Origin of the sequence: Vibrio penaeicida (assembly GCF_002933855.1) — a bacterium.
In the GTDB taxonomy this organism is placed as follows: domain Bacteria; phylum Pseudomonadota; class Gammaproteobacteria; order Enterobacterales; family Vibrionaceae; genus Vibrio; species Vibrio penaeicida_A.
Map to the genome: position 1 here is coordinate 1 of NZ_BFAQ01000006.1, position 57671 is coordinate 57671.

At 44.4% G+C, this 57671-nt stretch carries 52 protein-coding genes and 1 pseudogene; 32 read left to right on the top strand and 21 right to left on the bottom strand.

Translation table 11 applies throughout. The features are described 5' to 3' along the window. The first annotated feature begins 234 nt into the window (after positions 1–234). Positions 235–1971: a glycosyl hydrolase family 18 protein gene (locus tag VPNCDNU1_RS01065; RefSeq protein ID WP_104398633.1), complete on the top strand. Its 1737-nt coding sequence runs from the start codon at positions 235–237 to the stop codon at positions 1969–1971. Between the two features lie 143 nt (positions 1972–2114). Here VPNCDNU1_RS01065 and VPNCDNU1_RS01070 read toward each other — a convergent pair whose 3' ends face one another. The 10 genes from VPNCDNU1_RS01070 to VPNCDNU1_RS01110 all read right to left on the bottom strand — a co-directional run bounded on the left by VPNCDNU1_RS01070 (position 2115) and on the right by VPNCDNU1_RS01110 (position 12136). Continuing rightward, positions 2115–3116, bottom strand: coding sequence for a metal-dependent hydrolase (locus tag VPNCDNU1_RS01070; protein WP_104398634.1), 1002 nt, complete (start codon positions 3114–3116; stop codon positions 2115–2117). Positions 3117–3307: 191 nt separating this feature from the next. Beyond that, positions 3308–4180 (bottom strand): RNA polymerase sigma factor SigJ, encoded by an 873-nt coding sequence (gene sigJ / locus VPNCDNU1_RS01075; RefSeq protein WP_167404691.1) that lies wholly within the window; start codon positions 4178–4180, stop codon positions 3308–3310. Between the two features lie 37 nt (positions 4181–4217). Next, a complete protein-coding gene (locus VPNCDNU1_RS01080) occupies positions 4218–4766 on the bottom strand; it encodes an FMN-dependent NADH-azoreductase (RefSeq protein WP_104398636.1) in 549 nt (182 codons plus the stop codon). 157 nt (positions 4767–4923) lie between these two features. After that, entirely contained in the window at positions 4924–5055 is a 132-nt protein-coding gene (locus VPNCDNU1_RS29235; RefSeq protein WP_263422461.1) for a hypothetical protein, read from the bottom strand. A gap of 420 nt (positions 5056–5475) precedes the next feature. Further along, positions 5476–6078 carry a LysE family translocator gene (locus VPNCDNU1_RS01085; RefSeq protein WP_104398637.1) on the bottom strand — a complete coding sequence of 201 codons (603 nt, stop codon included), beginning with the start codon at positions 6076–6078 and terminating at the stop codon, positions 5476–5478. Between the two features lie 48 nt (positions 6079–6126). Then, a complete protein-coding gene (locus VPNCDNU1_RS01090; RefSeq protein ID WP_104398638.1) occupies positions 6127–6957 on the bottom strand; it encodes an AraC family transcriptional regulator in 831 nt (276 codons plus the stop codon). Positions 6958–7128: 171 nt separating this feature from the next. Continuing rightward, positions 7129–8577, bottom strand: a complete 1449-nt coding sequence (gene gnd, locus VPNCDNU1_RS01095) for a decarboxylating NADP(+)-dependent phosphogluconate dehydrogenase (protein ID WP_104398639.1) — start codon at positions 8575–8577, stop codon at positions 7129–7131. Positions 8578–8597: 20 nt separating this feature from the next. After that, positions 8598–9314, bottom strand: a complete 717-nt coding sequence (pgl, locus tag VPNCDNU1_RS01100; protein WP_104398640.1) for a 6-phosphogluconolactonase — start codon at positions 9312–9314, stop codon at positions 8598–8600. Further along, positions 9311–10813, bottom strand: a complete 1503-nt coding sequence (zwf, locus tag VPNCDNU1_RS01105) for a glucose-6-phosphate dehydrogenase (protein WP_167404694.1) — start codon at positions 10811–10813, stop codon at positions 9311–9313. The genes pgl and zwf overlap by 4 nt, the downstream gene beginning before the upstream one ends. Before the next feature lie 321 nt (positions 10814–11134). Continuing rightward, a complete protein-coding gene (locus tag VPNCDNU1_RS01110) occupies positions 11135–12136 on the bottom strand; it encodes a phosphotransferase (protein WP_104398642.1) in 1002 nt (333 codons plus the stop codon). Between the two features lie 366 nt (positions 12137–12502). Between VPNCDNU1_RS01110 and VPNCDNU1_RS01115 the strand changes: the two genes are divergently transcribed. Continuing rightward, the gene (locus VPNCDNU1_RS01115; protein WP_104398643.1) at positions 12503–13246 is read left to right on the top strand and encodes a flagellar brake protein; all 744 of its coding nucleotides are present in this window, start codon (positions 12503–12505) and stop codon (positions 13244–13246) included. A 308-nt stretch (positions 13247–13554) separates the two neighbouring features. Here VPNCDNU1_RS01115 and cspE read toward each other — a convergent pair whose 3' ends face one another. Further along, positions 13555–13764, bottom strand: a complete 210-nt coding sequence (gene cspE / locus VPNCDNU1_RS01120) for a transcription antiterminator/RNA stability regulator CspE (RefSeq protein WP_004402847.1) — start codon at positions 13762–13764, stop codon at positions 13555–13557. A 739-nt stretch (positions 13765–14503) separates the two neighbouring features. Between cspE and VPNCDNU1_RS01125 the strand changes: the two genes are divergently transcribed. From VPNCDNU1_RS01125 to VPNCDNU1_RS01140, 4 genes are all read left to right on the top strand, one after another. Continuing rightward, entirely contained in the window at positions 14504–16576 is a 2073-nt protein-coding gene (locus VPNCDNU1_RS01125) for a protein-disulfide reductase DsbD family protein (protein WP_145959426.1), read from the top strand. Positions 16577–16580: 4 nt separating this feature from the next. Further along, positions 16581–17066, top strand: a complete 486-nt coding sequence (locus VPNCDNU1_RS01130; protein ID WP_104398645.1) for a protein disulfide oxidoreductase — start codon at positions 16581–16583, stop codon at positions 17064–17066. Between the two features lie 11 nt (positions 17067–17077). Continuing rightward, entirely contained in the window at positions 17078–17827 is a 750-nt protein-coding gene (locus tag VPNCDNU1_RS01135; RefSeq protein WP_104398646.1) for a DsbA family protein, read from the top strand. A 202-nt stretch (positions 17828–18029) separates the two neighbouring features. After that, positions 18030–18965, top strand: a complete 936-nt coding sequence (locus VPNCDNU1_RS01140; protein ID WP_104398647.1) for a DMT family transporter — start codon at positions 18030–18032, stop codon at positions 18963–18965. Here the strand turns inward: VPNCDNU1_RS01140 and VPNCDNU1_RS01145 are convergent. Next, the gene (locus tag VPNCDNU1_RS01145; RefSeq protein WP_104398648.1) at positions 18922–19710 is read right to left on the bottom strand and encodes an EAL domain-containing protein; all 789 of its coding nucleotides are present in this window, start codon (positions 19708–19710) and stop codon (positions 18922–18924) included. The two genes, VPNCDNU1_RS01140 and VPNCDNU1_RS01145, sit on opposite strands and share 44 nt — an antisense overlap. 522 nt (positions 19711–20232) lie before the next feature. On the opposite strand from VPNCDNU1_RS01145, the gene VPNCDNU1_RS01150 reads away from it, so the two are divergent. The 8 genes and pseudogenes from VPNCDNU1_RS01150 to VPNCDNU1_RS01180 all read left to right on the top strand — a co-directional run bounded on the left by VPNCDNU1_RS01150 (position 20233) and on the right by VPNCDNU1_RS01180 (position 28217). Further along, positions 20233–21174, top strand: a complete 942-nt coding sequence (locus tag VPNCDNU1_RS01150; RefSeq protein WP_104398649.1) for a porin — start codon at positions 20233–20235, stop codon at positions 21172–21174. 415 nt (positions 21175–21589) lie between these two features. Further along, complete coding sequence (locus tag VPNCDNU1_RS01155; RefSeq protein ID WP_104398650.1) at positions 21590–21823, top strand: microviridin/marinostatin family tricyclic proteinase inhibitor; 234 nt, start codon at positions 21590–21592, stop codon at positions 21821–21823. A gap of 48 nt (positions 21824–21871) precedes the next feature. Next, positions 21872–22006 (top strand): annotated as a pseudogene (locus tag VPNCDNU1_RS29285) (hypothetical protein); the annotation flags it as partial. A 388-nt stretch (positions 22007–22394) separates the two neighbouring features. Further along, complete coding sequence (locus VPNCDNU1_RS01160; RefSeq protein ID WP_104398651.1) at positions 22395–22652, top strand: microviridin/marinostatin family tricyclic proteinase inhibitor; 258 nt, start codon at positions 22395–22397, stop codon at positions 22650–22652. Between the two features lie 109 nt (positions 22653–22761). Next, the gene (locus tag VPNCDNU1_RS01165; protein WP_104398652.1) at positions 22762–23796 is read left to right on the top strand and encodes an MvdC/MvdD family ATP grasp protein; all 1035 of its coding nucleotides are present in this window, start codon (positions 22762–22764) and stop codon (positions 23794–23796) included. Between the two features lie 21 nt (positions 23797–23817). Beyond that, the gene (locus tag VPNCDNU1_RS01170) at positions 23818–24804 is read left to right on the top strand and encodes an MvdC/MvdD family ATP grasp protein (RefSeq protein WP_104398653.1); all 987 of its coding nucleotides are present in this window, start codon (positions 23818–23820) and stop codon (positions 24802–24804) included. A gap of 67 nt (positions 24805–24871) precedes the next feature. Further along, complete coding sequence (locus VPNCDNU1_RS01175) at positions 24872–26110, top strand: HlyD family secretion protein (RefSeq protein ID WP_104398654.1); 1239 nt, start codon at positions 24872–24874, stop codon at positions 26108–26110. A 1-nt stretch (position 26111) separates the two neighbouring features. Further along, positions 26112–28217 carry a peptidase domain-containing ABC transporter gene (locus VPNCDNU1_RS01180; RefSeq protein ID WP_104398655.1) on the top strand — a complete coding sequence of 702 codons (2106 nt, stop codon included), beginning with the start codon at positions 26112–26114 and terminating at the stop codon, positions 28215–28217. Between the two features lie 25 nt (positions 28218–28242). Here VPNCDNU1_RS01180 and VPNCDNU1_RS01185 read toward each other — a convergent pair whose 3' ends face one another. After that, positions 28243–29127: a DMT family transporter gene (locus VPNCDNU1_RS01185; RefSeq protein ID WP_104398656.1), complete on the bottom strand. Its 885-nt coding sequence runs from the start codon at positions 29125–29127 to the stop codon at positions 28243–28245. 241 nt (positions 29128–29368) lie between these two features. Between VPNCDNU1_RS01185 and VPNCDNU1_RS01190 the strand changes: the two genes are divergently transcribed. The 4 genes from VPNCDNU1_RS01190 (at position 29369) to secF (ending at position 33504) form a co-directional block, all read left to right on the top strand. After that, complete coding sequence (locus VPNCDNU1_RS01190; protein WP_237324048.1) at positions 29369–30019, top strand: LysE family translocator; 651 nt, start codon at positions 29369–29371, stop codon at positions 30017–30019. A 141-nt stretch (positions 30020–30160) separates the two neighbouring features. Beyond that, complete coding sequence (locus VPNCDNU1_RS01195; protein ID WP_104398657.1) at positions 30161–30622, top strand: hypothetical protein; 462 nt, start codon at positions 30161–30163, stop codon at positions 30620–30622. Between the two features lie 155 nt (positions 30623–30777). Further along, positions 30778–32601 carry a protein translocase subunit SecD gene (gene secD, locus VPNCDNU1_RS01200; RefSeq protein WP_104398658.1) on the top strand — a complete coding sequence of 608 codons (1824 nt, stop codon included), beginning with the start codon at positions 30778–30780 and terminating at the stop codon, positions 32599–32601. Between the two features lie 9 nt (positions 32602–32610). Then, positions 32611–33504 carry a protein translocase subunit SecF gene (secF, locus tag VPNCDNU1_RS01205; protein ID WP_104398659.1) on the top strand — a complete coding sequence of 298 codons (894 nt, stop codon included), beginning with the start codon at positions 32611–32613 and terminating at the stop codon, positions 33502–33504. A 151-nt stretch (positions 33505–33655) separates the two neighbouring features. Here secF and VPNCDNU1_RS01210 read toward each other — a convergent pair whose 3' ends face one another. Continuing rightward, entirely contained in the window at positions 33656–35167 is a 1512-nt protein-coding gene (locus VPNCDNU1_RS01210) for a PTS transporter subunit EIIC (RefSeq protein WP_167404695.1), read from the bottom strand. 274 nt (positions 35168–35441) lie between these two features. On the opposite strand from VPNCDNU1_RS01210, the gene VPNCDNU1_RS01215 reads away from it, so the two are divergent. From VPNCDNU1_RS01215 to VPNCDNU1_RS01250, 8 genes are all read left to right on the top strand, one after another. Continuing rightward, on the top strand, positions 35442–36338 hold the full coding sequence (locus VPNCDNU1_RS01215; protein WP_104398660.1) for a LysR family transcriptional regulator: 897 nt from the start codon (positions 35442–35444) through the stop codon (positions 36336–36338). Positions 36339–36434: 96 nt separating this feature from the next. Continuing rightward, complete coding sequence (locus tag VPNCDNU1_RS01220) at positions 36435–37256, top strand: putative hydro-lyase (protein ID WP_104398661.1); 822 nt, start codon at positions 36435–36437, stop codon at positions 37254–37256. 55 nt (positions 37257–37311) lie between these two features. Further along, entirely contained in the window at positions 37312–38283 is a 972-nt protein-coding gene (locus VPNCDNU1_RS01225; RefSeq protein ID WP_104398662.1) for a TRAP transporter substrate-binding protein, read from the top strand. A 117-nt stretch (positions 38284–38400) separates the two neighbouring features. Beyond that, entirely contained in the window at positions 38401–38880 is a 480-nt protein-coding gene (locus tag VPNCDNU1_RS01230) for a TRAP transporter small permease (RefSeq protein WP_104398663.1), read from the top strand. A gap of 12 nt (positions 38881–38892) precedes the next feature. Further along, the gene (locus VPNCDNU1_RS01235; protein ID WP_101111727.1) at positions 38893–40200 is read left to right on the top strand and encodes a TRAP transporter large permease; all 1308 of its coding nucleotides are present in this window, start codon (positions 38893–38895) and stop codon (positions 40198–40200) included. A 42-nt stretch (positions 40201–40242) separates the two neighbouring features. Then, positions 40243–40977, top strand: coding sequence for a 5-oxoprolinase subunit PxpA (locus VPNCDNU1_RS01240; RefSeq protein ID WP_104398664.1), 735 nt, complete (start codon positions 40243–40245; stop codon positions 40975–40977). Then, positions 40977–41669, top strand: coding sequence for a 5-oxoprolinase subunit PxpB (gene pxpB / locus VPNCDNU1_RS01245; protein WP_104398665.1), 693 nt, complete (start codon positions 40977–40979; stop codon positions 41667–41669). Before VPNCDNU1_RS01240 ends, pxpB begins: the two co-directional genes overlap by 1 nt. After that, positions 41659–42579, top strand: a complete 921-nt coding sequence (locus tag VPNCDNU1_RS01250) for a biotin-dependent carboxyltransferase family protein (protein WP_104398666.1) — start codon at positions 41659–41661, stop codon at positions 42577–42579. The genes pxpB and VPNCDNU1_RS01250 overlap by 11 nt, the downstream gene beginning before the upstream one ends. A 27-nt stretch (positions 42580–42606) precedes the next feature. Here VPNCDNU1_RS01250 and VPNCDNU1_RS01255 read toward each other — a convergent pair whose 3' ends face one another. Next, positions 42607–43377, bottom strand: a complete 771-nt coding sequence (locus tag VPNCDNU1_RS01255) for a carbon-nitrogen hydrolase family protein (protein WP_104398667.1) — start codon at positions 43375–43377, stop codon at positions 42607–42609. 220 nt (positions 43378–43597) lie between these two features. Between VPNCDNU1_RS01255 and VPNCDNU1_RS01260 the strand changes: the two genes are divergently transcribed. The 5 genes from VPNCDNU1_RS01260 to VPNCDNU1_RS01280 all read left to right on the top strand — a co-directional run bounded on the left by VPNCDNU1_RS01260 (position 43598) and on the right by VPNCDNU1_RS01280 (position 50131). After that, positions 43598–44065 carry a hypothetical protein gene (locus tag VPNCDNU1_RS01260; protein WP_104398668.1) on the top strand — a complete coding sequence of 156 codons (468 nt, stop codon included), beginning with the start codon at positions 43598–43600 and terminating at the stop codon, positions 44063–44065. Positions 44066–44071: 6 nt separating this feature from the next. Next, positions 44072–44242, top strand: coding sequence for a hypothetical protein (locus tag VPNCDNU1_RS29030; protein WP_237324050.1), 171 nt, complete (start codon positions 44072–44074; stop codon positions 44240–44242). A 210-nt stretch (positions 44243–44452) separates the two neighbouring features. Continuing rightward, on the top strand, positions 44453–47788 hold the full coding sequence (locus VPNCDNU1_RS01270; protein ID WP_104398669.1) for a hypothetical protein: 3336 nt from the start codon (positions 44453–44455) through the stop codon (positions 47786–47788). 3 nt (positions 47789–47791) lie between these two features. Further along, the gene (locus tag VPNCDNU1_RS01275) at positions 47792–49198 is read left to right on the top strand and encodes a hypothetical protein (protein WP_104398670.1); all 1407 of its coding nucleotides are present in this window, start codon (positions 47792–47794) and stop codon (positions 49196–49198) included. Next, on the top strand, positions 49199–50131 hold the full coding sequence (locus tag VPNCDNU1_RS01280) for a polymorphic toxin type 4 domain-containing protein (RefSeq protein ID WP_104398671.1): 933 nt from the start codon (positions 49199–49201) through the stop codon (positions 50129–50131). 55 nt (positions 50132–50186) lie between these two features. On the opposite strand, the gene VPNCDNU1_RS01285 is transcribed toward VPNCDNU1_RS01280, so the two are convergent. The 4 genes from VPNCDNU1_RS01285 to VPNCDNU1_RS01300 form a co-directional block, all read right to left on the bottom strand. Continuing rightward, positions 50187–52094 carry a methyl-accepting chemotaxis protein gene (locus VPNCDNU1_RS01285; protein WP_104398672.1) on the bottom strand — a complete coding sequence of 636 codons (1908 nt, stop codon included), beginning with the start codon at positions 52092–52094 and terminating at the stop codon, positions 50187–50189. A gap of 277 nt (positions 52095–52371) precedes the next feature. Further along, positions 52372–53598: a sodium/glutamate symporter gene (gltS, locus tag VPNCDNU1_RS01290; RefSeq protein WP_104398673.1), complete on the bottom strand. Its 1227-nt coding sequence runs from the start codon at positions 53596–53598 to the stop codon at positions 52372–52374. Positions 53599–53885: 287 nt separating this feature from the next. Then, positions 53886–54452, bottom strand: a complete 567-nt coding sequence (locus VPNCDNU1_RS01295) for a chloramphenicol phosphotransferase CPT family protein (protein ID WP_104398674.1) — start codon at positions 54450–54452, stop codon at positions 53886–53888. A gap of 18 nt (positions 54453–54470) precedes the next feature. Beyond that, positions 54471–55238 (bottom strand): alpha/beta fold hydrolase, encoded by a 768-nt coding sequence (locus tag VPNCDNU1_RS01300; protein WP_104398675.1) that lies wholly within the window; start codon positions 55236–55238, stop codon positions 54471–54473. 175 nt (positions 55239–55413) lie between these two features. Between VPNCDNU1_RS01300 and VPNCDNU1_RS01305 the strand changes: the two genes are divergently transcribed. Beyond that, complete coding sequence (locus VPNCDNU1_RS01305; protein ID WP_104398676.1) at positions 55414–56076, top strand: CatA-like O-acetyltransferase; 663 nt, start codon at positions 55414–55416, stop codon at positions 56074–56076. Between the two features lie 70 nt (positions 56077–56146). Here VPNCDNU1_RS01305 and VPNCDNU1_RS01310 read toward each other — a convergent pair whose 3' ends face one another. Then, positions 56147–56467 carry a haloacid dehalogenase-like hydrolase gene (locus VPNCDNU1_RS01310; RefSeq protein ID WP_104398677.1) on the bottom strand — a complete coding sequence of 107 codons (321 nt, stop codon included), beginning with the start codon at positions 56465–56467 and terminating at the stop codon, positions 56147–56149. A 365-nt stretch (positions 56468–56832) separates the two neighbouring features. Next, positions 56833–57516, bottom strand: a complete 684-nt coding sequence (locus VPNCDNU1_RS01315) for a hypothetical protein (RefSeq protein ID WP_104398678.1) — start codon at positions 57514–57516, stop codon at positions 56833–56835. Positions 57517–57671 lie beyond the last annotated feature (155 nt).

Below are 57671 nucleotides of genomic sequence, written 5' to 3' on the forward strand. Positions count from 1 at the left end.
CATTAATAACGGAACATTATAATAACAATAAATTGACATTAAAAAATAAACCATTGATTTTAAATAATTTAATTTCTCACGCATTACAAATAATATTCTTCAAAAAATAATTATGCGCACATTTGCATATAGACCATATTTTGTAAAAGACATACCGTAATTATCAGCAACAACAAACATAATGTTGGTAAAACAAAAACATTAATAACTTGAATATTATTGAAGGTAGATTAAATGAAACCATCTATGAAAATAGTTAGTTTAGCTATATTAGCGGCGTGCAGTGCCACGGCACACAGTGCTCCAAAATGGACTCAAGCTGAACAAGTATTTAATACTTACGAAGACAACGCATCACTACTACCAGTAGCGGGATATGTTTCTAACTGGGGAGGGTATGAGCGTAGTTTTAATATCAATGACATTGAAGGAAAATACGACAAGTTAGTTTATTCTTTCATGGCGCTTTGTGGGACAGAAATAGGGGACCCAACGATTACTTCTGCGGTTAAATCCGCGAAGAAAATCTGTGCCGATGGTGGATACCCAGACTTCACAATTGTCTTTACCGACCTATACGCAGATCTTCAGAAAGATCTTGGTGCTGGTAGCGGTAATTGGCACAACGACCTCAACGGTCCTGCTACCTTTGAGTCCGGTCAGAAATACGCGGGCGGTCTAGTTGCAGTTTTACGTGAAATGAAGAAGCGCGATCCGGGCTTAGAGCTCGCATTTAGTGTAGGTGGCTGGTCGCTATCTGAACCTTTCTCTCGTATGGCAAGTACATTTGAATCTCGTAAAGTGTTTGTCGACAGTGCTGTGAAGTGGTTCACCTTATACCCTATGTTTGATCAGCTCGACATTGACTGGGAATACCCAGGTGGTGCGGGTGCGAGCGAAAACTCATGGTCACCAGACGATGGTAAGAACTACGCACTTCTTATCAAAGAGCTTCGTACTGCTCTAGATGCTGCTGGCATGCAAAACAAGAAAATTGCTATCGCTGCGGGCGCTCCTGCGACAAAACTGGACGCTTCAAACATCAAAGCTTTGATAGACAATGGTCTGGATTACGTCCACTTAATGACATACGACTTCATGGGTGAATGGCAAGATAAGCTTGCACATCACACAAACTTGTCGGGCGAGTTGTTAAAAACTGACGAAACTTTCCACTCCGCTGAAAAATCAATCGACTACATGATTGACGTGCTTGGCATTCCATCAACAGCGATTCAGATTGGTTACGCAAACTACAGCCGTAACGCAGGCCAAGTGAACCTTCAAAGCGTTTCTCCTCTGGTTGGCTCGTTTACACCGGGTAATTCAACAAACAAATCTTATGATACTGGCTCTTCAGAGCTTTTTGATTACGCGAATAAACTTGTGAGCTTTAAGAGCACGGGTGCCGCTGGCATGCAAGGCTATGAGATTTATACCGACATAGACGCAAATGCAGACTTCCTATTCAACAAGAGCACAAAACAGTACGTCAGTATCGATACACCTCGAACTGTTTACGCAAAAGCCGCGTACGCGAAAAAACGTAATCTGGGTGGTATCTTTAACTGGATGGTCGATCATGATCCTGGTTACCACATCAATGCGGCACGTGAAGGCTTAGGCTACAAAGTTACTCAGACGAAATTGGACATGACTAACGTAGTGAATACATGTGGGCTTATTGATGTAAACGGAAACAAACTGTCTGATGAAGACTGTAAAATATTAACTGGTGTTAAAGATGGTTCTATAGGTCCAATTGAACCGCCAACAAAGCCAACTGATCCACCGACAAAACCAACAGAGCCGCCTGCTGACCTATGGGATGCGACAAAAATTTACCAAACTGGCGATATAGTAACGTTCGAAAATGAAAAATGGAGAGCGCGATACTGGACTCAAGGCGGTGAAAACCCGAAAGCGTCATATCAAAAAGATAAGTGGGGTAACTGGGAACCAGTGAAATAATACCTCTACTTTTCAGTACTCTCTCATTCGACCCCTGCTCTGGCTAGCCCAGAACAGGGGTTTCCTTCTCACAGCTCTAGCCGTTGAGTGAATAAATACCGACTCAACCTAGTTGAATCTAGTGATGCTTTCTAAAGACCCAATCAATAATCAAAAAGCATTTTAAAAAACACGTCTCTTGAAGCTGGTGAGTTATCTCGGTGTGTGGCGTACTCTACGTGAGCCTCCACGGGCGCGGTGGGTGATAGTTTGATGCTCCAAAGAGCGTTAAGTTGGTTTGGTACCACGGAATACCGCACATCAATAATGCGCAGCTTGTCTATAGGGTCTTGAGCAATATACCCATTAGAAAACCAGTGAAAACGTTCGATGTCTTTGGCTTGCTGCGAATTGGGGTCGAGCCATGGAAAATCTCGGCTTATATTTAACTTTTTAGTGGATTCGCCGGGATAGGTTTTCACTGATGTACCTACTCTTATAGCATCCACGTAGAAATGGTCCTCGGTCTCATAGACCACTTTCCAAAGTAAAAGATTCGCGAAGCTCGGTTTGGCTTCCAGCTTAATCGGCGTGTGTTGTCTCTCTTTCGCCAATTGCCACCCTGCTTCTTCAGCTCTGTCTCTTTGAACCATTCCTAATGTGAGATAGATAAGCGCCCAAAGAAACGCGATACGAGCGAACAAAGGGGTCCGCTTCAGCGCGGCAAATACAAGTAACACCAATATTGGAAGAGTAAATGCAGGGTCGATTATGGATACCGTATTCCACGCAAAACGTGCATTGCTAAGCGGCCAAAACAGTTGTGTTCCATAACTGGTGCACGCATCCAGCAGCGCATGAGTGCCATAACCTAATGCGCAAAAAAGCCAACTTTGTTTAAATGAAAGCTCGCGCCTTTTTGCGATGAGCGGATGTAAAACCAAGGCACAGATTAAGCTTCCAATTGGGATAAACAGGAGAGAATGAGTAAACTGACGATGGAATTCCAAATACAACAGTGGGTCTGTTGATGAACGGATGAGCACATCCAAATCGGGAGCCATTCCTGCAAGCAACCCTAAAACCCCAGCGACAACCACATTTTGTTTTTTGCTCACCGACTGAGGCAAGGAAGCGCCTAGTAAGCCCTGTGTTAATGGATCCATATATGACTCTCGAATTGGATAGTTCTAAAACTTATAGCTCTGAAAATAATGATTCTGAGATTGAATGATGAAAGCTGGAGACTCATGGTGCACTGAACTAACAAAAAGAACGTTCATTTTAGTGTAAAAGGGAATAAATCAGTTAGCTAGTCAGGGAATAAATAGATGTGGGGTAAGGTAGTTTCTGGTATTTAGCATGCTCCAAGTTTCGTTGGGTTTCGCTGAGCATATATATTCGCGATTTTCTCATCAATAACTTGAAAGCACAGAATGGTTGCGACTTTGTCATCTTCGATAATTTTCAAACCGGTTTCTCCATTAACATGGCACTGTTCAATATGCCATAAGTTAGCGCTCTTCCCGATTATCACCTCAAGCTTGGCAAAAAAGTGACCGATGGATGAATCCCCTATCATTGTGCGATAGATTGCTTTTACGTGGCCTCCTGAGTCTGTATACATTCGTGCTTCTTCATTGAGCAACGAAATCAAGCCAGACAAATCCTGTTGTTCAATTGCTTGGTGGAACTGTTCAACAAGCTGATTGTGAATACTCTGGTCGATAGAATAAGGTGTTTGATCTTGATGCAATTTAACTCTAGCTCTAGTGGCGATTTTTCTAGTGTTATCGATACTTTTTCCTATCACATTTGCCACAAAATCAAATTTTTGCTCAAAGACATCGTGAAGAATAAAAGTAGCACGCTCTACTGGATTGAGTTTTTCCAACGCAAACATAAGTGCGATTGAAATACTGTCATTTTGTTCGTGGTTTTCGTCAGGTCCACGATAGCTATCAACCGCCATCGGTTCGGGTATCCAGGCTCCTACATATTCTACTTTAGCGTGATGAGAAGATTTGAGCTTGTTTAACGATAAACGACTCGTAACTTTCATTAACCAAGCCTGTGGATTCTCGATAACCGTTATATCCGTTGCTGTCCATTTGAGATACGTATCTTGAACAATGTCACTAGCATCCGCTGCAGACCCTAAAATCCGGTAAGACAGACCCAACAACTTGGGTCTAAGAAGTTCGAAGATCTCTATATGATTGTTTTTCAAACTCAATCCCTCTACATAGAAGAGTTCTGCAACGCCACTAGCCCCTAATAAGCTTCGGAGTTTCAGTTACTGTTTTGGTGTAAGCGATGCGAACAACATCAAAAATACCTATCGATCCAAATACAGCCTTAAGATATTCCGTGGAGTAATCAATTTTATACCCATCTTCGGGCTCGCATGAGCCTCTAGAAATACATAAAGTCAGCTTTTTCCCCTGTAGCCTTCCGACCATTGCACCATCAGCCCAATCAAATGTGGCCCCCGAGCGTACGATATGATCAATATAAGCCTTTAAAGTCGACGGAATACACATATTGTACAATGGCGCTCCGATTACAATTTCAGTTGCCAATAATAATTCTTGAATTAGTTGGTCTGAACGCGAGTTTGTTTCTCCAAGTTGAGTATAAAAGCGTTCATATTCAGGCTGGGTCAAATGCGGAATCGGATTCGTCGCCAAGCAGCGGTAAATCACTTTACCCTCTGGATTTCGGGTCAACCACTTATCTTGGTAATCTTGAGTAAGCTCACGTGAGTAAGAGCCATCCAATCTTAGGCTAGTATCAATTCGTAGTAGGGTTGTCATAATGTCTCCTCTTTGCGTTTATAACTAGACAATGCAAAGAGCCCAAAAGTGACAAACCAGATAAAATAAACAAAAAGCCCCGAAGACCTATTCGATCTTCGAGGCTTTTCAAATAAATGTGTCGCAATGGAATGGCGAATGTCTTAACCGCGTTGGGTTAGATCGCTTCTTCTTGAGCTTGCTTCACTAATGCCTGACGTTGAGCTTCTTTTTCGCATGACGCGTTATTATTGTTTTTGCTTTCATTTTCCAATTCACTTGGAACGAATACATAGTACTTATTGAACATCTTGAACCTCAAACTGCATGAATCATTACGCTCGATATCATTCACCTTACGTAATCAAGCCGCAGATATTAATGACTTCATGCTCAATATTCAATCAGATTTATGTAATATTTTGTCAGAAATCGCGTTCGAGAAGAGCTTCAGGAAGTAGATCCCAAAATGGGGGATATACCCAAGTGACCTCAAGGTACAGGATTCAGAGCCTCATATTCTGTTTCAATTCAAGGACAAGAACGCAGCGGAATGACGAGTCCTTTCCAAGTTCTTAGACGATGAAGTGGGGCAGAATATGGGCTCCCAAGGGCGAGTTTAACTGACTTTCATACTGCGTTATCGATTCTTGATTTAGAACCACTAGATCTACCAATCGATGCCTTTCCTGAAAGCCAGTTAACTCTCGCTGAACCTAGCATCTTGAGGTTACTTGGGTATATAGATAGTTTCAAACCCTAAACTGAATGCCACCGCAGCAAGTAACCATGCCAAGATTCGGTTGAAAACTGAAAACACGTTAGGGTTTTTGAGCTTGTGACCTAAAACTTCTCCGAGTATGGAGTAAGATGTTGGGGCTCCGAATGCCAAAACGGCAAGAATACCCGACCAAAGCACCGCATCCATGCCTACAATACCGTTCGCCGGAAATTGCACCGCCGCAACAGGTAAAACCACAGCTGGTGCCTTAGGGTTGAGCAGTTGAATGAATAACCCATCTTTAAAGCTCAGTATCTTCTCGGATTTATCGCCGACACTGAGTGAGCTCACGTCGCTGATATATAACTTCCATGCGATATACAAAATGTAGCTGCATCCTATCAAAGCAACATAGGGTAGCCATTGAGTAGAAATTAACGCTTTTCCAGCCCAACTGATTGATACAAATAAGATAAACATAGCCATACCGACTCCGGCAAAAAAACCAAGGTATCGTTTTGTATTGCTTTGCAGACCACCGTTTAAGCCCAGTAAGTTCACAGGTCCAGGCGTGTACATAACCCCTATGGCGTAGGCGAAGATTTCTAGCATCGATTTATACTCTTGAGTGCTTGTATTGATTAAAGCGAATGTATTTAATTAGGAGAGGCGCTGCTTTTGGTATTGTGCAGGGGTCATCCCATAGACTCGTTTAAACCTACGATTAAAATGACTGCTGTCGGAAAACCCAGCAATGTGGGCTATATCGGTCGCGGTTTGCCCTGATTCCAGCGATTTTCGAGCGAGATTCACGCGGCAACTTAAAACATATTGATGTGGTGTGATCCCGTATTGCGCTTTGAATGCTCGTATCAAATGATATTTAGACATACTGGCAGCAACGCTGATGTCATCAACAGAAATGTCTAACGCAGCATGTTCATGTATGAAGTCTTTTGCGCGCTTTACGAGCGACTCTTTTCGGTTGCCATCACTAGTCAGTATTGGAGAATTGCCACTCAAGCGAGCAATGGAATGTGCCATTTCCAATAGACCGGCATCATATTCGACTTTGGATACGGATTCTGAATGAATCCATTGTGACATTGTGATCACTTGCTGGCGAAATACACCGTCGTCCATGAGCGTTTTTTCGACTCTTACATTTGAAGGTTGACTCACCCCTACTGTTTGGAAATAGGGTTCCAATTGGCTCGGGTGAACATACAACATGATGTATTCGAGATCGTCCGAGCCGCCAGATCGCCCATCGTGTACGTCTTCTGGGTTGAATACAATCACTCCACCCGCAGGGCTTTGGTGGAATTGAGTTCGGCAAAAAAAGTCTTGTCGCCCTTTTAAGGTCACACCAAACGAGTATTCTTCGTGAGCATGTTTGTCGTAGGTAAAATCACTCATGTTTGCTGTGAGTAACAATAACCCCTCAATGCTCTGATTCCCTTGGTAATGGAATTGATTTTTGTCTTGCATGGTCAATTTCCGATTCGTCCTGAATGAGTTAAGAATAGGGCATCAAAGAGCACTGAGATTGAACAAAATTGCTCGTTTGCGTATTAGATAGTAACGATACTGTACTCCAATTTCTCTGGGTAACAAAAAAGGGTGCCAATTGGCACCCTTTGAATTTGGATTACGAGGTAATTACACGTCGTAAGTTGTAGAAGCAGTGTCGCCGCCTGTACCTGTCCAGTTCGTGTGGAAGAATTCACCACGCTCACGGTCGATACGCTCGTAAGTGTGAGCACCAAAGTAGTCACGCTGAGCTTGAAGCAGGTTAGCTGGTAGACGTGCAGTTGTGTAACCGTCTAGGAAAGATAGCGCAGAAATCGTACATGGCATTGGGATACCAGACTCTAGAGATTTCGCTGCTACTTTACGCCATGCTGCTAGGCTGTTTTGTAGGATGTTTTTGAAGTACTCGTCAGAACCTAGGAACGCGATGTCTGGGTTTGCTTCGTACGCATCACGGATGTTACCTAGAAATGCGCTGCGGATGATACAACCACCACGCCACATTAGTGCTACGTTACCGTAGTTTAGATCCCAACCGTTTTCGTTCGACGCTTCACGCATAAGCATGAAACCTTGAGCGTAAGAGATGATCTTTGAAGCCAGTAGAGCTTGACGAAGTGCGTCAACCCACTCTTTCTTGTCGCCTTCAACTGGAGCGATAGTCTTACCGAACAGTTTTTCAGCTTCAACACGTTGGTCTTTCAGTGCAGACAGGCAACGAGAGAATACAGACTCAGAGATAAGCGTTAGAGGAATACCTAAGTCTAGTGCGTTGATACCCGTCCACTTACCAGTACCTTTCTGACCGGCTGTGTCTAGGATCTTCTCAACAAGAGCTTCACCGTCTTCATCTTTGTAGCCAAGGATGTCAGCTGTGATTTCAACTAGGTAGCTGTCTAGCTCAGTCTTGTTCCAATCAGCAAATACAGCTTGCATTTCGTCAGCTGAAAGACCAAGACCGTCTTTCATGAACTGGTATGCTTCAGTGATAAGCTGCATGTCACCGTATTCGATACCGTTGTGTACCATCTTAACGAAGTGACCCGCACCATCGTTACCAACCCAGTCACAGCAAGGCTCACCAGCGTCAGTTTTTGCAGAGATACCTTGGAAGATTGGCTTAACCGCTTCCCAAGCTTCAGGCGCGCCGCCTGGCATGATTGAAGGACCAAAGCGAGCACCTTCTTCACCACCAGATACACCAGTACCGATGAAGTGGATACCTTTCTCGCGACAATGCGCTACACGACGGTTTGTATCTGGGTAGTTAGTATTACCACCATCGATGATGATGTCGCCTTCGTCTAGAAGTGGGATTAGGTTTTCGATGAACGTGTCTACAACGTCACCAGCACGAACCATAAGCATCACTTTACGCGGCGCTTCTAGCTTCTCTACTAGCTCTTCTAGAGAGTATGCACCAACAATGTTTGTGCCTTTCGCCGGGCCTTCTAGGAACTCGTCTACCTTCGCAGCAGTACGGTTGTGAGCAACCACTTTAAAACCGTGGTCGTTCATGTTTAGGATAAGGTTCTGGCCCATTACTGCTAGGCCAATAACACCGATATCACCTTTCATTATTCATCTCCATTAATCGATCAGGCAATTTTACTTGCTGCGTCTGAATCTAAGTACCACTCCGTTTCGCCCGCTTTGGACTGGATTTTCGCTGCCGGATAAGGCAGTGCATCCGCCGGAGTAGTGTGAATTTCGTGTACAATCTCGATCTTGCCAGCACCTAATACTAGGTAGCTAATGCGTTTTGCCGCTTCCAGCACTTTGGCTGTTTTCGACACGCGAATTTGACCAGACTCTGGATGAGAAGCCAAAACAGATAGATTCTCATCGTTGTAATTTGTTTGTTCTGGGAACAACGAAGCCGTATGACCATCAGCGCCCACACCAAGCAGGATCCAATCAAAAACTGGCGTGCCGTTTTCAGTTGGGATCACTTCTGCCATTTCATTGGCAAAGCGCTCAGCTTCTGCTTTTGGTTCGTTTTCACCGCGGATACGGTGGATGTTTTCTGCTGGAATTTCGATTTGGCTAAACAATAGTGTGTTCGCTTCACCGTAATTGCTTTCCGCATCTTCAGGGGCAACACAACGCTCATCGCCCCACCAGAAATGCAGGTTTTGCCATTGAATAGCCGTTGCGTAAACCTCTGTCGCCAAAAGCTTGAACAACATTTTTGGGGTGCTACCACCAGACAAAGAAATGTGAACAGGCTTGCCTTGCTCGCTGAATGTTTTCAGGTCGTTCGCGAGGCTTTCTACTACCTGATCCGCAGTTTGAAAGATCTTATGATTGATCATAGTTCGCAGTAATCCGTGTCAGTAAGGTTCTTACAAGGGAAACGCCATGCACGTCCGTCACGCTGAAGTAGCTTATCAGACTCAATAGGTCCCCATGTTCCACAGGCGTAACCAAACAGTGATTGAGGATCTTGCTTGAAGTCCAGAATCGGCTGTACATACTTCCAACACGCTTCTACTGCATCACTACGAGCAAATAGCGTTGCATCGCCATTTAGCGAGTCCAGAAGTAAACGTTCATAAGCTGTCAGCATCTGAGTTTCTTCAAGAGAGGCGTAGTGGAAGTTCATTTTCACTTCTTTCGCATGGAAGCCAGCGCCCGGCTCTTTCAGGCCGAAGCTCATTTGAATACCTTCGTCAGGCTGAATACGAATGATCAGCTTGTTTTCTGGGGCATCCAAACCAAACACTGGATGTGGTGTGCGTTTGAAGTGAATGACCACTTCGGTTACACGTGTTGGTAGGCGCTTACCTGTACGAACGTAAAACGGCACACCATTCCAACGCCAGTTGTTGATGTACGCTTTCAATCCTACGTAAGTTTCAGTACGCGAATCTTCTGCAACACCTGTCTCGTCTCGATACCCTGGAAGGAATTCACCACGCACATCAGAACCTGTGTACTGACCCAATACTAGATTGTTGCGAAGATCATTTTCTTCTAACGGCTTCAAGCACTGAAGAACTTTCACTACTTCATCGCGCATTGAGTCTGCATTGATTTGAGCAGGGGGCTCCATACCTACCATTGCCAATACTTGTAGCAAGTGGTTTTGGAACATATCGCGCACAGCACCCGATCCATCGTAGTAGCCGCCACGTTCTTCCACACCCAAAAACTCAGCGCCGGTGATTTCCACGTAATCAATAAAGTTACGGTTCCACAACGGCTCAAACATGGCGTTAGAAAAGCGGAATACTAACAAGTTTTGTACCGTTTCCTTACCTAAGTAGTGGTCGATACGGTAAATCTGATGTTCCTGAAAATGCTCATGGATTTCTTTATCTAGCTTCTGCGCAGATTCCAAATCATAACCAAACGGCTTTTCGATAATCAGACGCTTCCAACCTTCGCTTTCATCGTTCAAGCCATGCGCTGCGAGGCTGGCTGGAATCACGCTGTAAAGGCTTGGTGGTGTAGCTAAATAGAAGAGTGTATTGCTTTGTTCAAACTGATAGCTTTCAGAGAGTTCATCTAAGCGAGTAACCAGTTTGGCGTAATCGGCGGTGTCGGAAGTGTTTATCGCTTGGTAATGTAGGTAGTTAATAAACGCATCTAACGTTTCAGGTTCCGTTTTTTCCATTTCCTGAAGAGAGCGTTTCAACTTGTCGCGATAAGATTCATCACTGTATTCAGTGCGGCTGACGCCTAAAATCGCAAAGGATTCTGGAAGCTGTTTGCTTGCGTACAAATGGTATAACGCAGGGATCAGCTTGCGGTAAGTCAAATCGCCAGAGGCACCGAAGATAACGATGCAGCTGTTTTCAGGTATTACCATCATCTTTCCTTAAAGAGGGGTTTTCATAGAGACAACTAGAGTTAACAGACCCTATCAATGTCTCACGTAAATTAACAATAGGTGTTAACTATCAGTCCGAGAGGTAAGAGCTATGGGCTACTTAGTGTTCAACTGAGCTAAAACAGCGTGCTACTTTACATCAGCTAACTACGATGCGCATCCCAAAAACTTACCTATTTCAAATTTGTTGAGAAAAACTACAAAATTTCTGTAACGTTTACAACATCTCAAACAATAATAATTATCATTAACAACAAAAACAGAGGGATCGATTGGAAATAAGGTATTCCTTAATATTCGTTACTTCACAATGTATTCGAGCCCTTTTGTAGCACATGAAAGTGAATATTCATTGATCTTCCAGTGTTCTGGGCTCCAACCATAGAGAAACCTTAGAAAATCCGCCCAAGCCACATAATAAAAGGGTTCCCAGCTCTGAATAACCAATCTTGCATTTTGTTCTGGATGATAGAACGTCATGGCATCTTCAAATTGGGAAAAGTAGTAATCTAACAACAGCTTTTCAACATTTTTGGCTTCTTCAATGGGCACACAACTGCTAATGAAAAGCATGACATCTTTCATTGCGCACCCTTCCCCTACATATTGGAAATCCACTGCACCAACTGAATCCATTTTGGGTGAAAAACAGAAGTTTGCCAGCTTAGCATCGCCATGAACAAGCGTAGGAAATGGCGCTGACTTCAAGACCGAATCGATGAGTTTTGCGTGTTTCTTAAACTGGTTTGCCGCCATGGTTTGAAGTTCATCAGGGCGGGTATCCAAATGCCAGTAGGTTCCTTGCGCCCATAAGACTTCGTCTTGACCGGAATTGAGGTGACTCACGCCCAAATACTTAGCATGAAAATTCGCTAACCATTTGAGGCAAAGCTTCCAGTGTCTAACATCCGACTGTTTAACAACCTCAGTTAGGCCATAATCGTGCAAGTCGGACATCACAATCACGTATTGCGAAGGAGTAGGATTGACTTCCAACCCGATTGGCATAAGGGATCTCGGATCTTTTTGAGTGGAGAAATTCAAATACCAATTGGCTTCTACAATATAAGATTTGAGTTTTCTATCGGTGGATCGTTCGGTATTCCAGCCTTTTGGATGTGCGAGCGTTTCGGGTAACTCTATCCATTTAGCAATAACGCTTTTAGCATTTTCACTCTGTCCAACATCATCAGTGTTGCCAATTGAGCTCAAAAACCAGCGTTCGAGTCGTCCAAAATCACCCCAAAGTTTCTGAATGAGCTGTTTTTTAGAGGGCTCTTGTGCCAAATATCCTTTACTCATTTTCTTGTTCCCAACATTAAGTCCGCTCAATGCATGTCATGTTCTTAGTATTGTCTCCTAAATACGCTTAATTCGCCAATTGAGAAAGTCGTTACTAAACTAGAATCATATCCTATATTTTGTTTAATATAATTTATTGAGCCATACATCAATCTATGGTCCAATCACGCGAATATTTATTCGCACAGCTCACATTCGCAAACGTCGATTATAATCGATTTATAAAAGTTAATTTATAATGTCAAAGCGATAATCACGACTTTTAATGCATCAAAGCACATAAAAACTAAATAACAGTCGTGCGTATATATATCATCGTCTTACAATGACTTAGTGCGAGGCGAATAAAGGTCAAAAAGGACTACCATGGCGGACAATTCGGCGGCAGCAAACCTACAAGTTAATACCAATACGGATAACTTTAAAGGTGCTGAAACAACGCTTAAAAGCTCAGATGCTTTAGCAATGATTGAACACAGCAGTGATGTAACCATCAACATCTCTACTCCCGTAGGTATTAACTATAAAGGTATTACACCTTTCATAGGAACCATCGGAACAGATTACATACTGTTGGGTGCACCAGATATCTCAGACGAAGATTACGAATACTTTTTTCAGGAAGGTTTTTGGGTTAATGTTCGCGCTATTTCACCGCGTGGTGAAGGTGCCCTTATATATTTTCGTTGCCAAATCATGCATATCGTTAACGAACCCGTTCGCATGATCATGTTGTCCATCCCAGCAAATATGAAAGTGCTGCAGCTTCGCAAAGAACCCAGATACGACGTATCACTCGCCGCTGTAGTTTTTTATAACGGCCAGCGCTTGGAGTGTGAAGTAAGAGACATCTCTAAAGGGGGGTGCCGTATCATAACAAGCCCTTTGATACGCACATTCCAAATAGAAGAGCCCGTGCAAATCAGCATAGTGGAGCGAACGCGTGGGAAAGTAGACCTTCCTCAGCTTACCGGCAAGATTTGTAATATGCAGAAGTCCCATCATTACGCACGTTACGGGATGATGTTTGATGATAAAGGTAAGAAGAGTGTGCAGCTTTTACTAAGCCATTTGAAGTTTGATGGCTCAAAACTCGCTCTTAAAGCGTAGTGTTTTTTAGAATACGACGCATACGAGCGCTATGACAAAAGCAGTTGCAGGTTGGTTTCTTGATTCTCGGTTTTTAGCGTTCAATTCCTAGCTATCGGTTTCCAGTACTCAGATTCTGGAACCCAAGTTACTGACTAATATTCAACCAGTCACTTCCGATTTACAAAAACAGAAAAAGCTTAGGTTCTAGCTAGACCCTAAGCCTGTATTACGAACAATTCTACGAATTATTACTAGCGATAAAACGAATTCGCCCCGCTACCTCGGGTGAGAGAGCGGGGCGATGCATTCTATCAATCTAAACTCAATTAGATTTTTTCAACGTTTGCAGCTTGAGGACCTTTTTGGCCTTGCTCAACTTCAAACGATACTTTTTGGCCTTCAGCAAGTGTTTTGAATCCGTCACCAGTGATAGCACGGAAGTGAACAAATACGTCTGCACCACCGTCTTCTTGAGTAATAAAGCCAAAACCTTTTTCTTCGTTAAACCACTTAACTGTGCCAGTTGTCTTAGACATGGGTATTTCCTAAATTGTATCTTTGTATCTCACAGCGCGACCTTCGCGCCATAATTGTTAGTCAGCCAGATTAGAGTTACTTATAAGAGGTCTAAACATCTAAAAGAAAACACTTCAAGAACAGACTGTCAGACAGTAGGTTTAAGAAGACTTCTTGAGTCAGAAACAGCAAATAAATAGGTCTGCATACAGGCCAACTACCAAGTTACGCGAGTTTTTTGCTGGTGTATACGATTTTCTGCCGATAGCAGGAAAAAATCGCTTTGATTGTGATATCTGTAGGCAAAAATGACAACATTCACACATGATTCATGAAAACCTTGTTGCAGGATCTCATTTCTCATTCTACCGAACTGACTGTTTACTCAAATTTTTTTCTTATTTTTGGGAATATTTTTGGCAACAAACAGGTCTTATATCTAAACACCCTACTTAGCTTGTCGTCTTTTGTTGCTACAAAAAGCCGTCAATAGAATAGCTGCTGTAGGTTTCGAATCGACATTAAAGGTATCTCACTTAGTTTTTATTGAACCCAAGCTTATTCCATTCAGTTTTTCTGGAAGTTGAAGGAAGAAACTCATTTTAAGCCCGACCAAATCTCATAAAGGTTAGACGAGTTGGGTAAACTGGTGAAATCTGTTTATATTTTATTTACCCAAATGGTCCCAAGGTACTTGGTTCAGCGAGAGGTCAATTGGGTATAGAATCTACATTACTACGAGCCCAAAATAGGCATGCTTTGAAAATACTACCTATATTCCGATACGTTTTTGCTTTGGCTATTTGTATTGTGTCGATCTCTTCTCATGGCACAGCGTATACGACATCTTGGCTTCAAAGTGATAGGCACCCCCCTGTATCGGTAAAATTATCATTAACTGGCACGCAAGACGTTAAAACAAAGACAGTTCATGCATTGTTGGAAGTGAGGTTAGATGGCGGTTGGAAAACCTACTGGCGCACTCCTGGCGAAGGTGGTGTTTCTCCCTCACTCGATTACTCGACCGCTTCCAATATCGAAGACATCCAATGGCATTGGCCAATCCCAGATTACTACCAGCAGTTCGGTTTAACCGTTCTGGGCTATCAAAACTACGTGGCATTTCCTTTAGATATCGTTTTGAGTAACCCAAAAACAGCCACAGATATTAACGCTACGCTTACTTTACCCAGTTGCACCGACATTTGCGTTCTTACCGACTACCCTATCCAGTTGTCTTTTGATCCTAAGTCACTACAGCCAAACGGTGACACCATGATGCTTCACAATCGGGCCATGTCTTTAATTCCGTTAAGTTACGGCAGTGCGATGGTGTCACGCGTCATTTGGGATGAAGGTAATCAGCTACTCAAAGTCACTTTGGAAAACAAGAATGGATGGAATAATCCAAGTCTATTTATAGAAACATTGGAATCAGGAGATAACCATTTTCAAGCACCCACAATTTCAATCCGAGACCACCAGTTAACCGCCATTTCCCCTGTCTCGAACACGCTTGGGAAACCTGATTTAAACAATAAAGACCTGCGCATTACAGTAAGGGACGACTTACTCCTGCAAGAATTCATTGCGCCATATTCAATAGGAAAAGTTGAGTCCGAAAATCGAAATACAGCGCTAATGTTATGGTTCGCTTTCCTAGGGGGACTGATTTTAAATGTTATGCCGTGCGTACTCCCCGTCCTTGGAATCAAGGTCAATAGTGTGTTGCTTTCTGGCGACAAGCCTGCGTTGCACAGAGCACAATTTCTCGCCTCTGCTGCTGGCATCATTTCTTCATTTTGGGTTCTTGCCATTGCCCTTATAGCTCTTAAATGGACAGGTAATACCATTGGCTGGGGAATCCAATTCCAGCAGCCTTGGTTTTTGGTCTTTCTAGCGGTTGTCACCTTAGGCTTTAGCTTAAATTTATTCGGCGTTTTTGAGTTCAAACTCCCTAACTCTTGGTCAAATACTTTGGCTAGCGACAGGGGGAAAGGGCTGTCGAAGCCATTTTTCCAAGGTGCCTTTGCAACATTGCTTGCCACACCTTGCAGCGCTCCGTTTTTAGGTACCGCAGTCGCTTTCGCGTTAGGAAGCCATATTTTTGACATTCTGCTCATATTTACATTTTTGGGTATCGGCTTAGCCTTTCCTTGGTTTATGTTCGCTTTATTCCCAAAAACCATTGGGTTACTACCAAAACCTGGCGCTTGGATGAGTAGAGTTAGAGTCGTTTTTGCTTTAATGATGTCGTTAACATCCTTTTGGCTGATTTCGCTGCTTTCTACGCACCTAGGTCAATTTGCAACCATAATGGTCAGTGTCATTACATTTGTGTTTTTGCTGGCTGTATTGGTTTCAAAATATGGCACCAGAAGAGTCACGATTTATGGTAGCTCGGTATTACTGGTTGCTGGATTAGGCATGGCGATAGCTGGGTCACTTTCATCACATTGGGCAACACCGATTGTCGATGATTTGCAATGGCGAAAATTGGATACACAAGCCATCGCGCAACATGTAGCGGATGGCAAGCTAGTATTTGTAGATGTCACTGCTGATTGGTGTATTACCTGCAAAGCAAACAAGATTGGCACTATATTGCAATCCCCAGCGTATGATCTGATGCAAGCGTCTGACGTCATTTTAATGCGAGGAGATTGGACAACACCAAGTAATGCTATTACTGAATTTTTGATGAGTCACGGTAGATATGGTGTGCCACTTAATGTGGTATACGGTCCCAACGCACCTCTGGGGAATGCCCTTCCAGTGCTGCTCACTCAAGATTCCATTTCACAATCTCTCGATCTGGCAAGAGGAAAATAAACTGATGTTCAAAATAGTAAGAAACCTCACGGGCTACCTCTTGCTTATTATTCTAATTACTGGGCTACTCGATTGGTGGCGAACCAAGCATGTAGATTTTCACGATATGCCGATTACTCAAGGAAAGGCAATTGATGGTTCTTTCGTTAATGTTACTGAGTTAAGCCGCGATAAGCCTGTCTTGGTTTATTTCTGGGCGACCTGGTGTGGCGTATGCAGCCTAACAACACCGAGCATTGATGTTTTGTCCAATCACTACGAAGTGGTTTCGATCGCTTTGGCATCTGGAGAAGATGATCGCTTGCTCGAATACATGAAGAATAACGACTACAGCTTCACAGTAATTAATGATTTGGAGGGCAGTATTAATCAGTACTGGCGAGCCCAAGTCACTCCTACAATCGCCATCGTCAAAGATGGTGAAATTCAGTCTATGACCACAGGGTTTTCTACTCCTTGGGGGTTATGGCTACGTTTACTGCTGGCATAAGGATCCAGAAAATGACATACGTTACAAAATGGCTTGGTGGATTAGGGCTAGCGTTTGGCTTGGTGATGCCAAGCTATGCAGAAGAAGGCAAAGCGGCGGTTTCATTAACTCCAGAGCAAACAACTCAATTGGCGCAAATCAACGCCATATTGAAAGGGCACCCTCAAATCATTGGTGACTTAAGCAAAAGCTTAGACGCCTATGTCACTCAGTTAAAGCAAGTCGAAGTCGCACTAAAAGAGCAAAGAAGTTGGTTGACTCAAGCACCGGAACACAGCAAATCTGGCGCAGAAAACCCAGCTCTGACCATCATTAACTTTACCGACTATAACCGCCCATATTGTAAGCGCTTGGAAATTGGCTTGGCGAAGTTGCTCACGGAGATGGACAACGTAAAAGTTGTTAATATCTATGTGCCGCTACAACAACAGATTGCCAGTGGCACCAACACAAACTCTGCGTTTTATGCGTTAAAGGTTTGGGAGAAAGAACCTGAGAAGTTTGCAGAAGTTCATCGGCTATTGGTCGCGCATCCAACACGACACGATGCCGAATCTCTCAACCGTATTGCTAAAGAAACGAACACTGAAAAGTACCTAGAAACAGGTGAGCGAGAACAATCCATCGTATCTCGAAATATGCAAGCATTTGGTCAACTGGGTTTACGCGGAACCCCTGCACTGATCATTAACGATGAAATTATCCCAGGCTTCCTACCTTACGGTGAACTTAAAAAAGCCGTCCAAAAAGAATTGAACTAGGACTGAGAAGCCAAAATTCACTTCTTTTGCGGTTGTTTCTACATAACCTCAGCTTTGTGTAAATTCAGCTTTGTATAGATAGAGTGGGTAGCCTTGATTGGTAACCCACTCCTTTGAATTTGTATCTTCACATAAAGATACTTTACACTGAACTACAATTAGAGTACATTACCCACATTATCTTCACATAGACATAGTTAACATGAACATATTTCTTGCTATGATCCCTGCTTTTTTTTGGGGTACTACATACGCCGTAACACAGTTTACTCTGTCTGAATGGCCACCATTATTGCTGGGCTTTATTCGTGCTTTCCCTGCTGGTCTCCTTTTATTCGCACTTCGCCCCATCATGCCCAAAAGAAATCAGTGGCAGCCTTTAGTCATTCTTTCCTTAGTGAATATCAGCGCATTTTTCGCCATGATTTTCCTTATGGCTGCCACGTTACCAGCGGCGATATCTGGCGTAGGAATGGTCTCTGTTCCGATTTTCGCTATGATTTTTCAATGGTTGTGGTTTAAGAATAAACCTTCAGGCATTCAAATCGTTTCTGGGTTTGCTTTGGTGGGTTTCGCTTGGTTTCTTTTCGATCCAAGCCAAATTGAACTCGGTACAACCGGTTTAATTGCTATGTTTTGCGCGATTTGGTGCATTATTATTGGCAGTACACTTACTCAACAACTATCGAAAGATATGCACTGGTGGGGGGTTTTAAGTTGGCAGCTTATTATAGGTGGCGCGGCACTCGGCGTTGTAGCAAGTGCTCAGTGGTTGTTCGAACCTTCTGCTTTTCAAGCAGTAGCTAATCAAGACATCAGCGCAACCAATTGGTTTGGAATTGCTTGGATAATTATTCTGAATACGGCTGTTGCTTACGGAATGTATGTTTGGTTAATCCGAAAAATGACCATAGTCGAGTTCACATTCAGCGGTATCGCCAACCCTATTGCCGGGATTACTGGTGGTGTTTTATTGATGAATGAAACCTACAGCAATACGCAAATAGGTTTAATGCTAGGGATGATACTGGCTTCGCTTCTTCCGAATTTCCTGAATTTATGGCGAACAAAGAGACGCGTAAATAAGCTGGAAGCTAGAAAAGAGAATACTCAGGATAGTGTGCCTGTATCGGATTGAATAGGTAGCCTTGATAACCCCAAAAAGAAAAAGGTAGAAGATGATTGAGGGAGCTCTGATCTTCTACTCTTTCCACAATCCATTTCGCATCACTAGACGATTTTTGTTGAAGAATGATGTCTAGTTTTTCACAAGAATGACTCATACCCGATTTGAGATCAAAAAATGGATTGTCGACTTTTACGTAATCGTATAAACCGGCACTCAATTCTTCGTCTCTAAAATCTTCTCCAACTTGATAGTCATCTAAGGCGAGTTTCACCCCGACTTCTTTCAACTTGGTTACACCCTTGAGATAGTCTTTTCCTTCTATCGAATATTGGCGCTCGGTTGTTTCAACAACCAACGATTTTCCATAGCACTTTAGATGGGAGTGAACCGCAATTAGAAGGTTAATGGTTTTTCTATTACTTAAGGCGTGTCTTTCCACATTCAAGAACAAACACTCGAATGGAAAAGAGGCAGGGTTAACCGAAATCAGGAAATGAAGCTGTTGTTCAAGAATATCTTTAGCAAGACGTTTGCCTAACTCACCTTTCATGAATGTGGTGTGGATTGCGGCATCTTCCTGAGAAAGAAGCAATTCACTGGCCAGTAACTTCTTGCTTTCACTAACAATGATTTCGTTCTTAAATTGAAAACGAGGTGTGTCTGGTTCAACAAACTCTTGCGGTAACGGGGTCGCAGAACTTTTTCCGTTCTGGAAACGCATTTCAATAGCAGATTGTTTTACATCTATGCCCATTTAGCGACTACCCTATAGCTTGGACTACCACATCTTTAAAGAGCTACTGCTCTGATGAGTTCACTCTCGAACTCTTGCTTATTAACATAAGCAGTGTGGAGTCACGAATCAAACCGTTTTGACTCAAATCCAGTTTATATGCGGCCTAACAAACGTAATTCGCACTTTTGAGACGATAATAATTGTAAAAACATATATTTCCAACACCAACTCTGACGTTAACTTCACATTTCAATCTAATTCATATGGTATTTGGATGTGCTTTTACCATGTACATTAGCGTTTTCTGTTTTTCATCTTCAAAAATCACACTATCTAAGATCTCATTGCACTTTCATTCTTTAATCACGCAATCGATATGAAGAGACCCTTCAAAATATTCCAGATGCACCCTAGCAAACTGAAGCGCAGTGCGAATCTCGTGCGGACGGTGGCAACTTATAGGAAACTTCCTTTGACTGTTCACAAAGGAAAGTGAGCTTACCCATTACCTCTTATTAAAGAGATTAGAAGGACCAGGACATGAACAAAGCTATTCTAGCAACAGCAATTCTTTCGGCTATGAGTCTATCTACTGCTTCCGCAGTAACGATTTATGAAAAAGATGGGACATTATTAGATCTAGGTGGACGCGCTGAAGGACGTTTCAATGTTTCAGACGCAAATAAAACTGGCGATAAAGGCACGTTTAAAGACATTAGCCGAGCTCGGGTATCGCTATCCGGTGAATCTGCTGTTACCGACCAATTTTCAGGGTTTGGAAAATACGAAGCCGAACTCTCTGGAGAAGAAGACTTAACGAATCGCTACTACTTTGCTGGTGTGAAAGGCGATTTTGGTTCTGTGTCTTACGGAAAACAAGATTCCTCTCAAGTCATGCTAAGCAACTTCACCGATACCTTAGCCACATTTGGTGCAAAAGCAGCCGACATTGTGGATGGCAATAAAGACAAACGAGAAAATGCGCTGGTCTACAAAACTAAGTTCGATCAACTCACTGTATCTGGGGACTACATATTCGCAGATAAAGACAATACTGACAGCACGAGTAGTTACGGTATCTCTGGGATCTACAGTTTAGAACGCTTTCGAATCGGTGCCGGTTACGTGAATCAACAGCAAGGTGATGAAACCGAAAATCAATTCAACTTTGTTGGTGAGGTGCAGTTCGACAATCTTAGTTTTGCGGGTTTATACACCATGGGTAAAAGTGTTGTTGGTAGCCAACTTAATGACTTTGCTGGTTATGAACTGATGGCAAAGTACGAACTCGAAAAAGTGACCTTTGTAGGCGCGTACAATGCCAAGAAAAATGACACCTCGAAAACCGACACTGTAGATGAATTTGCTCTGGAAGCGGTTTATACCTTTAACAAACACTTAAGAACGTATGCAGGTTACCGTATCAACCAGATTAAGGATGCCGATAACGAGTATCAAATGGGTTTACGTTACGATTTCTAAAGAATATAAAGTCAGCCACTCATGGCTGACTCTATACCCAAGTGACACCGCACTTAACTGCTACCTTAACGGATAAAAAACTGGTTGCATATTTTAAATTCACACAATTATACGCCCCATTTTTCACGTGAATTTTTATGCACTCTATGCATTTTATTATTTATTTTCTTAAGAACGGTCAATTCTCCCTCACTCTAGGTTCATTAACCGAACCGACGGTCTTAAATTTTGAACCCAATAGTATTATTTGGTTTATCAGTGTCGTTCGTGAAATGACTCGAATTCTCACTGATATCTCCAATCAACCTTTGTTAAATGTTTGTTTTAGAAAACTCACCTTGATACTTATATCAACGATTATCTCATTGATAATTAAAAAATTAAATTGTAAACAAACTTTAACAAGGAATGAAAAGTGAATAAGAACACACCTTTTTTCAGCAACTTTATTGAATCTCAAATCGAAGAACTAAGCGCTCAAGAAACTAAGCAATGTGCTGGTGGCATCGTTGGCGATTTTGACGTCGTAACAATGAAAGCACCATCTGATGATGATGAAGGTCTAGAGTTCGTTCTGAAGCCAGGCGACCTAGTTACAATGAAGCACCCATCCGACAGTGATGAAGGCAACGACTTCCAATCGTTCTAATAAGCCAAAAGAAGAAAACGTGAGTAAGAATACTCTTTTTTTAATCATTTCATCGAGTCACAAATTGACGAGTTAAGCGACGCTGAAACGACTCAATACTCGGGTGGTTTTACAAGCATCAATGTTTCAATGAAGTCCCCTTCTGACAACGATGAAGGTATCGAAATCAAATTCGATCGTTAAATTAGAGCATTTTTATAATTAATATTCACCTTGCGTTATGTAAGGTGAATATTTTAGCAAACGGTAATTTACAATAAAACAGTGTATAAATAATAATCATACGGATTAAAAATAGATCTTAATTCAAATTAAACTCGTTTTTACACGAAATAAAATAAGTATTGGTACGGTCAAAATTCAGGGGTGGAATATAATTTAAATTTCAGTCAAATAAAATCTCAAATATGAGAAAATACTTTACTAATAAAAATATTATTATTTTCTAACTAATTGCTTTTATGTATGTTTTAAAAGGTGAACGGCAGGTAATGCCAATTCGTCGACGTATAGTGTTCACATAAAAAATGCCAATTAACGGCACTAAATCAAATTAAAAAGGAACATACAAATGAGTAAGAACACTCCATTTTTTAATAATTTTATCGAAGCAGACACACTAACTGAAGAAGAAGCGAACCAAATTTCTGGTGGTACTATTAACTTCGGTGGTATTTCAACAAGAAAAGCACCATCTGATGATGATGAAGGTTTTGCAATTGCAACTCGTAAAGCCCCTTCAGATGACGATGAAGGATTTGAAATCGCAACTCGTAAAGCGCCATCTGATGATGACGAAGGTACAGCGATTGTATTTCCGACTTGGTAAATACCAAATCGGGTTTAGGTAATACTCGATAGAATTTCTATCCAGTTCCTAGACATGACCTCTAAGCTCTCACCCCCAAAAATTTGGGGGTGATATTGAAAGAACGATTATGCAGAAAATAAACAAAAGTATCCTATGCATCACTCATTCTGAGGACACCTTTCCCGTAGATTGGGTAACAGAACACCTAATGACAGCGGGTGTAGAGGCTGTTCGCTTAAACAGCGATCAATTCCCCTTGAATATTCAAATTGGTGGGAGCTTACAAACCCTCCCTTTTGACCCTCCGAGTTCAGAAGAGCAGCATTTGGAAAAGGCACACGTTGATACACTGATTTCAACGGAAGGCTGGTCTATCAACGAGTCAAACATTGGCGCGATATGGCATAGAAAAAACAGAGTTAGCGATTTATCTTCCGCGCTAGAGGGAGACGTATTAGCCCAAGCAACACGTGAATCTGAGTGTATTAAACAGTCTTTACTTTACAGCTTTGAAGATGTTTTCTGGCTTGATCACCCAAACACACAACTGGCTGGAGAAAATAAATGGCTACAGCTTAGAATGGCAAAAAAAGCGGGGCTTGACGTTCCTGCAACGCTATTTACCAATATTCCAGACCAAGTAAAAGCCTTCTATAAAAAGTGCAATGGCGACATTGTCGCAAAAATGCACACGCCATTAACCGTTTCTATGGGGAAACCCCCTGCGTTTGTATACACATCGAAAGTGACCGAAGCTCACTTAGCGGATCTCGACTCGCTGCGATTTTCTCCCATGATTTTTCAGCAACAAGTGAAAAAACAAGCGGAATTACGCATAGCCTATGTCGATGGGCATTGCTTCCCAGCTAAAGTGAATTTGAGCAGTAATGATGAAAAAGAACTGCTCGACTGGCGAAAAGCGACGCCAACGCAATCCAATTGGCAACACACTGATATCCCTGAATCTCTCGTACAAAAGTTGCGCGTTTTCATGGGCTCTATGAACCTCAAATTTGGCGCTATTGACATCATATTAGATACGACTCGCAAATATCAGTTCTTAGAAGTGAACCCTGCGGGTGAATGGGGAATGTTAGAGGCAGAATTAGACCTGCCTATTTCTAAACAGATCGCCCAAACACTTATTAAATACAGTCAATAGCAAGGAACAGCTGGTACAAGTATGACTAAAAATAAAGTTCTCATCATTACGCATTCAAAAGACAATCAAAGTATTGAAACCGTTTCCGAACTGCTGAAACAAGCTGGCGTCGTACCAGTGCGTTTTAATACGGATCTCTTTCCAACTAAGGTGCAAATTGCCACCCATCAGAATAATAAAGGCAATGAGAGTACGCTCATTACGGAAAATGGCGATGTCGTCAAAGGTGACGAGATATTGGCCGTTTGGTATCGCCGATTCTATCCAGCAAAAGGCTTACCTGCCGACATGGACATGCAGCTCAAGCAGCCTTCAGCTGAAGAAAGCAAGCGGACCATTTTGGGTTACCTCGACAGTCTAGAGTGCTACAAACTTGATGATTACTGGGACATACGACACGCATCCAATAAAGAATACCAATTGATGCTGGCAAGAAAAGTGGGGTTGAACCTACCCAATACACTCACCAGTAACTCGCCAGAAGCAGTGCGCGATTTCTTTGCTGACAACAACGGTAAAATCATCACGAAGATGCAAACCGCCTTTTCGGTTTGGAATGATGATGTAGAGCAAGTGGTTTTTACCAATAAAGTAGAAGAAGAACACCTAGAAAAACTGGAAGAATTAAACCTGTGCCCAATGGTGTTCCAAGAACATGTCATTAAGGATGTTGAGTTGCGTGCGACCGTTGTTGGCAATCAGGTTTACTGCGCATCCATTGACCCAGATATTATGAAGGGAATGGAAACCGACTGGCGTAAGCGCGGTGTCTACACGCTCGATAAATGGCAGCCATTTGAGTTGCCGCAAGAAGAAGCCGATAAGCTGATCCGTCTCGCGACTGAGCTCAAGCTAAACTATGGCGCTGCAGATCTTATCTTAACGCCGGATGGTCAATACAAATTCCTAGAGATCAACCCATGCGGTGAATTCTACTGGATGGACATTTACCAAAAGCTAGGCATTTGTGAAGCCATTGCTCAAAACTTGGTATCTGGTGGTCGATAACCTTAATTTTGCCTTATTCTGCCCGAACATCACCATGCTCGGGCATTCTTAATACCGGAGAGATTTTTTGAGCCAGCTGTATCGTCAATCTGTCATTGACGCCCAAAAACAACGACTCCACGGCGATGTATTGCTCGCGCAGCCGTTGTCTATTTATCTCATTGTGACCATTCTTTTCGTTTCCGTCACCTTGCTAGGCTTATACCTAAATTACGCCGAATACAGTCGAAAAGAGACGGTTCAGGGCTATATCTTGCCAGATAAAGGCATTATCAAATCCTTTTCGCAACGTGAAGGCATCGTCGAAACGGTTCATATTCAAGAGGGTCAGCAAGTTGAGAAAGGCGAACCTCTGATCACCATTAGCTCCAAAAACAAACTGGCTAACGGGCTCGACCTTAACCAAACCGTTGTGCAAGAGTTTGAAAAGCAATATCAGTACATCAATCAAGAAATTCAGTATCAAAACAACCTTCATGCTCAACAAATCAATAAGCAGAAAGTGCTTGTTACGGACATAGACCGCCAACTTGCCACGATTGAAACCCAAAAAGCACTCATACGAGAGAAATACCAACTTCAAACTGAGCGTGAAAAGCAGCACCAAAAACTGTTCCGAGAAGGGCACCTTTCCGCTCTGGATCTTCAATCACAAAAAGAAGCGCTGATAGAGATCAAAGCCCAGCAAGAACGAGTGATCGCTAATGAACTGGATTTGCGAAAGACTCGAAATACCTTGCAGTCAGACTTAGCGATTCTGCCCAAACAGCACGAACTGAACGTATTGGATTTAGAGCAACAAAAATCCTCGATTAGGCAACAACTCAGCCAAGCCCAAGGCAACGCCATTCACGTATTGGCAGCCAATGAAAAAGGCAAAGCAACAGGCATAAACGTAGTAACGGGTGAAACCGTCCACGACAACCAATTAATGCTGAGCCTTATTCCTGAAAACGCGAAATTAGTCGCGGAGCTTTTTCTTCCCACGCGGTCGGCTGGCTTCGTCAAGAAAGGCGACGCGGTCAAACTGCGGTTAGACGCCTTCCCCTACCAACGATTTGGCTACCTTGGTGGCAAGGTTTCACATATAGACACGGTACTCTTGCAAAGCGGGGAAACCCCTTTACCTATCAGCGAGCCTGTTTACCGAATACGAGTCGCGCTTGAAAAAGAGCACGTCGATTTTGAAGGTACATCCATTCCACTCAAAAACGGGATGCTTTTGGAAGCGGATATTTTACTGGAAAGCCGCAGCATCATGGGCTGGATACTCGAACCTGTCTACGGATTATTAGGAAAGATTTAATATGGATCACGCCGAGAAAGAGCCTCATATTACTGAGCTACTGGAGTATTCCGGCAACCGTAAAGTCGCCATGATTTCGCAAACTGAAGCCGCGGAATGTGGCTTAGCTTGCCTAGCGATGGTCTCTTCCTATTATGGGTATAAACTTGATATGCCTGCCGCGCGCCGATTTTATTCGCCCGGAATGAAAGGGATCAACGTCCAACAGCTGATTCAAACTGCCGATAAAATGCAGTTAGCTGCCAGAGCACTAAAATGCCCATTGGAGCACGTTGGAAAACTGACTTTACCGTGCGTTGTGCACTGGGATCTCAACCACTTCGTAGTGGTCACGGGCGTTAAAAAGAACACGGTCACCATTAATGACCCCGCGTCGGGTACCCGTGTTTTATCTCTAACGGAATTCAGCGAACATTACACGGGCATCGCCATTGAGCTGATCCCAACAAAAGAGTTTGAGAAGAAAGACGCACGCCAAAAAATGGGCATCAGCCAATTATGGACGAGGGTTTCAGGGCTTGGAAAAGCACTGTCCACGCTGGTATTCCTATCGATTCTTCTTCAATTTTTAATGCTGCTTAGCCCCTATTACATTCAGCTCGTTGTGGACGAAGTGCTGGTCAGTTTCGATGATACACTGCTGATCGTTCTGGCGGCTGGGTTTAGCTTGCTCTTGCTGTTTAATATCATCACCAAAGCAATTCGAAGTTGGTTGATCCTTCGATTATCCAGCCAGTTAAACCTGCAAATGGGTGCCAATTTACTTCGTCATTTGTTGCGCTTACCCATGAGCTACTTTGAAACGCGCCACATTGGAGACTTGGTTTCTCGCTTCGGTTCCCTCAATCAAGTGCGTGAGAGGATGACAACTGGCTTAGTCGAAACCATTGTTGATGGCATCATGTCTATCGCTATTCTGGCAGTCATGCTCGCCTATAGCCCATTTCTGACCGCTGTTGTCTTGTGTGTGGTTCTTGCCTACCTCACGGTTCGCCTCGCGCTGTACAGTAAACTGCAACAGGCGACGGAAACGTCCATTGAAGCGAAAGCCAAAGAGCAAAGCCAATTTTTGGAAACAGCGCGCGGCATCCAAACCATTCGCCTTTTCAATGCCGAATCCATGCGCCAAAGTACTTGGCAAAATCGCTATAGCTCTGTCATCAATGCAGACATCAAACTGGGTAAGCTCAGTATTGGCTTTGAATCAGTAAACCAATTGCTGTTTGGTTTAGAAAATATCTTCATCATTTTCCTTGCGGCGATGGCGGTAATGAGTGGCGACATGACAATAGGTATGGTGTTTGCGTTCTTAGCGTACAAAGAGCAATTAACCAGCCGCATGTCGATGCTGATAGAACAAGTCATTCAATTTAAAATGCTTCGCTTGCACCTCGACCGTATTGCCGATATTGCTCTGCATGAACAAGAGCCTCACCGCGAGAAAGGGCGTAATCTAACTCAAATGCGTGGAAACGTTGAACTGGTCGATCTTTCGTTCAAATATTCTGAAAATGACGACTATATTTTCCAAAACCTCAATCTAACGATACCTGCCGGTGAATCCATCGCTTTGGTGGGCCCTTCTGGGTGCGGTAAATCAACATTAATGAAGTTAATGCTTGGATTGCTTCAGCCCACATCAGGGAAAATATTGGTTGATGGGGAAGATATCCGAGATTTAGGGCTTTCTAGCTACCGAGACAGGATTGCCTCGGTAATGCAAGACGACACACTGCTTACCGGATCGGTAGAGGAAAACATTACCTTTTTTACACCTGAACCCAACCACCAAATGATGATGCAATGCGCTCATATGGCTGGCATCCATGAAGACATCATCAAGCTGCCAATGAACTACCAAAGTTTAGTGTCGGATATGGGATCCAATTTTTCTGGCGGTCAAACTCAGCGGCTATTGCTGGCTAGGGCGCTTTACCATCGCCCATCGATTTTGTTTTTAGATGAAGCCACTAGCCATTTGGATGTTGAAAACGAAGGTCGAATCAATGAGCACATCAAAGGGCTGCCGTTTACTCGTGTGATGATCGCCCACCGCCCTGAAACCATCAAAAGTGCAGACAGAGTGGTCAACATCAGTGAGCTTTAGATCTATTAAACCTCTTTAGAGTTATCTAACCTCTTTGACGACGTAACAGGCTTTTCGGTGAGAAGCCTGTTACCAACATCGTGCCGCTGACCACCAGTATGGTGCCAATCACTGTATTAAAACCGATTGGCTCACCCAGTACTAAATATCCCCATAAGATACCGAAAAACGGAATCAAAAAAGTCACAGAAAGTGTAGAAGCGGCCCCAATATCCGTCACCAGACGAAAGTACAGCAGATAAGCCAACCCAGTACACAACACCCCCAGTACCGCGACCGATGACCATTCAAATACCGTAGGTGTCTCTGGCATCGGCAACCAGGGCAACAAAGGCAGCACTAAAATCACGGCACCCCACATGCTGCCGTGCGCATTATCGAACGATGATATCTTAGGCGCATTCTTGGCGTAGTTAGTCGCTACCCCATAGCAAGATGCGGCCATTACTCCAGCAATAATCGGCAACGTCGCTTCCTCACCAATATTGACGGCATCCCAACCTACCAATACGGCGACGCCCAACACACCTAAAACTAAGCCAAATCCCCCCTTGAGTGACAAAGGCGTTTTGTGCCAAAAATACGCAATCACCGCGCCCCAAATAACCGCTGTAGAATTTAAAATAGACAAGGTAGATGCATTCAATGTTTGGGCTGCATAGGCGAAAAGCATAAACGGCATAGCCGTATTAAAAGACGCAATGATCAGAAAGTGCTTGGGGTATTGAAACAGTATCAACCGACGTTTAAGAAAAACAGACACCAGCAGCAAGCTCATCGCGGCAAATAGCACTCTAAATTCGATTAAGTAAGCGGGGCCAAAGCTATTTGCGGCAATTCTCATGAAAAGAAAAGACGCCCCCCAAACTGCGGCAAGGCATAGTAATCGTAAAAAGCTGGCTGCTGTCATTTCTTTATCCTTATTGTAATAAGTTCTCACTGTGTATTAGGTTGATAAAAAACACAATTACAAATCAGATTACCGTTCCGATAATGGCGACCTATTTCTTATTCTCTTATTCTCCCTTAGATGATGAATGGCTCGTTATGTACTAAAAAACTGCGCAATAACAGATAGCGCATTAATACCCTTTCATCCGAGTTAAGGTAGTATCATCATTAAGTAAGCACAGAATTATCAGAGAGAGAAAATGGACTTTCTATTTATGGGTGTTATGCCAATAGAGAAATGGCTGGCGTTTTTATCGATTGCTTTTCTTGCGGCGGTCACTCCTGGCCCGGCAATTTTACTCATAATGACACACTCACTCAGCAAAGGATTTAAGCACGCTATACTTGCCCTTGCGGGAAACGTTAGCGGCTTGTTCATCATGTCTCTGTGCTCCGTGCTTGGATTAAGTGCATTAGTTCTCAGCTCGACCACCGCTTTCCTAACCATTAAATTCATCGGCGCGTTATACCTTATCTATATGGGTTGGAAAATGTGGAAGAAAGGTATTCAGTTCGAGTTTGAGCTGTCTGATAACCCTTCTGGTATTCGCAAAACCAATTTGTATTTTCAAGGTATTATGGTGGCGCTCACTAACCCTAAAGCCATCGTGTTTACGACCGCATTGTTCCCACAATTTATTGTCCCAAGTGAACCTCTTACCGCCCAGTTTTCACTTTTGGTCGGCACTCTGATTAGCTGCTCCATTGTGTGTTTGACCGTGTATGGCTATTGGGGCACCAAGTTACTTCGTCGTTCCACCAAAACCCTTCCCGCGCGAAGGCTTTCTCGCATATTTGGCACCACATTCATTGGTGCAGGTATCACACTGGCAGCTACTGCGAATCGTTAAACCGAATCATTGAACACAGCCACGCAACCGCAACGCCATTTACCCAATCTAATTGAGTGTTCAATTTAGATCTTTTTAGTTGTGACATTCGCTAAACAGGCATACTATCGGCGAATTGAATCAATAGAGTGATAATCATCAATGAGAACCTGGGCAATCTTGCTGTTTTCTCTGCTGGTTACTTTCAGCCATACCGTGTTTGCTCAAACGGAGAACGGTGGCTGGCTATCGCAAAACGCTGAATACGCAGCGCAATCCTCTGTTGAGACTCCACCTGACCTTTCTACTGATTTTCAAACCGAAGCCAACTTGCAAATCGAGTTAGAAAAAGGCACCGCTGATTCCCATACTCAGCATATTCCTGATGGGCTTTTAACATCGTCTCGATTTGTTTCGTGGAATCAAGAAAGAGTATTCCCAACTCCAGATTACGAACTTCTTGCTCAACTCGGTGGCGAAGATCTACCGCCAAGTTACCTGTATTTCTCTCCCTTAATTCCATCTGTACTCTGGTCGGAAAAAGCATCAGGCACGAGCCCGCACAGAATATCGGGCTGGAAAGATTCTAACCTACTGTATGTCCAGTTAAGCCGCGACAGCTAACCTCAATACTGTTCTCACAAAATCTCGACGTCTCTACGTCGCATACCGCCATTTTAGTTTTACGCCAACCATAGATTTTTAAATCTATTGGTGTCGCTGATCGATCTTTGCGTTCAGCATTCATACACCTGAACTCAGGTTATTGAGGAATCGCTATGCCATCTTCACGTACTCGCGCAAAAGCGCCAGAGCGTTTAAACCACTATTCCGTCTGGAAATACGTGGTGCTTTTCACTGCCATTGTCTTACTTGCGTTAAGCGCACTCCCATCATGGTACGGCGACAAGCCTGCTCTATTGATTGAGCAAACCCATAACGAGCTTTCTCTTGATATGGTTGCTCGGCAGCTTAAGCAACACAATATTAATGTAAGAGAAGTCACTCAACGTGACACTCAGTTAACTATTCTATTTGAAAACGAACATGACCAAACCCAAGCAAAAAACCTATTAAAGCCCTTACTGAGTAAAGAATCTCAACTCACATTGGCATACCAATCGGTTGCACCTGCTTGGCTTTCTGAACTTGGATTTGCTCCCGTCGACCTTGGATTAGATTTGCGAGGTGGTGTTCAATTCTTGCTGAAAGTGGATGTTGATACTGCCCTAGCTGAAAAGCAGCAAGCGCTGGTCGATGAAATAAAAACCACAGCAAGAAAGCTGCACATTCGAGGCATTCAAGTTCACGCGTCGAGTGAAAAAGGCGTCACATTCAAAACTCGCAACGATAACGCGACAACCCAGCTCAGTGAACAGCTTCGTGATGCTTTTCCTCAGTGGCAGCAAAACCACGACTTAAACAGTGTCACCTTATCTCTTCCGAAAAAAGAATGGCTCGATTTCAAAGAGATAACCCTAAAACAGAACTTAACGATTCTACGTTCTCGTATCGAGGAATTGGGTATAACGGAAGCGTCGATTCAACGCCAAGGGGATAATTATATTCGAATTGAACTGCCTGGAATTCAAGATCCTTCTCAAGCCAAAAGCGTGATTGGCGCAACGGCGAGTTTGGCATTCCACGAAGTGCAGTCCGAAACGTCCGTTGGAAGAATCATTAACGCTAAGGAAGAAAATGGGAACAACGTAAGGCTGGTCGCGAAGCCAGTAGTGCAAGGGGAACATATCACGGATGCGCGCGCAGGGCTCGATGAAATGGGCCGCTCAGTAGTGAACATTTCGCTCGATCTAGCTGGCGGGAGCCAAATCAGCGATTTTTCTGCCACTCACGTGGGTAAACCGATGGCAACGCTGTTTAGCGAATACATCACAGACAAACAAGGTAATTTAACTAAGAAAGATACCGTTATCAGCATCGCGACGATTCAAAGCCAACTTGGTACTCGTTTTCAAATAACCGGTGCGGGCACCACACAAGAGGCGCAGGAATTAGCCTTACTTTTGAGGGCAGGTTCTTTAACCGCGCCTGTCACTATTGTTGAAGAGCAAGCTATTGGCGCGACATTAGGCGCTGAAAATATCGAGAACGGATTTTCCGCTCTTGCACTGGGTATGAGTTTAACCTTGGCGTTCATGGCGTTCTGGTACCGGCGGCTTGGCTGGGTAGCCAACGTTGCGTTGCTCTGCAATATGGTGTGTTTACTTGGTCTGATTGCTCTGATTCCGGGTGCCGTTTTAACCTTACCGGGTATTGCTGGGCTAGTGTTAACGGTCGGTATGGCGGTAGATACAAACGTACTAATCTTCGAGCGTATCAAAGACAAACTCAGTGACGGTAGAAGCTTTGCTCAATCTATCCACCTTGGATTCAACAGTGCTGTTAGCACGATAATGGATGCCAACATTACCACGTTAATCACCGCTGTCGTTTTGTATTCCATAGGCAATGGTCCGGTTCAGGGCTTTGCGTTAACACTTGGCTTAGGCATTTTAACCAGTATGTTTACCGGCATCTTTTTGTCTCGATCCATCATCAATATGATTTGGGGGCAAGATGCCCGCCGAAACGTCAGAGTTTAGGAGCGCATCATGAATCTGAATAAAAACATGACAAACATTCGTCGCTGGACGGGGCTATTTTCATTGGTATTGGTCATTCTATCGGTGGGGCTCATTGCCGCTCGCGGTTTGAACTTAGGTTTGGATTTTACTGGCGGTATGGTAAGTGAATTTAGAGTATCCCCTACCCTTAGCCAACAAGACTTAAACAACGCACTTAGCCCTGTTGTGGGCGACACGCTCTCGATGGTCAAAAGTGGCGAAGAAGGTCGATGGACGTTGCGCTACTCGGCAGAGAGCCAAGCGTCTATTGAGCAAGTGAATCAATCGCTCGCTCAACTCGACAACCACGCCGAGATCATCAGCAGTAGCATGATAGGTGCGCAGGTCGGAGATGAATTGTTCGATCAAGGTGGCATGGCGATTTTCATCAGCATTCTGTGCATTATGGTGTATCTGTGTTTTCGATTTGAATGGCGTTTAGCCAGCGGGGCGCTCTTAGCTCTGTTTCACGATGTGATTGTGGTTTTAGGCTTCTTCGCCCTGACACAGCAGGAATTCAACCTCACGGTTTTCGCAGCAATTTTAGCGATTTTGGGGTATTCATTGAACGATTCGATCATCATTGCCGACCGCATTCGCGAACAAATACTCGTGAAAACTAATTGGTCCACCAGCGACGTCATCAATTCCGCCGTCGCGAGCACCTTCTCGCGTACTATAGTGACGTCTGGCACAACGCTTGTGACGGTGGGGTCACTTTGGCTGATGGGCGGTTCCCCACTTCAAGGGTTCGCCAGCGCCATGTTCATCGGTATTGTGTCGGGCACTTGGTCGTCCATTTCCATCGCCACTGTGTTTCCGGAAATGTGCGAGTTAAAAGCCAAGCATTACATTCCGGCAGAGATGGATACTAACCCTTAACTATCTGTTTTGTTTATTCTTTATGGTTAACGCCTTTTAATAAAAGGGGCCTAAGGAATAAAGGGGTCTAAGTAATAAAGGCTTTCTAACAAAAAATGCCCCGTGGCAAACGGGGCACTGAACAATTTTGAGGGAGGGGGGAGTGATTGGCTTAATTCACTCGATTGATTCGTTCAGCAATAAACTGGGCTTTTGCCCCAAATATAACTTGTACACCATTGGAGCCAACGTTAATTACACCCATCGCACCAATGTCTTCCAAGCCTTTGGCGTTCACAAGTTTGGTATCCACCACTTCAAGACGAAGACGGGTAATACACGCACTTACAGACGTCAGGTTTTCTTTGCCACCAAGGAAGTCCAATGTCAGCTTAGTCAGCTGTTCGTCGGTTAAATCTAATTCTTCTTTCGCCTCTTCACTTCTGCCCGGAGTTTGCAGATTGAATTTGCGAATAGTGAATCGGAAAACGACATAATAAAGCGCAGCCATCGGCACACCGACCAATACCGCCGCAAAGTAGTTCGTCTCGAACCCATTCATGGCAGGCATAATGCCAAGTGTAATGTAATCAATAAATCCAGCAGAGAAAGATTTGGCTAAGTGCGCATCCAGCAAGTACATAAACATGTATGCGAAGCCAGTACAAAGCGCATTGAATAAATACAGCAACGGCGAAATAAAGATAAACGCAAATTCAACAGGCTCTGTAATTCCTGTTAGGAAACATGTGAGCGCCGCTGAAAATAAGATGCCTGCAGCGTATTTTCTCTGGCTGGTTTTGGCTTCGTGGTACATAGCTAAACATGCAGCTGGCAATGCAAAGAGCATAAGTGGGAATTCACCCTGCATGAATTTGCCTGCGCCTTGATAGGTGGCAGAATCAAAATCCTTCACACCATCCGCCAGCATTTTAAACCAGATAGCCTGATCACCATTGACGATTTGCCCAGCTTCCGTTGTGAATTCACCAAACGTAAACCAGAAAGACGGATACCAAATGTGGTGTAAGCCCAATGGGATCAACGCACGCTCTGTAAATCCAAAAATGAAGGTAGAAAGCGCTTGGTTATCACCGTTAACAACACCCGACAAACCATCAATACCACTTTGAACATGCATCCACACGTTAGGCAGTAATAGCCCAAGTACAAACGCAGCCAAAGCCGTCACAATCGGAACAAATCGCTTACCAGAAAAGAAGCCTAAAAATGCGGGTAATTGAATTGCGTGGAATCGGTTATACATGGACGCGGCGAGAATACCCGCTATCAAACCGCCGAATACCCCCATTTGTAAGCTAGGGATGCCCAACACCAGAGCGTACGCTCCACCTTCGAGTGCCATTTCTTGGGTAACACCCGCACTCACACCAATAGTCATGTTCATCACCAGCATCGCGACAACTGCCGCCAGACCCGCAATACCCGATTCTTTCGAAAGCCCAACCGCGGCCCCAACAGCAAACAACAATGGCAAGTTGCTGAAGATGACATCTCCAGCGCCAACCATGAGTGGAATGCCAAGTTTGTCACCGAATGCAAGCAATAAACCTGCAGCTGGCAAAATAGAAATTGGGAGCATCAACGCGCGCCCAACAGTAGAAAGTTTTGATACACCCTTCATGAGATACGCAAAGGGGGATGAGCCTTTATTGGGCTTCATCGCAGCTTCAGTTGTCATGGTTGTTCCTTATAGTTCTAATCGATAAAACGGGTTATCGATAGATATTGGTTATTGGTTATTGGTTATTGGTTATTGGTTATTGGCAAAATGTTCACAACCTACTCTACGAATCTGAAGAATTATTGAAGTAGAGAATTGTTAGTGCTTTGTAAATAGACACTTACAAATAACGCTCACTAACCTTGCATCTCTGGGTCACTAGGGATATATCTTAAGGGCATTAATGGAGCAAAAAACGGGCAAGGAAAGCGTAATGAATTTCAAGCGTATTGAGACATTTGTGTTGGTGGCAACTCTCGGTAGCTTTCGTAAAGCAGCAGAGCAACAGTTCACCACCCAACCTGCGATTTCGACCCGAATTGCGGGATTGGAAGAGGAATTGGGCGTAAAGCTGTTCGACCGAGACGCTTCTCCAGTTGTTCTTACAGCCCAAGGTAAAGACCTATTACCTTATGCTGAAAAAATGCTGTATATGGCGGAACAAATGCACAAACGTGCCGACATCAGCCGATTACTTTCAGGAACCCTGCGTTTGGGTGTATCTGAAACCATTGCGCATACTTGGCTAACCGATTTTCTCAAAGTACTTCATCATGAGCTGCCGAACCTTGATGTGGATATGACGGTTGATGTCACGGGAAACTTGAAGAATAGCTTGCTAGATAGGTCACTGGATTTGGCTTTTTTAATGGGGCCGGTTCCCGAACCTGGGATCACTAATCACGACCTTTGCCAGTTTCCATTGGTATGGGTGGCCAGCACCGATCTGCCTTTGCCTGATAAAACCTTATCGCTGGAAGAAATGGTTCAGTACCCGATCATTACTTACGCTCGCAACACCCAACCCTTTTCCGAGATCAGTGAAAAATTCATGCAGATAGATGGGCTCCCCGCGCGTTTTTTCTCGTCCAGTTCACTGTCTGCCTGTCTTAAGCTCACCCAAGATCAAATTGGTATTTCTACCTTGCCACTGGCGACAGTCTCTTCCGATATTAAGCGAGGTGTACTTAGAAAATTGGACGCCCAGTGGGAACCCTCTGCGCTAGCTTTTACCGCTTCGTATCCTTCGGTTGCATTTAACAGTGCGGCTGAGCTTGCCGCAGAGATTGCGGTGAGAGTGGCAGAGAAATTTGAGCAGGGTGATAAATAAAATTTATACCAGTAAGTAAAAAACCATAATTGGACTTTATGCACTTACAAAGCAACACTTGCGTTACATTTCTTTAACAACGGACTGCTTTGCGAAATGCCAAACACACATTCTAAGCCTTCAGCCTATAAGACTCAGTTACTTACTCAAGCTTCTGAAGTCAGAAAGAAAATTCGACTAGGAAAATTCAACCAGCCAACCAGTGGTGTCGCCTCTGGGCTGGTTCAAGGCAATATCGTGATACTGCCGCAAGACTGGGCAAACGACTTTTTACGGTTTTGCCAGAACAATCCAGCCGCTTGCCCGTTAATTGCCGTTTCTCAACCAGGGCACCCTCTGCTGTCCGATCTTGGTGAAGACATCGACATCAGAACGGATGTGCCAGAATTCAAGGTGTTCCGACACGGGGAACACGCAGAAACCGTTACCGACATTAACAGCCTTTGGCAGTCAGATTTTGTCACGTTTGTACTCGGGTGCTCATTTTCATTCGAAGATGCGCTCGAACGCGCAGGGCTTACAGTGAGAAACATCGAATCCCAAACCAATGTTTCTATGTACAAAACCAATATTCAAACCACGCCAAGTGGTCGGTTTCACGGCAATATGGTGGTGTCCATGCGCCCATTTGTGGCATCAGATGCGATCCGCGCCATCCAAGTCACCTCTCGCTTGCCAAAAGCACACGGTGCCCCCGTCCACATTGGCGATCCTGCCCTGATAGGGATCGATGATCTATCACAGCCTGACTTTGGCGATGCCGTCGACGTGCACCAACACGAACTTCCTATTTTTTGGGCCTGTGGTGTCACCCCACAAGTGGCGATCGCCAATGCAAAACCCCCCATTGCGATCACCCATGTACCCGGAAAAATGCTCATCACAGATTGCCTAAACGATGAACTGGCAGTGCTGTAGCTGATCAGCTATTACTTAAGCTACTAATTAAGCGATATAAATGGAGATTAACATCATGAAATGGATAGCAAAAACCGCAGCCACATTACTTATCAGTGGATTAGCCGCTCACAATGCGATTGCCGCTAAGTGGCACATGCCAACACCTTACGGGGATGGTCACTTACCTACTCAAATCGCTTATCAGTTCGCGAAAGATATCAAAAGCTATACCGATGGTGACGTCGATATCACTGTATATTCTGGTGCCTCTTTGATGAAACACCCTGAGATTCCACGTGCAGTGCGCACTGGCCAAGTTCAGCTTGGGGAAGTGTTCATCGGAATCATGGGAAACACGCACCCCATCTTTAAACACGACAACATTCCTTTCCTTGCGACCAATTACGACCAAGCCAAGAAGCTATGGTTAGCCGCTAAACCAGAAGTTGAAAAGCAACTCAGCAAAGAAGGGTTGATGCTTCTGTACACAGTGCCGTGGCCAGCACAAAGCCTTTACACGAAGAAACCCGTCCAATCGTTAGCCGATCTACAAGGCAGTAAGATGCGCGCCTACAGCCCATCCACATCGCGCCTTGCAGATTTAATGAATACCACCCCGACTACTGTACAGTTGCCGGACATTCCGCAAGCATTCAGCACCGGTATTATTGATGCAATGATCACCTCTCCATCAACAGGCGCAAATGGGCAAGCATGGGATTACCTAAGCCACTTCACAGAAGTTAAAGCATGGATCCCTAAAAACTTCGTTGTTGTAAACAAGCGTGCGTTCAAACGCCTAGATAAAGACACCCAGAAGAGCATTCTAACGGCGGCTGAAAAAGCAGAAACATCAGCGTGGAATCTCGTTGTAGAGCGTGAAGCTCGTGATACTGCCATCCTTGCAGATAACGGCATCAAAGTAACGCAACCATCCGAGAAGCTGCTGTCGGAACTGAAAGAGATTGGCATCACCATGACGAAAGAATGGGAACAAGAAGCCCCTTCAGAAGTAAAAACGGTGCTAGACAGATATAACCAATAATACATTACCTTAAGGCTCTGTTTTCAGGGCCTTTCTTTGAACTAGGGTCTGTAGACCTAATACTTCGAAGTATTGCTGTGGGGTTTTTCAGTGAATACGTTTAAACACACTCTTTATATGCTGTCTGGCTACTCATCTGGGTTGTGCATCGTTCTGATGATGCTGATCATTTTGGCTCAGGTTGTGGGTCGCTTTTTTGGGTTTATTGTGCCGTCAGCCGAAGATTTTTCCGGCTACGCTTTGGCGGCATCCACTTTTTTTGGGCTTGCATACGCATTTCGGGAAGGTGGACACATTCGCGTTACGTTGGTGATTCAACGTCTACCTGAACGCGTTCAACACTATCAAGAAACGTTCATCCTTATTTTTGCTTTTCTCTTGGTGACTTTTATGAGCTTTTACTGCGCCCATATGGTGTGGGAATCCTACGATTTTGAAGAAGTCACCCATGGCTACATTCCGATTCCGTTGTGGATACCGCAAGTGCCTGTTGCACTTGGCATGTTTGGTCTTAATTTGGCTGTTCTCGATAACCTCATTTTGACATTGAAAGGGCAAGCGCCAACTTACAAAGCCCACGAAGGCGAGACGGAGTAAGGAAAAGCACTCATGGATATTTCTGTTATTTCTATTATCTTAGCGCTCACCATGATCCTAATGCTCGCGGCTGGGATATGGGTGTCGCTTGCCTTAATTGGCGTTGGTGTTCTCGGTTTGTACATGACGGGGAATGAACAAATCGGCTTGTTGTTCGCTACCTCAAGTTGGGGTGGAAGCACCAGTTGGTCACTCACGGCTTTGCCGATGTTTATTTGGATGGGAGAACTGCTGTTTAGAACTCGCCTGTCTGAAGATCTCTTTAAAGGGCTTGCCCCGTGGTTAAGTGGGTTTCCGGGTAAGCTCTTGCACGTTAACGTACTGAGCTGCGGTATTTTCGCTGCGGTGTCGGGCTCATCTGCTGCAACAGCAGCGACCATAGGGCGTATGACATTACCGGAACTCAAAGCCCAAGGTTACAGCGAAAAAATGGCCATAGGCACACTTGCAGGTTCTGGCACTTTGGGCTTACTGATCCCACCTTCTATCATTTTGATTGTTTATGGCGTGGCCGCAGAAGTGTCCATTGGTCGGCTTTTCATCGCTGGAGCCCTACCCGGACTTATGCTGGTGTTGATGTTTATGGGCTACACCGCAGTATGGGCGCTACTCAACAAAGACGGGCTTCCTGCACACAGTAAAGAGAGCGTGTCTTTCACCGTTAAGTTGGCGGCACTGAAAAAGCTCCTTCCTATCGTGAGCCTTATCTTATTCGTACTCGGCTCAATATACGGTGGACTAACGACACCAACCGAAGCGGCTGCGCTGGGTGTCTTTGGCGCACTCATTCTGGCGTGGACGACGGGTTCTTTATCGCTGAACAACTTTCTTGATAGCTTGCTCGGTGCGGTAAAAAGTTCCTGTATGATCGGGCTAATTCTAGTTGGCGCGCACTTTCTGACACTGGCAATGGGCTTTTTGGGTATTCCTCGCGCTTTGGCTGAATGGATAGCGACGTTTACTCTGTCTCCGTTTGAATTACTAATCTATCTAACGGTGCTGTTTGTTATTCTAGGGTGTTTTTTGGATGGCATCTCTGTTGTTGTGTTAACCGTCGCAGTTGTCATGCCAATGGTGCAACAAGCTGGCATCGACTTGTTGTGGTTTGGTATATTCATTGTATTGGTTGTCGAAATGTCACAAATTACCCCGCCAGTTGGGTTTAACTTATTTGTCATTCAGGCACTCACAGGTAAAGACATACTCTATGTGGCTCGCGCTGCGCTGCCCTTTTTCCTATTGATTTTAGTTGGTTTGGTAATGATCACCGTATTCCCAGAAATCGTGACTTACTTACCCACCACCATGACACAAAGATAATCGAATCTGCGTTTTTAAAAGACATCGTTTAAGAGACAAAACATGAAACTGAATTGCGATATGGGTGAGTCCTTTGGCGGTTGGGCCAAAGGACAGGATTCTCACGTCATGCCTTTTATCGACATGGCAAACATTGCGTGTGGTTTTCACGCTTCAGACCCACTGACCATGGACAAAACTGTTCGCATGGCCGTCGAGAACAACGTAAAAATTGGTGCGCACCCTGGCTACCCCGATCTGATTGGGTTTGGGCGTCGCAACATGGATATTGCCCCACAAGAGCTCGAAGCCATATTGATCTACCAAATTGGCGCTCTTGATGCGATTTGCCAAAAACACGGCACCGAAGTCAGCTACATCAAACCTCACGGTGCGATGTACAACCAGATGATGAAAGACAAAACCATTCTGTCGACAATCATGAAAGCGGTTCGTAAAGTTCGTCCGCTTTGCCCGCTAGTGGTGATGGCAACCCCAAATAACGACATTATTCGAGCCATGGCTCAAGAGCACGGTATTGAGGTGTGGTTTGAAGCGTTTTCTGATCGGGCATACGACGATCAAGGCTACCTCGTTTCGCGCAATGAAGTGGGCTCGGTTTACACCGATTTCACCAGTATCAAAAATCAAATCTGCCAAATCATTGAAGAAGGCTGCGTGACTACGATTACAGGTAAAAAGCTCTCTATAAACGTAGACACCATCTGCATTCACGGAGACGGCGAACACGCTGCCAGTGTGAGTGAAGCGGCGGCAGTAATGAGGAGAGCCAACTAATGCGCATAGAGCCGGTCAATGAAATGACCTGTATCGTGTATTTTGGCGACCAAATTAACGAACAAATCGCACAACAAATAAGCTGGGCGATCAACCGAATACAGGAAAGCCTTGGCGACATTGTGATCGACATTATTCCGTCTTACACCTCCATTTTAGTGTGTTATGACGTCAATAAAACCGATCGATTCAACATCATTGCCAATCTAAAAAGTGCGCTTCGTGGATCGGGTTCTGCCCATACAAAAACTCAGTCTTCACACGTTGTAGACCTGCCCGTTTACTATGGCGATGAGGTCGCTTTAGATTTACAAGATATTTGCGATCACCATAAGCTGAGTAAAAGTGAAGTCATCCAAATCCATAGCGATAAGATCTATCAAGTTTACGCCATTGGATTTAGCCCCGGCTTTGCCTATTTGGGAACAACAGATGAACGCATCACCATGCCACGCAAATCCACACCTCGTTTAAAAGTCCCCACGGGCAGCGTTGGCGTGGCGGATAACCAAACAGCGATTTACCCAAGCGCTACACCCGGTGGTTGGCAAATAGTGGGTCGAACGCCGCTCAAGATGATTGATTGGGAAAGCGACTCTTTGGCTCGTGTTGCAGTCGGCAATCAAGTGCGATTCCGCCCCATAACTCGCGAAGAATTTTTGGATTTGGGAGGGCAGTTCGATGAGCTTTGAAGTTATTAATCCGGGGCTGCTTGCATTGATTCAAGATCTCGGCCGTTTTGGGTACCAACACATGGGCATTACCACGGGCGGTCCTATGGATGAACATGCCTTTTGTTGGGCAAATCGAATACTTGATAACCCTCAAAATGTGCCGCAGCTTGAAATAACGTTTGGAAAGCTTACTTTAAAGGCACTCGCAGATACTTGTATTGCGATAACAGGCGCAGACTTAAACGCCAGAATCGGCGATAAAAAAATTCAGCCTTGGAATACGTATCGAATCCGAAAAGGCGATACCCTAAATTTTGACTCTCCTAAGAACGGCTTACGCGCTTATTTAGCGGTTAAGGGTGGCTTTACAATCGACCTGCAACTCGATAGCGCATCGACAGTATCACGAGAGAAAATCGGCGGTATTAAAAATGGACGCGCGTTAAAGCAAGGGGATGTTCTCCGGTTTACCCCATGTAAAGACGACATCAAAACTCGAACACCAAAATGGGCGATCCCTGACTACACAGCGCCACTGGAATTGGGCGTGATGCTCGGATACCAGTACAGTGATTTTCCCAATAACGACATCATGACTCTGTTTTCCAGCGCTTATGAAGTCTCATCCCACATTGATCGAATGGGCTACCGGCTGTCTGGTCAAGCCATTCGCTGCAATCGAGATGGCATTATTTCAGAAGGCATTGCCTACGGTGCAATACAGATTCCTAAAGATGGGCAACCCATCGTGCTCATGAGAGACAGGCAAACTATCGGGGGCTACCCCAAAATAGGGTGTTTAAGCGCGTTAGGGGCTGGCCAGCTCGCGCAGCGCGCCCCAGGTAGCCAAATTAGTTTTTACCAAATGGATGTGGGCGAAGCAGAAGCGCAGCGCGTCATCTTTAATCGAGTCATGCAAACTAAATAGCGGTCTGATAAAAGCCCCGAGCTCAGATTAAAACGAGAAAGGCGTCACCATCAATTCCTCGGTCTTTGATAGCGTTACCTCAAAGACCGCGGGTTGATCATATGGAGCGTGGTAGATTTCATCGCCCTCTTTTGAAATGACGATGCTTCCCCCCAACCCTGTTTCTTCCGGTACGTTTGTGCCATTTGCCCAATTACACTGTACTACCGCTGCACCTAACGTTCTCGCTAGTTCTTTCGCTTCATGGTAATAAGCGGCATCGGATCTGAGTTGTTCAGCTTCACCCAAGTTCCATCCAATATAACTGGGCCAAAGTATCAACTCGACACCCTTTCCTGAAAGCGATTCCGTGACTTCACGTGTATCCAGTACTTCTCGACACAATACGACCGACAACGTGACGCCTTCAATCTCGATCACAGGGCGACTGTCCCCATGGTGGAAAAAACGCTGCTCACTCTCCGTCAGCCCAATTTTATCCCACCAGCAAGCGATTTCACCGTCTGGTTTGAAACAATAAAAGCTGTTGAAAACCGACGATGCGTCGACCCTTGGCATACCCGCAAGCACATAAACTTGATACTGGTGAGCAAGTTCAGATAACACTTGAGACCAAGCAGAATGGTTTTCTTTAGTGGATGTATTAACAACCTCTCGACTGAAACCTGGCAAGGCAAGTTCTGGAAAAACAAAGATTCTCTGCCCCATTTCAACGCCTTTATTAATCACCTGCTGAATGGTCTGAATTTGATTTTCGACTCCAAACGCCATACTGATCTGCGCCATTAGAAATTTCATATTTTCACTCTCTATTCTTTTGGCGGCGCATAGTAACCGTGAAAAAACTTCATTGGCAGAATTGACTTCCTAGACCTGCAAGGCAACCCGCAAACATCAAAAATTTTGTCTGAATGTATTTCCATTTCCGTTTAAATTTGCGCGTGTAAATCAGGTTAAGTGATCTAAAATGCAGAGGTCTAAAACTGTATTAGTACACTTAAACAAGCGTTGAACCATTATGCCAAAATCTATCTTGCCTCTACTGCTCGTTCTCCCTTTTGCTACCACTACGCAAGCCACAGACCTTTGCCCTGAAAATCAACTGCTAATAGAAGGGTGCAGTTTTGGTAAGAAAAGTGTTTCGGTTTGTACCGCCAGTGAAAACACCATTTTGTATCGATATGGCACCGCTGAAAAAATTGAAATGGAAATTGAGTCGCCAGTGAAAATGGCTCGCTCAAGCTACAGTGGTGGTGGCTCAGGTTTTGTCCTATTTGAAAATGGGCGCTACAACTATATTGTTTTCAGTCGAATCATGCGTGGCGAACGCCAAGAAGACGGCAGCTTTGAGCACATCAGTGAAGCAGGGATCATCGTTGAAAAAGACGAGTCCGAAATCGCAACCCTCATGTGCAAAACCGACATGCAATGGGGCGAAGGGAACTTCCCTGAACACGAAGAACTCGTTGATTTTCCCTATTACTGAAGCGCTATGAAAACAGTAAACTATTTAGTTCGCGTTCACACGCTATCAGAAGACTTAAAAGAAGCTTCTAGGGATACAAACCACGATTTGTATAAAACATCAGTGATCTACACCAAGCTCATCAATACCGACCATTTATGGGAGGTTGATTCCATAGATGAATATGAGCAGGTTTAGGTTGCTGTAAATTTTATCAACGATGCTGGGCAAGCTGAATTCCACACGATCAAAATAGATTCAGGCACTTACGTACCCATCGAATACGACGACTATATTATTAACTAAGATGAACATGCTTACATTCTCATAGTCGATACGGTTATTTTTTGACCACCTTGCTACCGTGATATTTATAAAATATTAACTAATAATGTCAGGTATAAAGGTATGAGAGACCCAGTCTTTACCTTCTCGGCGCCGAGAACTGTTCAATCTATCAGCCATGAAGACGAACACGACTTTGCCATTCGTCTATCACAAAATGCACTAGCATCAACGCATTATTTATCTCAGCTCCCACAGCAACTCAGTGCGCGTCGAATGCGGGCAGCAGCAAGAACACTTTCTGAAACATTCCGAGGGCAACTGTCCATTAGCCAGTTGCAAAGCCAGCATGAGAGTTTGCTGCGTTTTCATCGTCATATTACCGGTGAAGAACATCGGAAAACGTTTGAAGGTATCAATGAATTTATCGAGAACTTCAGCCCAGCAATGCTCTCGCCAGACGATAGAACATCGCTTTGGGACAACCTGATTCATCACCTCTGGGTGGAATACAACCAAACAACCATTGAGCACATCGTTGAGATTCTAGTGACGGATCATTTCTTAAGGATCCACCGAGTCGTAGAAGCAGACGATGGACTTGCACAAGCCCAAAAAGACACCCGCCTTAAATTGGCATTACAGGCGCGAGTGGTTATTTCAGCCAGAGTGGATAACCGCACCGAACCTGAAACCACCTTTGGATTGACCGCCAGACAGCATCAGTTGCTCGAAAACATTCACCAAAGAAACATTCGAGCGCAAAAACTGAGCCGCGTTCGAGAATTAAAAGACAAAGTAAACAATGAAATTCGACGCTTGGAGCATCAAGCAATAACTAGCCCTTCTCAACCGACCGCAACCGCCGCTGCAACCACCTCTTTCACGACTGTAGCCATCACCCAGCGTATTGCATCCACCATTAGCTTGGATGCATTGAATCTCGATTTATCGGACGACGAAAGCCGCACTTTCGAACGCATGAGAAAAGGGGTATTCGACGCCCGAGAATTACTGAGTTTGGCGCAAGAAGAGTTTGAGAGTGCGGAGTTGGATCAAGACGACAGCTTCGATGACGATATCGAAGAAGAAAGTACATTACTGGTGATGGGCAGTGAGATTTCCGTGGAAGAGAAAATCCCTGGAATGTCCCTGTTAGCGGGGCTTAATGAAGAGGAAGAACAACAGTATGTGGATGTGACCTATTTCCGTGAACATGCCGAACCCATTCTCGCTGGCGCTGATGCCAGTATTAATGGCCGCCGAGTGTCTGGTGAATTACTTCCAGAACGAGTAAAAGGCTTTCAAACCTTCCGATTTCCACTGTCCGAACCCACTCAGAATCCCGTTAGCCTGCAACTTCACTTATCCATTAACGCCAATCAAGTCATAGAGCCTGAACCCATGGTGGTCACTCATCTTCAAACGGCAAGCGCTATTCTGCCGTGGCAACCGGAAGATTTAGATGAAATAGGCACCCCTCCACCGCCACTATTTGGCGTAAACAAAATCGGTATGGTCGATTTCTATCAGGTTGAACAGGAATTAGCCTGTTTCGAAGCGGGCGAACCTTCACGCACCGAAAACCTGCTTGCGCGCGAGTACAAAGAACGCACCACACGCAGGCTAGATGTGACCGAAAGTGAAACCGAACAGGTGAACGAGTCGGCGTTTGAGCAAAAATCAGATTTAGAAACCACCACGCGCAACGAAATCCAAGCAGCGGTTGAAGAAGTTCTACAACAAGATTCGTCGCGTAATATTAATGTGAATGCGGGGGTATCAGGTGGCCCTGATTTCATGAAGTTTTATGCCAACACGGCAATGACATTTTCAAATTCTCAATCACGCCAAGAAAGCCGATCTAACGCCATTCAATACGCAAAAAGCGTGACTGAAAAAGTACAGCGTAAAATCAGCAGTAAAACCAGTACCAAACGGCGAGAGCGCCATCAGCAAGAATACGAAGAAATCACCAAACACGGTTTGGACAACCGCGGCGGCGCTGAACATGTTTTCGGTATTTATCGATGGCTAGATAAAATCTACAACCATTATGTGGTACACATGGGGCAACGAACGTTACTCGAATTCAGTATCCCAGAACCGGCTAGGCGTTTCATTCAAGCGCAAGAGCTGGCCGTTCCCGAAGACGATTTTTCAAAAAGAGCCCCCAAAAAGCCTAAGCGATTTGGAGTCCATGTCCCCAATGATGTTACTCGTAATAATTACCGCAAGCTTGCCGCCAAATATGGCGTAACCATTGAAGCTCCACCAGCGCATAGGATTGTTTTGGTACGGGGGTATTCTGAAAGCAAACCACCATTGGCAGAACCTATCGACCTTAATGACATACCGCATGAAGATGTGCTGTCCAGTACTTACGATATAGAAATCCCCGAAAACTATACGGCGCATTTTGCCAAATTGTCTTGTCGTGCAGCGCCTAGCTACCATGACGCAATCCGGCATGAACCTTCGGATCAAGAAGCCATTCCTTTGCGACCCGGTTTTTACGCCATTTTAGGTACAGAAGCCATCCCAGACCACCAAGCGCCCTACAGCGAAATCCAAGTCGAGCGACATTTGAACCCCTCTGTCAGCACGGTTTTCCCAATTTCGATCATTGTACCTTGGTATCACCGCACCTTCAGTTGCCAAGTGGAAATTCGATGTCGTCTCCGAGCACGCATATTCCGAGAGTGGCAACTGCGCGCTTTTAATGATGTTATGGACGCCTACCGAGAGCAAAAAGCGCAGTACGATGAAGAAAAAGAGCGCCATCAATCTAAGCTTGCCAGCAGCGACTTAAATCCAAGATTCAAAAAAGACATTATTCAGCGAGAGCTTCGCCAACTCGCCTTATATATGATTCAAAAGCCTTTCAACATCAAGGTGGCAAAAAATCACTATCGCGAGAGAAACGACAAGCTTCCAAAACTCAAATTGACCGATAAACTGGATGAGCACAGCGACCAAGTGCGCTTCTTCGAGCAAGCGTTCGATTGGGATCTGATGGCTTACCACTTATACCCTTATTACTATGCGAAAAACCGAAGTTGGAGCGCCAAACTCAGCACGCAAGTCTCACGCAATCGCACCTTTGATGCTTTTATCAACTCAGGCATGGCAAGGTTGGTTGTTCCTATCCGTCTGGGGTTTGAAGACGCCGTAAGCTATTACCTACAAACCGGAAAAATATGGTTTGGTAAAGGGCTCGTCATGGATTCAGAGAACGACTTATATCTGTCGATAGCTCAGGAATCGATTCAAGAAGAAGGCACTGTCCTAAACGATACATGGCAAACGAAAGTACCCACCAATTTAACCATTGTGCAAGATCAAGCGGCTGCGCTTGTCGGGAATGGAATGCCATGTTTAGACAATGAAGGGGTAGGACAAGGTAACAGCCAGTTAACACCTTTACCACCTGAACCTGATACCCCAAACGGCGACTAACCGATGAGCCACCAACGCCTGCATAGATGGGCTGATGAAATTATGGCAGAGCAGCCCATCACTGGTCGCTGTGATTACCAAATCATCAGCCCCGGTCAAACCAATTTGCTAAAAATGGCGATCACCTGCGAATCGAGTGCAACTGATCTGCCCATCATTCCGGATGTGTTTGAAAGCCAAGAAGCGAAAACCAATGTATTCCACCTTTACATTGGTTTTAGCGCCGTTGAGTTGCTGAAGACCTACTACAAAAACGGGAATTCCGCACAAGATGGTACGTTGTACGTCGAAGTGAACGAGGGCGACCGGTTCTCCGACGCCCTATTCATTAGCGCCATATCGGGTAACAATCGCGCTCAACAATTGATCATGAGTTCTAAGCTCGCACACTTATTGCCTATTTTTGTCCGGATGTTTAACGGAAAGTCCGCTACCTCGTTGCTTTCCCTCATCGGTCAGCCCCCAGAACCAAAAGAAAACGAAGACAGTGACTTTTCCGATTTCATTGTTGAATCGATGGAAAGCCTTGTAAAAGCACTGGATAGTGTCAGCAAAGATCTCACTTCGGATTTGCATGCACCAAAAGAACTTTGGCATCCATCGGAGCGCCCTGCCGATTTCAATCAAACGGTAAAAAATGCTGGAGAATCCATCAACAATGGCATCACGCAGCTTATCGCTGAACTGCAACGCGTAATTATCGACGTAAACCAATCGGTCAGCTCGGCATTGGGTGAATTCGAAGTTTGGGCCAACGACGCAATAGACACCATTGCTGACTTATTCATTGGATTTTTCGACGCGGTTGATGAGCGTATTAAAGCGGCAAAAGCCCTTATGCACTCTCTAACCGAGCTGATCACCCGATTTCGCAACGGCATATCATCCTTTCTTGCGTTAGCATCCAGCGCGATCAATTGGCTAGATACCAATAGACCCGACTTCAGCGAAAGTATCGATACCTTGGTGGGGTACTTTAGTGGGCTTTGGGATGGCATTGTGGATGCCATTTTAGGATTTATAGATACGATATCCCTAGTCTTCCATATCATCATTGCACTGTTCAAACATGGTGGGAAATTACATGATGTGTTCGAATTAATGCTGGAGATCGTCGACGAGTTTCTCGCGGTACTGGAAAAAGTCCCTTGGGGCTCACTTTGGCAGATTATCACCGAGGATCTCTACCCTGAAGTTCGCGATTTTTTTATTGAATCGACCGATGAACTGATGTTCTCGATTGGCGACGCCATTTCCAGAACGCCAGCCGCCTCGGGGTATTATTTTGGTTACCTTGTGTACAACTTGGTGGAGATGTTTTTCCCACCAATGAAGTTTTCCAAAATTTCTGGTGTTGCCAACGACGCAGCCAGCCTCACCAGTAAGTTCTTTAAACGAATGGCGAATTAGATGGCGACTAAACTTTCTAAAAAGGTGGGAGCGCGTAAAGCGGCAAACGCCCTCGATTTAAGCCCTCCCCTTAAAATAACCAAAATCATTAGCACTGTAGATGTCCTCACCACATCGCTAAGAAAGCGCTTATTCAAGTCATCAAAAGGTTCCAAAAAAGGGTTGAGCGATACCGTTAAGGCGTACGCCAAGCAACTCCAAGCCGCCAAAAAGCGAGGGGCATATCTAAGAGCAAAGTCCATGTTAAACAGTGCGACTCGGCCAGTGAAAGCGATTTTAGACAAAAGCGATGTTGGCACACTTTTCAGCAAAGCCCCAAAAGGCTCTAAAATTTGGCTGCCGTTTAAACTGAATCAAAAAAAATGGCATCAGACTCGAAATACTGGGGCAATACAGGAGATGAGGGCGTTAATCTTTCCTGATAAACGCGTCCAGTTTGATATTGCAGGCGAAGTGAAACCCTCAATTTCCCCTTTGCGCTCCGACAAAGGAATGGATTTCAAAGATGACCTTCCTTCCCCTTCAACCAGACATTTTAACGGGCATTCACTAAAAGGATACGAACGAGCACACCTATGGGGGCATGGATTTGGCGATGAGGCCAGAATGGGGTTGATGTATGCCCCTAAAGCGCTCAATCAAGTGATACAGAATAACGGGTTTGAAAAGTTCATTCGAGATGTCCAAATACTGGCTCAACGCGAAGGAAAAAAGGTGCTGTGTAAGTGTAAAGCGGTCAGCCATCCACCAAAGGGGAACAGCAACCTTAGCCCCGGAAAAGGAGAGTTACTGCTTTCAGAGGTATTTTACGACGTGGCGTATCAAACGAAAGATGGAAAGACGCTATTGGCTCGTTTTGTTGCTACGGTATCTGAGCCACCAGAAAGTAAAGTGGTGATGAATAAGGCAGAATCGTTCATTACGGAATTTTAAAAGGCATGCCCTTGAGCATGCCTTTGATCGTTAATGTGTGTATTTGAGGAAACAACTACACTTTGAACTGGCTCAATAGCTGGTTTTGTTTTTCCACCACTTTTTGCTGTTCGCCAATCGACTCCGTTAGGTTGCCCATGAAGTCAGACACTTCTACGGAAATATCTTTGGTTGCCTGCGCATTGCGATTCACTTCTTCGCTCACGATGCTTTGTTGCTCCGCTGCTGACGCAATCTGGTGAATCATATCTGTAATTTGACCCATTGCATGGCGAATAGCTTGCAGTGCCGTGTCAGCCTCTTGCGAGTGATCCAACGTTTTGGTGACTTCTTTCTGGCTGGATTCCATCACTTCTAACGCTGACTTAGAACCCGTTTGTAGTTCATCAATCATGTTGCCAATTTCTTCTGTCGATGCTTGAGTTTTCTGAGCTAGCGTACGCACTTCATCCGCCACAACCGCAAAACCACGACCCGACTCACCTGCACGTGCTGCTTCGATAGCTGCATTCAATGCCAGCAAATTGGTTTGATCAGCGATGTCGTTAATTACCCCAAGGACCGACTCAATTCGGTTGGTTGCCTGATTGAGGTCGGAAACAACGGATACTGCCTCCATGACTTTTTTAGACAAAGCTTCCGTTGATTGAGCTGAGTCTTCCACCAGCACGGCACTTTTCTCGATATTGCCATTCGCGCTTTGCACCGCAGTAGACGCTTGCTGTGAGTGGTTTGCCACTTCTCTTGCGCTCACCGACATTTCATTAATAGCGGCTGCCAATTGATCAACTTCGCGCATTTGTTCTGAAATGTAGTTTTGTGCTTTCGCAGTACCTTCGGTAGAAGATTTCATGCTGACGGAGATATCGTCACCCAACGATTTGGTGTCTGAAATTAGGTTCTGCAGTTGGCTCATTAATGCATTGATGCTAAGCGCGACTTTACCTATTTCATCTTCATGGTGCACTGCGATGCTTTTGGTTAAATCGCCATCACCTTTTGTTAGGTCGTCTACTTTAGCTTGCAAACGCTGCATTGGCTTAAACAGAAGTTGAAGCGTGCCCATGAGTGTTAGGCTCGCCAGAATAATCAGACCAAACGCAATCCAAAACATGGTGCTAAACAGATCACTTAAGCTTTTGTAAGCACTCTTTTGATCAACACTCACAAGGTAATACCAAGAAGTATTTGCACCCAGTTTTACCTCGTTGTGGTAACCGATGCGTGTCAAGCCTGCGCTGTCGAAGGTAAACGAACCATACCCGGAGCTCAGAACCGTTGATTTGAACGGTGCTAAAGCTTGAATGTCGCCAAAGTTAGTTTCACCCGCGATACTTTTTGATGAGGACGACGCAATCACCGTTCCTTTTGCATCAAATAAACTCGCAATCGCGCCAGCGGGCAAGTTGTTGTTTATGTGTTCAGCGACAATTTCAAGGGTAAGATCGGCTAACAGTACGCCTTTCAATTGAGTTCCATCGTAAAAAGGTTCAGCAATACTCACCATCAACTTTTTGGTTGATGAGCCTCTATAAATACCTGTAATGATGGTCGACCTTTTCGCTTTTGCTTGCTTATACCAACCACGAGCACGAGGATCATATTTGTTTGAATCGTACTTTCCTGAGAGAGAACTGAATGCTCGCCCATCTTCAAAGCCAATCACAATGGCATAAACCTGCGACGCATTCGCCACCTGAGATATAAGCAACTCAGTGTCTTCTTCAGAGAAAGGCTGAGCAAATGTTGGCGCTGATTTTACGAGTGTTTGAGAAACACTGCGCACCCAAGTTTCAATGGAATCACTGACTGCATCTGTTTTTAGAGCCGCGCTATAGTCAATGCTGTTTTGCTTGTCTTGAGCTAGAAAATAATAGGAAATGTAAAGCGACACACTCAGTGAGATAACAAGCAGCAAGGCTGCAACCGTAATCACTCGTTGCTTAAATCCAAATTTAATCATTCTTTTACCTGTCTAATCATTCATCAACTCTTGGTGAGCCGATAGCTACAGGATAAGAAGTGTACTGACTTAACAGAAAAATGGGAGTGATATCACATAAACAGTCATCTATTCGGAATGATTTTTATTTTTTATCCTTATGTTTTATAAACAATAAAATACTATATTATTAATTGTGGCTATTTTGTATATAAATGTAAATATACTCAACAATACTCATAAAATCATTATTAATCAGGTTGCTAATAAACTCAGAAATGAGCTATAAAATAAATAATTAACCAAGCCAACCAACGAAATATGGAATGATTAAAGCGTTAGCTAAATCAATAAAAAACGCACAGACAAGCGGAACAATAATAAAGGCTTGATGGCTATTACCGTACTTCTGTGCCACCGCCGACATATTGGCCATCGCAGTTGGTGTTGACCCAAGGGAAATACCACCAAACCCAGCACACACAACAGCGGCATCGTACGTTTTTCCCATAAGCGGAAAAACAATAAAAATAGCGACACAAATCGCCACGATAAATTGCACGCCAAGAATAGCGAAAATAGGACCCGCCAGATCAACGAGCGCCCACAGTTGCATGCTCATTAGTGACATGGCAAGGAATGCGCCTAATGCAATATCGGCGATTAATGCAATGGCAGGTGTACGTTTTGGCCAACGCGTCCCCGTAAGGCGAGGGTATGAGTCGGGAATGAGGTTTGAAATGAGAATACCCGCGAATAGGCAGGTGACAAATAAGGGCAAATCAAGCCCAAATTCAGACACCGCCTCATTCAGGAAAGCACCCAGTATCACGCAGATATGGATAGCCAGCACGGCGTCTAAAAAGTCGTACGCATTGATGCTGGGTTTGGGGTTACTGGATGAAGTACCCACATCCATTTTTTCAACTTTCGCTGGGCTAAGGTTATGGCGGTTAATGAGAAACTTGGCAATCGGCCCTCCCATCACACTGGCTAAAATAAGCCCAAAGGTGGCACTGGCTATACCGATTTCCATTGCCGTTTCTAAACCGAAGCTCTCACCAATTTTTGGTGACCACGCAATAGCAGTGCCATGCCCGCCAATGAGTGATACGGTGCCACTAAGTAAACCGACAATCTCAGGTTCCCCAAGCAACGTTGCAATGCCAATACCCGTGATATTCTGTATGAACATGTAGGCGATTGTAATGGTTAAGAGCACAAGCAGAGGTTTGCCACCTTTGAAGAGGTCTTTTAGGCTAGCGTTGATACCGATAGTGGTAAAAAAGTACACCAGTAATAAATCGCGGGCAGCCAAATCAAATTCAACATCAATGCCGGATAGGTAGTGCAGAGCAGCAAATAGGATGGACACTAAAATCCCGCCGGATACGGGTTCTGGAATGCTGAACTCTCTCAGCCATTTACTCGCTTGTGTTAACCGGCGCCCCAGAAACAGCACAACGATACCAAGTGTGACCGCGAGAAAAGATTCGACGTGCAGTATTCCATCCAAGTAATTCATGGGCTCTCCATTGCCTAAAGTGACGAACACTCAACATGTTAGGTAAGGTGACACTTATAAGCAACTAAAGGAGTATTATAATTTCACTTACACCGCCGGTCGTAAAAACCACACTAAGATCCGCTACCTTTTCCCTGAACGTAAAGCGATTCCGGAGAGAAAGCGCCACAGAGAATACAAAAAGTCCGTGTCTTGTGGTGAGGCTTTGCGAAGTGTTATTTCCAAATCATTTTTCTCCTCACCTATTGTGATGTGCTCCAAGTGCGATGTGCGGCCAAGGTTTAGACCTAAGGCTTCATTGTCTCTGCAATCATAGATGCGCACTCTTGGGGGGATGTTGAAGTTGTGTCGATAACTAGATCGTAGTTAACTCCTCGATGAACTCGCGCCATCTGCTCTTGTGCAGACCCGACTTTTCGGTCGCCACGAGCCAATTCTCTCTGCACTAAAATCGCTTCACTGCATGTGACTCCGACATAAAAGCAGCGGTGTTTTTCCAATAAAGACCGCCATATTGCAATCTCTTGATTTCCATCCGCCACCTCATCGACAATCACCTTTAACCCACTATCCACTAGGTGCTTAACCGTTGTTCTGTACGCATCGTTCACCTGTGAGCCATATGCCCCTTTCCGGACTCGGTAAATTGGCTCGCCACTGGTCTTTTGCGTTTCCCAATAAAAACCTTCTGCGGTTTCGGTGGTATCACCGAGCTTATTGGTCTTTTCTGGCATCATAGAGATGAACGTGTCAATGCCCATGATTAGATATGGCGCATCTAACGTTTCTTGCAAAGCCTTTGCGACGGTGCTTTTTCCACAGCTACTAGGACCATTCAGTAAGATGACATCCATTCTCTAATCTCTTCAAATTTACAATGTAAATGATAAGAAACGGTTCAGTGCAAATCCGACCATTTCAGGGAATTCTTGGTGTGTTGCGTGGGCAGAAAAAGGCACATTCATAAATTCTGCGTCAGGCAATTGATTAACAGCTGCAAGTGCTTCGTTCACCGACAATAAGAAATCATTGTTACCTCGAATAACCAGTGATGGGCAATCAATGCGCTGAATTGACTCGCTTGGATACCCCGTCGGTGTTTTATCTAACCATACCGCTTTTACTTTTTCTATTAGTACGCCTAAATCTGGGCTTGGATTGATTTCTTCATATCTCGCGACATCTTTGGGAAATTGCTCTCGCCACATATTCTCCAAAACCGAGCCCAATATCTCTTCCGATGAATCGTTTTGTGGCAACCGCCAATGCGAGCCTAACGTTATTATTTGCTCTACCGATTCCGGGCGACTTGCTGCAAGGCGATACGCTACTGTTCCGCCGTCGCTGAATCCAAACACAGAATAGGTCGATATGTTCAACGACTCCAGTAAGGTCTCTATGTCTTGTTGGTAACGTTCATAACTTAAATTCGCTCCCCCTAATGTAGATTGGCCATGTCCACGGAAATCGACCAATATCACTTTGTAATCACTCGGAATGAAATCCAATAGAGGCACGAGGTCGTACATGCACCCTAATCCACCGTGAAGCATCAGTAGTGGTTTGCCATTGGGATCGCCGCTAACTTCATAATAGATATTTGCGTTATCTATCTCGATAACCCCTTCTTTCTGGTACATAAAAGCCTCTAATTCTATTGATATATCGATATCCTATTCCACTTCTGTGTCAGATTTTGTCAGCAAGTAATCATGTTTAGAGGCACCACGAAGAAAATTTGATTTTCGGGTTTATCTGAAGGTATCGTCATAAAATGCAATTAAACTCATAAAAAAGTAGCGCTAGGAATCATGTATGACAACGTCAGAAAGAGTTATAGATAAAAATACGTGGGGACGGGCCCCGCATTATGATCATTTCAGCCAAAGGGATTTTCCCTATGTTGGGTTTTGTGCAGAGGTAGAACTTACCAACTCATTTTACTATGCCAAAACGCACTCAATTTCGATCTTCAATTTGGTTTCTTACGCGGTATTGGCAGCGGCTAATGACATTAGGGAGTTCAGATTGAGAGTGCGTGGTGAAGAAATCGTAGAATACGAGTCTTTGCGGTTTGGATTTATCGCAATGACAAAAGAACCGCCGCTTTTTAGCTTTGGGGAGGTCGAAAAAGGCGAATCTTTTAACGAGTTTAATGATTTGATCGAATCCGAGAAATCTCGAATATCACAAGATATTGTGTTGGAAACCAAACTGGAAAGTGATGATGTTATCTACACATCGTGCTTGCCTTGGTTGCGGTTTACCTCCTTTGTTCACCCAGTCAATTTAAATATTCCTTCGAGCATTCCTCTGATTTCATGGGGGAAAATTATCGATAAGGATGGTTACGTCGATATGCCTGTGTCGGTGCAAGCGAACCACGCACTTATGGACGGTTGGCATATTTCCATGTACTACGACAAACTGCAGCAATACCTAGCCGAGCCAGAAAAACTGCTAGAAGAAATGCTTTAATCCTTTAGGTTACATCTAAAAATGGGAGCCTAGCGCTCCCATATGTATACCCAAAACAAAACTTACTCGTTCACGATTTCCCACTGGTACCATTTTTCGTCTGCAAGCGCGAGCATTGGCACCAAATCTTTAAGTACACATCGAGCGATGCCGAAACCATGACTATTTTGTCTCCTTGCGCTTGGTGCCAACGGAGTTTTTCTGCTGCTTCCGGTCGGATAATCGTGGTTAGGTATTCGTTCGCATACTGGTTGGCGATTAGCGTGACATCCTTTTCTTTTCGATGCCAAAAAGCCACCTTAGACAAAATAGGGCGCGTTTTAGAGGCTTGCAGCCATCCAAGCTTATAAAGAAAAATGATCGGCCATACCAGCAGTAAGCCGATCCCCATTCTGACCTTGGGCGTAGAATAAAAAATAAACTTAGTATACTCAAGCTACCTCAAGGTGCAGGATTCAGAGCTCTATCTTCTGTTTCAATTCAAGCCTCTCTATTTCAAAATCAGGAACGCAGTGGAATGACGAGTCCTTTCCAAGTTCTTTAACGATGAAATGGGACAGAAGATAAGCTCCCAAGGGCGAGTTTGCTTGGTTTTCATGCTGTGTTACCGATTCTTGATTTAGAACCACTAGATCTTCAAATCGCTGCCTTACCTGAAAATCAAGCAATTCTCGCTGAACCTAGCATCTTGAGGTAGCTTGAGTATATAGGTGTCTTCGCTGGTGATGGTGCCATCAAAATCAAACAGTGCTAGATTCATTCGCCGTTGTCCGGTTTAAGTCGCATTTCACAAGGCAGTGGCTCCACAGTGGAGAGATAGGTCATCAAGGTTGCAGCGATCATTTTTGTCTCTTTCGTGGCTGTCTCTTCTAGCCAAATGTAGTCTGCGTTGTTCAAACCGCCAGTCCAATGCCCTAAGGTGTATTCCGAGAATATTTTACTGTTCAATGATATCGCGCCTGATGAAATGCTAAATGTATTTCCAGAATCATCTGTCAGCTTCATGGCATTCAACATCCATTGTTTATTATTGAATGTTAATACGCCGATATTGGGATCGTGAGTGACCTTGATGCTTTGATATTCAGGTTTTTCATCGTAGGGCGGACGATACCCCTTCACAATACAGTATTGCTTGTACTCCAATGATGCCGATGTATTGTTTGGACCAAATTGCTTAATGCTGACCGTGCGAGAATCATCTTCTTCCAAATACGGGCCGCTAAAATACACGTCTCTCTGGCCCGTAATTTTGCCTTTACTGACGTCACTGGAGTATTCACCAAAATGAATGTTCTTTCCTGGCATCCACCCTTCTCGCCCCTTCACTTCAAAGCGTTGGCTGTTTTTCAGAAAGGTGGGCTCAGCCTCTGTTGGCGTCATAAATACACAGCCTGAAAGCAAACCTGCCGCTGCCAAAACAATGAAAAACTTTTGCACTATGTCACCTCGCCTAAATTTATACCCAAGTCACTTCTACCGATAGTGAATTCAAATGAAACATATCACATATTTAAATCCAAACGTCCTCAAGATGTAGAGTTCATTTGACTAAGTGCGACGAGCGTCGTGAACGCCATATTTTCAGGTGAAAT

Coding starts and splice junctions, on each gene's coding strand:
- VPNCDNU1_RS01065 (WP_104398633.1), top strand. CDS start 235: ATGAAACCATCTATGAAAATAGTTAGTTTAGCTATATTAGCGGCGTGC.
- VPNCDNU1_RS01070 (WP_104398634.1), bottom strand. CDS start 3,116: ATGGATCCATTAACACAGGGCTTACTAGGCGCTTCCTTGCCTCAGTCG.
- VPNCDNU1_RS01080 (WP_104398636.1), bottom strand. CDS start 4,766: ATGACAACCCTACTACGAATTGATACTAGCCTAAGATTGGATGGCTCT.
- VPNCDNU1_RS29235 (WP_263422461.1), bottom strand. CDS start 5,055: ATGTTCAATAAGTACTATGTATTCGTTCCAAGTGAATTGGAAAATGAA.
- VPNCDNU1_RS01085 (WP_104398637.1), bottom strand. CDS start 6,078: ATGCTAGAAATCTTCGCCTACGCCATAGGGGTTATGTACACGCCTGGA.
- VPNCDNU1_RS01090 (WP_104398638.1), bottom strand. CDS start 6,957: ATGCAAGACAAAAATCAATTCCATTACCAAGGGAATCAGAGCATTGAG.
- gnd (WP_104398639.1), bottom strand. CDS start 8,577: ATGAAAGGTGATATCGGTGTTATTGGCCTAGCAGTAATGGGCCAGAAC.
- pgl (WP_104398640.1), bottom strand. CDS start 9,314: ATGATCAATCATAAGATCTTTCAAACTGCGGATCAGGTAGTAGAAAGC.
- zwf (WP_167404694.1), bottom strand. CDS start 10,813: ATGGTAATACCTGAAAACAGCTGCATCGTTATCTTCGGTGCCTCTGGC.
- VPNCDNU1_RS01110 (WP_104398642.1), bottom strand. CDS start 12,136: ATGAGTAAAGGATATTTGGCACAAGAGCCCTCTAAAAAACAGCTCATT.
- VPNCDNU1_RS01115 (WP_104398643.1), top strand. CDS start 12,503: ATGGCGGACAATTCGGCGGCAGCAAACCTACAAGTTAATACCAATACG.
- cspE (WP_004402847.1), bottom strand. CDS start 13,764: ATGTCTAAGACAACTGGCACAGTTAAGTGGTTTAACGAAGAAAAAGGT.
- VPNCDNU1_RS01130 (WP_104398645.1), top strand. CDS start 16,581: ATGTTCAAAATAGTAAGAAACCTCACGGGCTACCTCTTGCTTATTATT.
- VPNCDNU1_RS01135 (WP_104398646.1), top strand. CDS start 17,078: ATGACATACGTTACAAAATGGCTTGGTGGATTAGGGCTAGCGTTTGGC.
- VPNCDNU1_RS01140 (WP_104398647.1), top strand. CDS start 18,030: ATGAACATATTTCTTGCTATGATCCCTGCTTTTTTTTGGGGTACTACA.
- VPNCDNU1_RS01145 (WP_104398648.1), bottom strand. CDS start 19,710: ATGGGCATAGATGTAAAACAATCTGCTATTGAAATGCGTTTCCAGAAC.
- VPNCDNU1_RS01150 (WP_104398649.1), top strand. CDS start 20,233: ATGAACAAAGCTATTCTAGCAACAGCAATTCTTTCGGCTATGAGTCTA.
- VPNCDNU1_RS01160 (WP_104398651.1), top strand. CDS start 22,395: ATGAGTAAGAACACTCCATTTTTTAATAATTTTATCGAAGCAGACACA.
- VPNCDNU1_RS01165 (WP_104398652.1), top strand. CDS start 22,762: ATGCAGAAAATAAACAAAAGTATCCTATGCATCACTCATTCTGAGGAC.
- VPNCDNU1_RS01170 (WP_104398653.1), top strand. CDS start 23,818: ATGACTAAAAATAAAGTTCTCATCATTACGCATTCAAAAGACAATCAA.
- VPNCDNU1_RS01180 (WP_104398655.1), top strand. CDS start 26,112: ATGGATCACGCCGAGAAAGAGCCTCATATTACTGAGCTACTGGAGTAT.
- VPNCDNU1_RS01185 (WP_104398656.1), bottom strand. CDS start 29,127: ATGACAGCAGCCAGCTTTTTACGATTACTATGCCTTGCCGCAGTTTGG.
- VPNCDNU1_RS01190 (WP_237324048.1), top strand. CDS start 29,369: ATGGACTTTCTATTTATGGGTGTTATGCCAATAGAGAAATGGCTGGCG.
- VPNCDNU1_RS01195 (WP_104398657.1), top strand. CDS start 30,161: ATGAGAACCTGGGCAATCTTGCTGTTTTCTCTGCTGGTTACTTTCAGC.
- secD (WP_104398658.1), top strand. CDS start 30,778: ATGCCATCTTCACGTACTCGCGCAAAAGCGCCAGAGCGTTTAAACCAC.
- secF (WP_104398659.1), top strand. CDS start 32,611: ATGAATCTGAATAAAAACATGACAAACATTCGTCGCTGGACGGGGCTA.
- VPNCDNU1_RS01210 (WP_167404695.1), bottom strand. CDS start 35,167: ATGAAGCCCAATAAAGGCTCATCCCCCTTTGCGTATCTCATGAAGGGT.
- VPNCDNU1_RS01215 (WP_104398660.1), top strand. CDS start 35,442: ATGAATTTCAAGCGTATTGAGACATTTGTGTTGGTGGCAACTCTCGGT.
- VPNCDNU1_RS01220 (WP_104398661.1), top strand. CDS start 36,435: ATGCCAAACACACATTCTAAGCCTTCAGCCTATAAGACTCAGTTACTT.
- VPNCDNU1_RS01225 (WP_104398662.1), top strand. CDS start 37,312: ATGAAATGGATAGCAAAAACCGCAGCCACATTACTTATCAGTGGATTA.
- VPNCDNU1_RS01230 (WP_104398663.1), top strand. CDS start 38,401: ATGCTGTCTGGCTACTCATCTGGGTTGTGCATCGTTCTGATGATGCTG.
- VPNCDNU1_RS01235 (WP_101111727.1), top strand. CDS start 38,893: ATGGATATTTCTGTTATTTCTATTATCTTAGCGCTCACCATGATCCTA.
- VPNCDNU1_RS01240 (WP_104398664.1), top strand. CDS start 40,243: ATGAAACTGAATTGCGATATGGGTGAGTCCTTTGGCGGTTGGGCCAAA.
- pxpB (WP_104398665.1), top strand. CDS start 40,977: ATGCGCATAGAGCCGGTCAATGAAATGACCTGTATCGTGTATTTTGGC.
- VPNCDNU1_RS01250 (WP_104398666.1), top strand. CDS start 41,659: ATGAGCTTTGAAGTTATTAATCCGGGGCTGCTTGCATTGATTCAAGAT.
- VPNCDNU1_RS01255 (WP_104398667.1), bottom strand. CDS start 43,377: ATGAAATTTCTAATGGCGCAGATCAGTATGGCGTTTGGAGTCGAAAAT.
- VPNCDNU1_RS01260 (WP_104398668.1), top strand. CDS start 43,598: ATGCCAAAATCTATCTTGCCTCTACTGCTCGTTCTCCCTTTTGCTACC.
- VPNCDNU1_RS29030 (WP_237324050.1), top strand. CDS start 44,072: ATGAAAACAGTAAACTATTTAGTTCGCGTTCACACGCTATCAGAAGAC.
- VPNCDNU1_RS01270 (WP_104398669.1), top strand. CDS start 44,453: ATGAGAGACCCAGTCTTTACCTTCTCGGCGCCGAGAACTGTTCAATCT.
- VPNCDNU1_RS01275 (WP_104398670.1), top strand. CDS start 47,792: ATGAGCCACCAACGCCTGCATAGATGGGCTGATGAAATTATGGCAGAG.
- VPNCDNU1_RS01280 (WP_104398671.1), top strand. CDS start 49,199: ATGGCGACTAAACTTTCTAAAAAGGTGGGAGCGCGTAAAGCGGCAAAC.
- VPNCDNU1_RS01285 (WP_104398672.1), bottom strand. CDS start 52,094: ATGATTAAATTTGGATTTAAGCAACGAGTGATTACGGTTGCAGCCTTG.
- gltS (WP_104398673.1), bottom strand. CDS start 53,598: ATGAATTACTTGGATGGAATACTGCACGTCGAATCTTTTCTCGCGGTC.
- VPNCDNU1_RS01295 (WP_104398674.1), bottom strand. CDS start 54,452: ATGGATGTCATCTTACTGAATGGTCCTAGTAGCTGTGGAAAAAGCACC.
- VPNCDNU1_RS01300 (WP_104398675.1), bottom strand. CDS start 55,238: ATGTACCAGAAAGAAGGGGTTATCGAGATAGATAACGCAAATATCTAT.
- VPNCDNU1_RS01305 (WP_104398676.1), top strand. CDS start 55,414: ATGACAACGTCAGAAAGAGTTATAGATAAAAATACGTGGGGACGGGCC.
- VPNCDNU1_RS01310 (WP_104398677.1), bottom strand. CDS start 56,467: ATGGGGATCGGCTTACTGCTGGTATGGCCGATCATTTTTCTTTATAAG.